Annotated in this window: 43 protein-coding genes (1 of these 43 running past the window's edge); 28 read left to right on the plus strand and 15 right to left on the minus strand. The window is 71.8% G+C overall.

All coding sequences use genetic code 11. The features are described from left to right. Window positions 1-324: 324 nt before the first annotated feature. Window positions 325-675: a type II toxin-antitoxin system PrlF family antitoxin gene (locus tag A5481_RS04990; protein ID WP_245238830.1), complete on the minus strand. Its 351-nt coding sequence runs from the start codon at window positions 673-675 to the stop codon at window positions 325-327. Window positions 676-801: 126 nt separating this feature from the next. Here A5481_RS04990 and A5481_RS04995 point away from each other — a divergent pair, with 126 nt between their 5' ends. Then, entirely contained in the window at window positions 802-1,317 is a 516-nt protein-coding gene (locus tag A5481_RS04995) for a sigma-70 family RNA polymerase sigma factor (protein WP_048434061.1), read from the plus strand. Further along, entirely contained in the window at window positions 1,314-2,054 is a 741-nt protein-coding gene (locus tag A5481_RS05000) for an anti-sigma factor (RefSeq protein ID WP_048434049.1), read from the plus strand. Before A5481_RS04995 ends, A5481_RS05000 begins: the two co-directional genes overlap by 4 nt. Window positions 2,055-2,198: 144 nt before the next feature. Here the strand turns inward: A5481_RS05000 and A5481_RS05005 are convergent, their stop codons facing one another. Next, window positions 2,199-2,753: a fasciclin domain-containing protein gene (locus tag A5481_RS05005; protein WP_048434048.1), complete on the minus strand. Its 555-nt coding sequence runs from the start codon at window positions 2,751-2,753 to the stop codon at window positions 2,199-2,201. Between the two features lie 195 nt (window positions 2,754-2,948). Between A5481_RS05005 and A5481_RS05010 the strand changes: the two genes are divergently transcribed. From A5481_RS05010 to A5481_RS05020, 3 genes are all read left to right on the plus strand, one after another. After that, window positions 2,949-3,848 (plus strand): LysR family transcriptional regulator, encoded by a 900-nt coding sequence (locus tag A5481_RS05010; RefSeq protein ID WP_048434047.1) that lies wholly within the window; start codon window positions 2,949-2,951, stop codon window positions 3,846-3,848. 188 nt (window positions 3,849-4,036) lie between these two features. Next, window positions 4,037-5,452 carry an aspartate ammonia-lyase gene (gene aspA, locus A5481_RS05015; protein ID WP_048434046.1) on the plus strand — a complete coding sequence of 472 codons (1,416 nt, stop codon included), beginning with the start codon at window positions 4,037-4,039 and terminating at the stop codon, window positions 5,450-5,452. Window positions 5,453-5,569: 117 nt separating this feature from the next. Beyond that, window positions 5,570-6,892, plus strand: coding sequence for a dicarboxylate/amino acid:cation symporter (locus A5481_RS05020; protein ID WP_048434045.1), 1,323 nt, complete (start codon window positions 5,570-5,572; stop codon window positions 6,890-6,892). 58 nt (window positions 6,893-6,950) lie between these two features. Here the strand turns inward: A5481_RS05020 and A5481_RS05025 are convergent, their stop codons facing one another. Beyond that, on the minus strand, window positions 6,951-8,336 hold the full coding sequence (locus A5481_RS05025) for a glycosyltransferase family 4 protein (RefSeq protein WP_197514143.1): 1,386 nt from the start codon (window positions 8,334-8,336) through the stop codon (window positions 6,951-6,953). A 258-nt stretch (window positions 8,337-8,594) separates the two neighbouring features. On the opposite strand from A5481_RS05025, the gene A5481_RS05030 reads away from it, so the two are divergent. From A5481_RS05030 to A5481_RS05045, 4 genes are all read left to right on the plus strand, one after another. After that, complete coding sequence (locus tag A5481_RS05030; protein ID WP_064503805.1) at window positions 8,595-8,777, plus strand: hypothetical protein; 183 nt, start codon at window positions 8,595-8,597, stop codon at window positions 8,775-8,777. A 5-nt stretch (window positions 8,778-8,782) separates the two neighbouring features. Then, entirely contained in the window at window positions 8,783-9,724 is a 942-nt protein-coding gene (locus tag A5481_RS05035) for a glycosyltransferase (RefSeq protein WP_245298626.1), read from the plus strand. Between the two features lie 57 nt (window positions 9,725-9,781). Next, window positions 9,782-11,257: an oligosaccharide flippase family protein gene (locus A5481_RS05040; protein WP_048433719.1), complete on the plus strand. Its 1,476-nt coding sequence runs from the start codon at window positions 9,782-9,784 to the stop codon at window positions 11,255-11,257. An 87-nt stretch (window positions 11,258-11,344) separates the two neighbouring features. After that, the gene (locus A5481_RS05045) at window positions 11,345-12,067 is read left to right on the plus strand and encodes a nucleoside/nucleotide kinase family protein (RefSeq protein WP_048433720.1); all 723 of its coding nucleotides are present in this window, start codon (window positions 11,345-11,347) and stop codon (window positions 12,065-12,067) included. A 252-nt stretch (window positions 12,068-12,319) separates the two neighbouring features. On the opposite strand, the gene A5481_RS05050 is transcribed toward A5481_RS05045, so the two are convergent. The 4 genes from A5481_RS05050 to A5481_RS05065 are packed head-to-tail and all read right to left on the minus strand — an operon-like array spanning window position 12,320 to window position 21,513. After that, window positions 12,320-13,801: an HlyD family type I secretion periplasmic adaptor subunit gene (locus A5481_RS05050; RefSeq protein ID WP_048433721.1), complete on the minus strand. Its 1,482-nt coding sequence runs from the start codon at window positions 13,799-13,801 to the stop codon at window positions 12,320-12,322. Next, complete coding sequence (locus A5481_RS05055) at window positions 13,798-15,936, minus strand: peptidase domain-containing ABC transporter (protein WP_048433722.1); 2,139 nt, start codon at window positions 15,934-15,936, stop codon at window positions 13,798-13,800. The genes A5481_RS05050 and A5481_RS05055 overlap by 4 nt, the downstream gene beginning before the upstream one ends. Window positions 15,937-15,960: 24 nt before the next feature. Continuing rightward, complete coding sequence (locus A5481_RS05060; protein ID WP_048433723.1) at window positions 15,961-16,260, minus strand: hypothetical protein; 300 nt, start codon at window positions 16,258-16,260, stop codon at window positions 15,961-15,963. A 42-nt stretch (window positions 16,261-16,302) separates the two neighbouring features. Then, window positions 16,303-21,513: a DUF4082 domain-containing protein gene (locus tag A5481_RS05065; protein WP_245298622.1), complete on the minus strand. Its 5,211-nt coding sequence runs from the start codon at window positions 21,511-21,513 to the stop codon at window positions 16,303-16,305. 951 nt (window positions 21,514-22,464) lie between these two features. On the opposite strand from A5481_RS05065, the gene A5481_RS33265 reads away from it, so the two are divergent. From A5481_RS33265 to A5481_RS05080, 3 genes are all read left to right on the plus strand, one after another. Then, the gene (locus A5481_RS33265; protein WP_048432933.1) at window positions 22,465-23,730 is read left to right on the plus strand and encodes a carbohydrate-binding domain-containing protein; all 1,266 of its coding nucleotides are present in this window, start codon (window positions 22,465-22,467) and stop codon (window positions 23,728-23,730) included. 272 nt (window positions 23,731-24,002) lie between these two features. Then, window positions 24,003-25,850 carry a type I secretion system permease/ATPase gene (locus A5481_RS05075; RefSeq protein WP_082173514.1) on the plus strand — a complete coding sequence of 616 codons (1,848 nt, stop codon included), beginning with the start codon at window positions 24,003-24,005 and terminating at the stop codon, window positions 25,848-25,850. Next, window positions 25,850-27,175: an HlyD family type I secretion periplasmic adaptor subunit gene (locus A5481_RS05080; RefSeq protein WP_048436719.1), complete on the plus strand. Its 1,326-nt coding sequence runs from the start codon at window positions 25,850-25,852 to the stop codon at window positions 27,173-27,175. Before A5481_RS05075 ends, A5481_RS05080 begins: the two co-directional genes overlap by 1 nt. 466 nt (window positions 27,176-27,641) lie before the next feature. Here the strand turns inward: A5481_RS05080 and A5481_RS05085 are convergent, their stop codons facing one another. From A5481_RS05085 to A5481_RS35120, 3 genes are all read right to left on the minus strand, one after another. Beyond that, the gene (locus A5481_RS05085) at window positions 27,642-29,408 is read right to left on the minus strand and encodes an ABC transporter ATP-binding protein (protein ID WP_064503807.1); all 1,767 of its coding nucleotides are present in this window, start codon (window positions 29,406-29,408) and stop codon (window positions 27,642-27,644) included. A 240-nt stretch (window positions 29,409-29,648) separates the two neighbouring features. Next, window positions 29,649-31,004 carry an MFS transporter gene (locus A5481_RS05090; protein ID WP_064503808.1) on the minus strand — a complete coding sequence of 452 codons (1,356 nt, stop codon included), beginning with the start codon at window positions 31,002-31,004 and terminating at the stop codon, window positions 29,649-29,651. Beyond that, complete coding sequence (locus A5481_RS35120) at window positions 31,001-31,816, minus strand: PRC-barrel domain-containing protein (RefSeq protein ID WP_245298623.1); 816 nt, start codon at window positions 31,814-31,816, stop codon at window positions 31,001-31,003. The genes A5481_RS05090 and A5481_RS35120 overlap by 4 nt, the downstream gene beginning before the upstream one ends. A gap of 457 nt (window positions 31,817-32,273) precedes the next feature. Between A5481_RS35120 and A5481_RS05100 the strand changes: the two genes are divergently transcribed. From A5481_RS05100 to A5481_RS05130, 7 genes are all read left to right on the plus strand, one after another. Next, a complete protein-coding gene (locus A5481_RS05100; RefSeq protein ID WP_048437565.1) occupies window positions 32,274-33,032 on the plus strand; it encodes a pyridoxine 5'-phosphate synthase in 759 nt (252 codons plus the stop codon). Next, window positions 33,029-33,466: a holo-ACP synthase gene (gene acpS / locus A5481_RS05105; RefSeq protein WP_048437564.1), complete on the plus strand. Its 438-nt coding sequence runs from the start codon at window positions 33,029-33,031 to the stop codon at window positions 33,464-33,466. Before A5481_RS05100 ends, acpS begins: the two co-directional genes overlap by 4 nt. A 153-nt stretch (window positions 33,467-33,619) precedes the next feature. Then, a complete protein-coding gene (gene lepB / locus A5481_RS05110; RefSeq protein WP_048437563.1) occupies window positions 33,620-34,411 on the plus strand; it encodes a signal peptidase I in 792 nt (263 codons plus the stop codon). Window positions 34,412-34,510: 99 nt separating this feature from the next. Beyond that, window positions 34,511-35,221, plus strand: a complete 711-nt coding sequence (gene rnc / locus A5481_RS05115; RefSeq protein ID WP_048437567.1) for a ribonuclease III — start codon at window positions 34,511-34,513, stop codon at window positions 35,219-35,221. Next, the gene (gene era, locus A5481_RS05120) at window positions 35,218-36,216 is read left to right on the plus strand and encodes a GTPase Era (protein WP_048437562.1); all 999 of its coding nucleotides are present in this window, start codon (window positions 35,218-35,220) and stop codon (window positions 36,214-36,216) included. Before rnc ends, era begins: the two co-directional genes overlap by 4 nt. Before the next feature lies 1 nt (window position 36,217). Then, window positions 36,218-37,141, plus strand: coding sequence for a class I SAM-dependent methyltransferase (locus A5481_RS05125; RefSeq protein WP_048437561.1), 924 nt, complete (start codon window positions 36,218-36,220; stop codon window positions 37,139-37,141). Window positions 37,142-37,151: 10 nt separating this feature from the next. After that, entirely contained in the window at window positions 37,152-37,901 is a 750-nt protein-coding gene (locus A5481_RS05130) for a pseudouridine synthase (RefSeq protein WP_082173630.1), read from the plus strand. A gap of 33 nt (window positions 37,902-37,934) precedes the next feature. Here the strand turns inward: A5481_RS05130 and A5481_RS32145 are convergent, their stop codons facing one another. Both A5481_RS32145 and A5481_RS05135 read right to left on the minus strand, forming a co-directional pair. After that, window positions 37,935-38,750 carry a GIY-YIG nuclease family protein gene (locus A5481_RS32145; RefSeq protein WP_082173629.1) on the minus strand — a complete coding sequence of 272 codons (816 nt, stop codon included), beginning with the start codon at window positions 38,748-38,750 and terminating at the stop codon, window positions 37,935-37,937. Between the two features lie 283 nt (window positions 38,751-39,033). Continuing rightward, entirely contained in the window at window positions 39,034-40,677 is a 1,644-nt protein-coding gene (locus A5481_RS05135) for an ABC transporter substrate-binding protein (protein ID WP_048437560.1), read from the minus strand. Between the two features lie 215 nt (window positions 40,678-40,892). Between A5481_RS05135 and ahcY the strand changes: the two genes are divergently transcribed. The 8 genes from ahcY (at window position 40,893) to trxA (ending at window position 55,766) form a co-directional block, all read left to right on the plus strand. Continuing rightward, window positions 40,893-42,299 (plus strand): adenosylhomocysteinase, encoded by a 1,407-nt coding sequence (gene ahcY / locus A5481_RS05140; RefSeq protein WP_048437559.1) that lies wholly within the window; start codon window positions 40,893-40,895, stop codon window positions 42,297-42,299. Window positions 42,300-42,670: 371 nt separating this feature from the next. Continuing rightward, entirely contained in the window at window positions 42,671-45,142 is a 2,472-nt protein-coding gene (locus tag A5481_RS05145; RefSeq protein WP_048437558.1) for a sensor histidine kinase, read from the plus strand. A gap of 216 nt (window positions 45,143-45,358) precedes the next feature. Then, entirely contained in the window at window positions 45,359-46,891 is a 1,533-nt protein-coding gene (gene tsaE, locus A5481_RS05150) for a tRNA (adenosine(37)-N6)-threonylcarbamoyltransferase complex ATPase subunit type 1 TsaE (protein ID WP_197514145.1), read from the plus strand. A 24-nt stretch (window positions 46,892-46,915) separates the two neighbouring features. Beyond that, window positions 46,916-47,659 (plus strand): nucleotidyltransferase family protein, encoded by a 744-nt coding sequence (locus tag A5481_RS05155; protein WP_048437556.1) that lies wholly within the window; start codon window positions 46,916-46,918, stop codon window positions 47,657-47,659. A gap of 70 nt (window positions 47,660-47,729) precedes the next feature. Then, window positions 47,730-48,227 carry a GNAT family N-acetyltransferase gene (locus tag A5481_RS05160; RefSeq protein WP_048437555.1) on the plus strand — a complete coding sequence of 166 codons (498 nt, stop codon included), beginning with the start codon at window positions 47,730-47,732 and terminating at the stop codon, window positions 48,225-48,227. Beyond that, window positions 48,224-51,367: a double-strand break repair protein AddB gene (gene addB, locus A5481_RS05165; protein WP_048437554.1), complete on the plus strand. Its 3,144-nt coding sequence runs from the start codon at window positions 48,224-48,226 to the stop codon at window positions 51,365-51,367. Before A5481_RS05160 ends, addB begins: the two co-directional genes overlap by 4 nt. 481 nt (window positions 51,368-51,848) lie before the next feature. After that, window positions 51,849-55,304, plus strand: a complete 3,456-nt coding sequence (addA, locus tag A5481_RS05170; protein ID WP_048435379.1) for a double-strand break repair helicase AddA — start codon at window positions 51,849-51,851, stop codon at window positions 55,302-55,304. 141 nt (window positions 55,305-55,445) lie between these two features. Continuing rightward, a complete protein-coding gene (gene trxA / locus A5481_RS05175) occupies window positions 55,446-55,766 on the plus strand; it encodes a thioredoxin (protein WP_048435378.1) in 321 nt (106 codons plus the stop codon). 108 nt (window positions 55,767-55,874) lie between these two features. Here trxA and A5481_RS05180 read toward each other — a convergent pair whose 3' ends face one another. Together A5481_RS05180 and A5481_RS05185 are read right to left on the minus strand one after the other, a co-directional pair. Further along, a complete protein-coding gene (locus A5481_RS05180) occupies window positions 55,875-56,240 on the minus strand; it encodes a hypothetical protein (RefSeq protein WP_053082462.1) in 366 nt (121 codons plus the stop codon). Between the two features lie 118 nt (window positions 56,241-56,358). After that, window positions 56,359-56,718 (minus strand): hypothetical protein, encoded by a 360-nt coding sequence (locus A5481_RS05185; RefSeq protein WP_245238990.1) that lies wholly within the window; start codon window positions 56,716-56,718, stop codon window positions 56,359-56,361. Between the two features lie 148 nt (window positions 56,719-56,866). Here A5481_RS05185 and A5481_RS05190 point away from each other — a divergent pair, with 148 nt between their 5' ends. Further along, window positions 56,867-57,490, plus strand: a complete 624-nt coding sequence (locus tag A5481_RS05190; protein WP_048435377.1) for a glutathione S-transferase family protein — start codon at window positions 56,867-56,869, stop codon at window positions 57,488-57,490. Between the two features lie 51 nt (window positions 57,491-57,541). Here A5481_RS05190 and A5481_RS05195 read toward each other — a convergent pair whose 3' ends face one another. Then, window positions 57,542-57,671: the final stretch of a tetratricopeptide repeat protein gene (locus tag A5481_RS05195; protein WP_048435376.1), read on the minus strand. It continues 722 nt past the right edge of the window; the window shows 130 of its 852 coding nt (coding positions 723-852); its start codon lies beyond the right edge, outside the window; it ends in the stop codon at window positions 57,542-57,544.

A 57,671-nucleotide genomic window follows, 5' to 3' on the forward strand; every position in this document is an offset into this window, starting at 1 on the left:
GCTCGTGTCGTGGACCGTGGGAACCAGTGCTTGCGGGCGTTCCCGAGCGTACTGTCCTGCCGGTACTCGGGCCGCGTCGGGTCCGACGGGATCGTCTCGAAGATCGGCGTCCTCAACACGGCGAGGGGCTTTGCCTGGGCCGTGCTCCGTAGACCTCCGGATCGGTCGCCGCGGCCTTCTCGACAGGCGCCGTCGCTCGCTCGCGCTGATCGAGCAGGAGGGGATGGGCGACGATCGTCCAGCCGTCGACCATCATGGCTCAGAGCGTCACGGCTCCGTCGATCTCTTCGTCGGGATCGACCGCGATGCCGGCGGCGAGGGCAGTCATCCGCGCCGCGAGATCGCCGGGACAAGCCGTGATGCGATGGGGGTTCCGCGGGCCATGTCCCCCGCGAGGAAGGCCGGGAACCCGTCGATGACGGGATCCGTCTCGGTCTCGGCCGCGAGCAGGCTCACCCGGCCGCCCTCGTCGACGACGAAGTCGATCTCGCCGCCGTAGCTCACGCCCAGCGCCTGACGCACCGCCTTCGCGACGGTGGACTGTCCCTTCGCGGTGATCTTGCTGCGCTCGCGGACGAGGGCCGTCACAGCGTCCTCCATCAATCGGAGAGTAAGGAATTTATCTTCCTTCGATGAGAAGACGTCGGCAACGGTGCCCGCTGCACCCTGACCCATGCTGCCGCAACGAAATCGTGCTATGGCGCGCCGGTGATCGGATCCCGCGGGACGAACGGGGCCGCGCGGTGCGAAGGGGGAGCCGTGCCGAACGAGGGCGTGTCTGCCGGGGCGGATCTCGCGCCGATGATCGCGGCCGTGGCCGCCGGCGATCGAGCGGCCCTGCGCGCGCTCTACGACGCGACGGCGCCGAAACTTCTCGGGATCGTGCTTCGTATCCTGAAGGATCGAAGCGCGGCCGAGGACGTGCTGCAGGAGGTGTTCGTGCGCGTCTGGCAGCGGGCTGGCAGCTACGATCCGCAGGCCGGGCCGCCGCTCGTCTGGCTCGGGGCGATCGCGCGGCATAAGGCGATCGACCGCATCCGGCAGGACCGGGCCGCCCGCCTGACCCAGGCCGAGGACGGCTGGCTGGAGCGCCTCGCCGACACGCGCGACGGGGAGGGGGATCTCGCCCGCCGCGACGCCCTCGCCCGCTGCCTCGACGCCGTCGAGCCCGGTCACCGCGACTGCCTCGTCCTCGCCTATTGCGAGGGCTGGTCGCGCGAGGAGCTGGCGGCGCGGCACGACCGGCCGGTCAACACCATCAAGACGTGGCTGCGCCGGGGCCTCATGAGCCTGCGCGGCTGCCTGGAGGCGGCATGAGCGGCGGGACCGATCGCGACGTCGCGCCGTTCTGGGCGGAGGATCCGGACGGGGCGGCCGGGGAATACGTGCTCGGCACCCTGTCGGCCGAGGAGCGCGCCGCCTTCGCCCGGGCGCTGGAGCGGGACACCGCCTTGCGCGAAGCGGTGACGGCCTGGGAAAAGCGGCTCGCACCGCTGGCCGAGGCCGTCCCGACGGTCGCTCCCGCACCGCGGGTCTGGGAGGGGATCGAGGCCCGAATCGGGAGCGGAGGCGGCACCGCTTCGCCCGACGCGCCGAGGCCCGGGGCGGAGCGAGTCGTCCGGCTCGAGCGCGGCCTGCGGCGCTGGCGGGCCGCGGCGGGGTTCGCGAGCGCGCTCGCGGCCGGCCTCGCCCTCTGGATCGTCGTCCCGCATCCGGCGACGACCGACGGCCGGCAATATCTCGCCGTGGTCGATCGGGGCGGCACCCTGCCGGCCCTGATCGTGCGGGTCGACCTCGACGGCCGGACCGTGCAGGTGCGCAGCCTCGCGGCGGAGACGCCGCCGGATCGCAGCCTCGAACTCTGGTATGTCGGCGCGGGCTCGGCGCCCCGCTCCCTCGGCCTCGTCGGCGATGCGTCGCTGACGCTGCCCGCGGGTCTGCGCGGCGTCGCCGACGGCGCGAGCCTCGCCGTCTCGGTGGAGCCGAAGGGCGGCTCGTCGACGGGAGCGCCGACCGGGCCGGTGATCTATTCGGGGCGCCTCATCCGCGAGTGAGACGACCCCGGTCGGCGCCCGGAGACCGAGGGACGGGCGGGGGCCGGACGCGAACGATCCCCCGCAGGTTCCCTCGTGTCGAGGGGCTGCGGGGGGATCGGCGACGGGTCGCGGAATCCGGCCGGGCCGGATTCCGCGATCGGATCAGGGCATCAGCACGCCGTTGATGACGTGGATGACGCCGTTCGACTGCATCACGTTGGCGATGGTGACCCGCGCGGTGTTGCCCTTGGCGTCGGTCACGACGAGGCCCTTGCCGCCGCGGGCCATCGTGACGGTGAGCGGCTCGCCCTGCGCGGTCTTCAGCGTCGCCTCGCCGCCGCCCTGCTTGACGAGCTTCATCAGGTCCCTGGACGTGTAGGTGCCCGGAACGACGTGGTAGGTCAGGATGCCGGTCAGCTGCGCCTTGTTCTGCGGCTGCACCAGCGTCTCGACGGTGCCCGGGGGCAGCTTGGCGAAGGCCGCGTTGGTCGGCGCGAAGACCGTGAAGGGGCCCGGGCCCGAAAGCGTGTCGACGAGGCCCGCGGCCTTCACCGCCGCCACCAGGGTGGTGTGGTCCTTCGAGTTGACCGCGTTCTCGACGATCGTCTTGCTCGGATACATCGGCGCGCCGCCGACCATCGGGGTCTTGGCGAGAGCCGGCGCCGCGGCGAGGCCGAGGCTGAGACCGAGGGCCAGGCGGAGAAGGGTCTTGGACATGTCGTGCTCCTCGCGATGCGCCCGGTTCGGGCGTCGTCAGGCCCCTACGCGGGCCGGGAGCCGGAAAGTTTCAGCCGTGCGCGCGGGCCGGCTTGAAAAATTCACCGGCAGCGTCGCGCCCGCCCTTGCCGTAAGCTGACCGAGGGGAGTGGCGCCGGGACCCGTCACGGGCACGTCCCCGCACGGACGAGAGCGATGGAACTCAAGTGGATCGAGGACTTCCTGAGCCTCGCCGAGACCCGCAGCTTCTCGCGCTCGGCGGAATCGCGCGCCGTCACCCAGTCGGCCTTCAGCCGGCGCATCCGCTCGCTCGAGGTCTGGCTCGGCACCGCGCTCCTCGACCGCAGCACCTACCCGATCACGCTGACTGCGGACGGCCGGCAGTTCCTCGAGACCGCCGAGGAGGTGGTGCGGCTCCTCACCTTGAGCCGGGCGGATTTTCGCGCCCGCAGCGACGGCGCCGGGCTGCCGGTGGTGACGATCACGGCGCTCCACTCGCTCTGCCTGTCGTTCCTGCCGCGCTGGCTCGGGCGCATCCGCGACGCGCTCGGGCCGGTGGCGAGCCGGGTGCTGCCGGACAACTTCAACATCTGCGTCCAGGCCCTGGTCGAGGGCGGCTACGACCTGCTCCTGACCTATCACCACCCGGGCATCCCGATTCCCCTCGACCCCGAGCGCTATCCCTGCCGGATCGTCGGCCGCGACAGCCTCGCCGCCGTGGCCTCGCCCCGCGGGCTGGTGCCGGATGCGCGGGGCCGCCTGCCGCTCCTGCAATATTCCCGCGGCTCGTTCCTCGGGCGGCTCGCCGGCATCGCGCAATCCGCCGAGGATGCGCCGGCGACCTATCCGGTCCACACCAACGAGAACTCGATGGCCGAGGCCCTGCGCTCGATGGCGCTCGGCGGCCACGGCATCGCCTGGCTGCCGCGCAGCCTCGTCGAGGCGGAGATCCGCGCCGGCGCCCTCAGGGTGCTCGGCCGCGAGATGCCGATGGACATCCGGCTCTACCGCAGCGCCGAGCGCCACCGCTCGTTCCTCGACGAGGTCTGGGCGGTCGCCGCGGAGGATCCGCCAAACTATTCGGATCCGGAATAGTTCCTGGCGAACATAGCATTGGCGCCGGCGCACGGCCGGGATTATCCCGCCGCCATCCGGTGACGGCGCCGCGGTTCCTCGAACCGGCAGGGCCGATCCCGGCCCCACATCGTCCCTTCGACGCGGCCTGAAATCCCCGCCCGCCGCCCCGGCGCGTGGGATCGCGGCCGCACGCCTGGAGCAGGCCCGTGACCGTCCCGTCGACCCGAATCGAGCACGATCTTCTCGGCGACCGCGAGGTGCCGGTATCCGCCTATTACGGCATCCACACCCTGCGCGCCGTCGAGAACTTCCCGATCACCGGTACCACGCTCGCGACCTGCCCCGACCTGATCCGGGCGCTCGCCGCGATCAAGCAGGCCGCGGCGCTCGCCAACCGCGAGCTCGGCCTGCTCGATCCCGAGCGCTGCGACGCCATCGTGGCGGCCTGCCTGGAGATCCGGGCCGGCGCCCTGCACGACCAGTTCGTCGTCGACCAGATCCAGGGCGGGGCCGGCACCTCGACCAACATGAACGCCAACGAGGTGATCGCCAACCGGGCGCTCGAAATGCTCGGGGCGGAGCGCGGCGACTACGGCCGGCTCCATCCCAACGAGCACGTCAACATGGGCCAGAGCACCAACGACGTGTACCCGACGGCGCTCAAGATCGCCGGGATCGGCGCGATCCGGCGCCTCGTCGACGCCATGGCGGCCTTGCGCACCAGCTTCGAGGCGAAATCCGACGAGTTCCGCGACGTCCTCAAGATGGGCCGCACCCAGCTCCAGGACGCGGTACCGATGACGCTCGGCCAGGAATTCGGCACCTACGCGCGGATGCTCGCCGAGGACGAGGCGCGACTCTGCGAGGCCGAGCTGCTGATCCGCGAGATCAACATGGGCGCGACCGCGATCGGCACCGGCATCACCGCCCACCCGCTCTACGCGGAATTGGTGCGCGAGCGGCTCTCCGCCATCACCGGGATCCCGCTCGTCACGGCGGAGGACCTGGTGGAAGCCACGCAGGATTGCGGCGCCTTCGTGCAGGTCTCTGGCGTGCTCAAGCGCGTCGCCGTCAAGCTGTCGAAGACCTGCAACGACCTGCGCCTGCTCTCGAGCGGGCCCCGGGCCGGCTTCAACGAGATCAACCTGCCGGCGCGCCAGGCCGGCTCCTCGATCATGCCCGGCAAGGTCAACCCGGTGATCCCGGAGGTCGTCAACCAGGTGGCGTTCGAGGTGATCGGCAACGACGTGACGATCTCCTTCGCGGCGGAGGCCGGCCAGCTCCAGCTCAACGCCTTCGAGCCGGTGATCGCCTACAGCCTGTTCCGCAGCCTCGCCCACCTGGAGGCGGCCTGCCGCACCCTCGACGTCCATTGCGTGCGCGGCATCACGGCGAACCGCGAGCGGCTGCGGGCCAGCGTCGAACAATCCATAGGCATCGTGACCGCGCTCAACCCCTATATCGGCTATCGCAACGCCACGGCGGTCGCTATGGAGGCACACGCCACGGGCCGGGGCGTCTACGACCTCGTGCTCGAGAAGCGATTGATGGCCCGCGACCAGCTCGACAGGGTGCTGCAACCCGACCGGCTGACGCGCCCGCAGGCCCTCACGGCGATCTGACCCCTCGCCCCACCATCACGGACGGAAACGCCAGACATCCGCGGGAAACCTCGGGCGCGTGAACTCGCGCCCAGGTTCTTGCCGCACATCCGTTCACGCTCGGGAGGAACACGAACAATGGCACAGCAGGATCTGTCGCACGGTACATCGACCGGGAGCTCGGGCCGGCTGACGCTCTATACCGGGATCGGCCTCGCCCTCGGCGTCGCGGTCGGCGCGGTCCTGCACGGCATGGCGGCAAGCCCGGCCGAGGCGAAGGAGATCGCCGGCTACTTCACCATCGGCACCGACATCTTCCTGCGGCTGATCAAGATGATCATCGCGCCGCTGGTCTTCGCCACCATCGTGTCGGGCATCGCGAGCTTCGGCGACACCAAGGCGGTCGGCCGCGTCGCGGGCCTCGCCATGGGCTGGTTCCTCACCGCCTCGATCGTCTCGCTCTCCCTCGGCTTCCTCGTCGCCAACATCTTCCAGCCCGGCGCCAGCCTCGGCCTGCCGCTGCCGGACGCAGGCGCGCAGACCGGCCTGAAGGCCGCCTCGATCAACCTGCGCGAGTTCATCACCCACGTCTTCCCGACCAGCATCGTGTCGGCGATGGCGACGAACGAGGTGCTGCAGATCCTCGTCTTCTCGGTGTTCTTCGGCTTCGGCCTCAGCGCGATCGACCGTCGTTACGCCGACCCGATGGTCCACATGCTGAACGGGCTGGCCGCGGTGATGTTCAAGGTCACCGATGCGGTGATGAAGGTCGCGCCGCTGGCGGTCTTCGCCGCCATGGCCTCGGTCGTCACCATCCAGGGCCTCGGCGTGCTGATCGACTACGGCAAGTTCATCGCCGTGTTCTACCTCGGGCTGGCGGTGCTGTGGGCGCTCCTCATCGGCGTCGGCTGGCTGGTGCTCGGCAACAGCGTCGTGCGGCTGCTGCGCCTCCTGCGCACCCCGATGATCGTCGCCTTCTCGACCGCCAGCAGCGAGGCCGCCTTCCCGCGGACCGTCGAGGTGCTGGAGAAGTTCGGCGTGCGCCCGCGCGTCACCGGCTTCGTCCTGCCGCTCGGCTACTCGTTCAACCTCGACGGCTCGATGATGTACCAGGCGCTCGCCTCGCTGTTCATCGCCCAGGCCTTCGGCATCCATCTCGGCATCACCGAGCAGCTGACCATGCTGCTCGTCATGATGGTGACGAGCAAGGGCATCGCCGGCGTGCCGCGCGCCTCGCTGGTGGTGGTGGCCGCCACCGTGCCGATGTTCGGCCTGCCCGCCGCCGGCATCCTGCTGATCATGGGCGTCGACCAGATCCTCGACATGGGCCGCACCGTCACCAACGTGCTCGGCAACGGGCTCGCCACCGCGGCGGTCGCCCGCTGGCAGGGCGAGATGCGGGAGGAGACGGACGACCCCGTCGCGGCGCCCGCCGCGGTCCCGACCGGCAAGGCGGCCTGAGGTGACCGGACCGGCGGCCGTCGCGGGAGCTGCCGGTCCCGGGCGGGCGGTGCGCGCTCTACGATTCCGCCTCCGCCTCGCGGCCGACCGCCCGCCGCCCCGCCCGGGCCGGGACCCGTCCCTCCCGGGCGATCGCCGCCGCGAACAGGCCGCGCAGGGTGGTCGCCAGGGCCGCGAGGTCGTGGTGGCGGGCGACGCGGGCGCGGCCCGTCCGGCCCATCGCGGCGAGCGTCGCGCCGTCGGCCCGCAGGATGTCGCGCAACGCGCCCGTCAGCGCCGCGCCGTCCCCCGGCGGCACGATGCGGCCGCAGCCCTCGTCGACCAGTTCCGGGATGCCCGCCACCGTCGTGGTGACCACCGGCCGCTCGAGCGCCAGCGCCTCGATCAGCACGATCGGCAGCCCCTCGGCAAAGCTCGGCAGCACCAGGGCGCGGGACTCGGCGATGGCCGCGCGCACCGCGGCGCTGCTCTGCCAGCCGCGCAGGGAGATGAGGTCGCCGACGCCGTGGCGGGCGATCTCGGCCTCGATCGCCGGGCGGCTCTCGCCGTCGCCGATGAGGACCAGCCGGAACGGCGCCTCGGTCGCGCGCAACGCCGCCACCGCCGCCGGCAGGTAGACCTGCCCCTTCTGCGGGCAGAGCCGGCCGACGCAGACCAGGGTCCGGCTCTCTCCCGCCGGCCGTTCCGACGGCACGAAATCCGACAGGTCGAGGCCGCAGCGTGCCACCGCGATGCGGTCGCGGTGCTCGGCCCCTCCGAAGCGCAGGAGCTGGCCGCGGCAGAAATTCGAGATCGCCACCGCGAAGGCGGCGCCGGAGAGCTTCAGGGCGAGGCCGTCCTCGGCGGCGGTCAGGAACTCGTCCGGGCCGTGGGCGGTGAAGCTGTAGCTCGGCCCGCCCATCGTCCGGGCGATCAGCGCCACCGCGGCCGCGTTCGACGAGAAGTGCACGTGGGTGTGGTCGATGCCCTCCCGGCGCAGGGCGCGCAGGAAGTACGTCGCCTCGAGGAAATAGGCGGCATGGCGCACCGCGCCGCCGCCTGAGCGGGCGAGCCGGGCGGCGAGCCAGGCGCCGCGGGCGAAGGCCGCCGGCGCGGTGACCGCCTGGCGCAGCGCCGCGAGCGCGAGCCCGGGCAGGTTGCCGCTGAGGATGTAGTGGGTGCGCGCCTGATCGGCGATGTCCCCCGGATCGACGAGCGGCTGGTGCCAGCGTCGCAGCGCGAAGCGCCGCACCGTGACGCCCTGCGCCTCCAGGGCCGCCATCTCGCGCCGGATGAAGGTCGAGCTCGTCACCGGGGCGGTATTGACCAGGTAGGCGATCGTCATGGCGGGCGTCGGCCTGGGGGCGGAGCTCGCAGGCGAGAGAGCCGCGGGGGCGAAGTGCTCCGGGGTGAGGCTCTCGGGGGTGAAGGTGGTGGGGACGAAGTTCATCGGGACGAAATCCATGGGGACGATCCTCATCGGCCGGCACGCTCCCGGAAGCCGCCTCGCGCCGCGCGACAGTGAAACGGCAGCCTAGGGGCAGCTCACGCATGCGGGAGCGGTGGAATTCGGCGGCCCCTCTGCCCAGAACGGCGGGCGGGTTTACGCCTTTCGGAGATCCCGGCGCCGCCGTTTGCGATGCTGACCCTGCGGGGAGGGCCGGATAGCCTTGATAGAAAGGCCGCGTCGGCGCGGCGGATTGGGTCGAGACCCGGCACGGCCATGCAGCGCCCCCTGATCATCCTCGGTACCGGCGGCAACGCCCTCGACATCCCGGACCGCGTCGGGAGCCGGCCCGGATCCCGGCGCGTGGCGGGCTTCCGCGACGATGCCCGGCCGGAGGGCGGGCGGGCGGGGGCGACCGCGGCGGGCAATCCCGGCCGCACCCCGCGGACCGGGGCGTGACCGCGATGGCCCCCGCGACCCCCCGCGTCTCGGTCGTGCTGCCGGTCCGCCCCGGCCTGCCCGTCGGGCCGGCGCTGGAATCCCTGCGCGCCCAGACCTTCGGCGACTACGAGGTCCTGGCGATCGGCGAGGGGGCCGGCGCGATCGCCGCCGCCGCGTCGGACCCCCGGGTGCGGGCCCTGCGCGAGGATGTCCACGACGTGGGGCGGGCGGGCGAAGGACCGGCGGGCGAGGGCGCCCGGCGCGCCGCCGCCCGCAACCGGGGCATCGGCGCGGCCCGGGCCGAGTGGGTGGCCTTCCTCGATCCGGGCGATGCCTGGCGCGAGGACCACCTCGCCGAGCTCGTCGCCGCGACGCGCTTCGGCGACGCCGTCGCGGTGTTCGGCAACCCGGTCGCGGCCGGGACCGGCCGGCCGCTCCTGCCGATGAGCGTGCCCTCGGGGCGCATCTCCGATCCGTTCGCCTTCGCCCTCCGGGTCGGCCGCGTCCCGGTCCGGGCGAGCGCCGCCCTGGTCGAGCGGGCGGCGGCGATCGATGCCGGGCTGTTCCCGCTCCGGTGCGGCGGCGGGCCGGACCTCGACCTCTGGGGCCGCCTCGCCCTGCAGGGGCCGTTCCGCTACGTCGCGCGGCCGACGGCCCTCGTCGGGCCGGCCGCCCCGCCGCGCGTGCCGGCGCCGCCGCTCCTCGCCGCCACCCTGGGGCGGCTCCTCGACGAGGGCGCGATGCCGGCCGAGCTCGCGCCGTCGGCCCGGCGCTGCCGCAACCGGCTGATGCTCGACCACGCCCGGCGCCTCGCCGATCTCGGCCGCCCGGCCGAGGCGCGGGCAGTGCTGGCGCGGGACTGCGCCCCCGGCCTCGATCCGGTGCGCCACCTCGCGGTGCTCGCCCGCACCTGGCGGCCGGCCAGGGCCTGGCGGGCGCCCGGCGCGCTCGCCGGCTCGTCCTGAGCCGGTTGCGACGCGCTCCCACCCCCACGCAGCGGTTTCAACCCCAAGGGATTCTTGATGAGCCTCGTCAAGCGCGCCGTCCTGCTGGTCTCCGGCGAGCGCTACCTCGTCCTGACGATCACCCTGTGCCAGACCGCCCTGGTCTCGCGCCTGCTCACCCCCGAGCAGATCGGCCTGTCGATGCTCGGCATCGCGCTGGTGCAGGTCGTCGACGGCCTGCGCGACTTCGGCACCACCAACTACATCATCCACGAGCCGACGACGTCGCAGCAGAGCGCCCGCACCGCCTTCACGGTGCTCCTCGCCCTGTCGCTCTTCTTCGCGGTGGCGCTGTTCGCCTCGGCCGGCCTGTGGGCGCGCCTCTACGGCCAGCCGCTGCTCGAATCCTACCTGCGGGTGCTCTCCCTCAGCTTCCTGCTGGTGCCGTTCTCCGGCCCCCTGATGGCGCTGATGCGGCGGGACTTCCAGTTCGCCGCCCTGATGTGGGTCAATGTCGGCACCTGTCTGGCCTACGCCGTGGTCCTCGTCGTCCTGGCGCTCCTCGGCTTCGGGGCGATGAGCTTCGCCTGGGCGACGGTGGCGAGCGCGGCCGCCACCGTCGCCCTGAGCCTCGCCGGCCGGCCGGAGCCGGGGGTCTACCGCCCGTGCCTCCAGGGCTGGCGCACGGCGCTCGCCATCGGCGGCTTCTCCAGCGTGACGACGCTCCTCAACCGCGCCTACGACCTCCTGCCGGTCTTCCTCCTCGGCCGCTTCGGCGGCCCCGACCTCGTCGGCCTCTACGGCCGGGCGCAGGTGGTGAGCCAGCTCCCCGACAAGATGATCCTCGGCAGCCTCGGCGCGGTGATCCTGCCGATGTTCGCCGCCGACCGGCGCGACGGGCGGTCGCTGGCGCCGACCTACCTCGCCTCGATCGGCAACATCACGGCGGTGCTCTGGCCGGTGGCCGTGCTGCTCGCGCTCATCGCCCAGCCGGTGGTGCTGGTGTTGCTCGGCTCGCAGTGGATCGCCAGCGTGCCGATCGTCCAGGTGCTGGCGCTCGCCTCGACGCTGACCTTCCCGGCGATGCTGACCTACCCGGTGCTGCTGGCGAGCGGCGGCCTGCGCGACACCCTGGTGGCGAGCCTGATCAGCCTGCCCCCGAGCGCCGCCACCATGGTCGCCGCCGCCTTCAACGGGCCGCTCGGGGTGGCGGCGTCCCAGCTCGTCACCGTCCCGCTCCAGGTCGGGGTCGCCCTCTGGTTCATCCGTCGCCGGGTGCCCTTCAGCCTCGCCGACTTCGCTGGCGCGCTGCGGATCAGCGCCCTCGTCACGGTCGCCACCGCCCTGCCGCCGCTCGCGGTGATCGCGCTCTCGGGACGCGGCTTCGCCCTCACGATCCCGCAGGGCGTGCTCGCCGGGTTCGGCGGCGCCGGCGCCTGGCTTCTCGCCATGCTGGTCCTCGACCATCCGGTCGCCGGGCACGTCCGCGAGACGATCCGGCCGGTCCTGGCGGTCTTGCGGGCCCGCACCCGGGCGGTGTGGGCGGGACGCTGAGAGCGGCCGGTAGCGGTCCTTCGCGCCGTCGAACCGTCACGGAGCGCCGCTAACCCGGCCTCCGGGACGCGGAAAGGACGGCCATCCATGACCAGGACGGAGATGCTGCGCGAGATCGCCGGACGGATCGACCGCCTGCGCCTCGGACACCCGGTCAGGATCGCGGTCGACGGGCGCACGGCCTCCGGCAAGACCACCCTGGCCGACGAGCTCGCCGCCCGCCTCGCCGGGCAGGGGCGATCGGTGATCCGGACCTCCGTCGACGGTTTCCATCGCCCGCGCGCCGTGCGCTACGCACGAGGCCGCCACTCGCCCGAGGGCTACTACCACGACGCCCGCGATCTCCCGGCGATCGTGGCGCTCCTCCTCGCGCCGCTCGGGCCGGGCGGCGACCGGCGGTTCCGGACCGCATCCTTCGATCTCGAGGCCGATGCGCCGGTGGCGCAGGAACCGCAGGTAGCGCCCGAGGATGCGATCCTGATCGTCGACGGCACCTTCCTCCAACGCCCCGAGCTGCGCGGCCACTGGGACGCGACGCTGTTCGTCCGGACCTCGGCCGAGACGGCGGAGGCGCGCGGGCTCGGCCGGGATGCGGACCGCCTGGGCGGCGAAGCGGCGGCGCGGGATCTCTATGCCGCGCGCTACCGCCCGGCCTACGCCCTGTACGAGGGCCTGTGCGAGCCCGAGGCATCCAGCGACGCGATCATCGACAACGACGATCTCGCCGCGCCGCGGCTCGTGCTGCGGCCGGGCGGACGGCTGGTCGACGGCGCGAACGATCTCCCGCCGGCGAGCCTGATCGACTCGTGACACCGTTATCGAGGGGTTTTCCACCCCGTCTCGGAGCCTGTTCGGCAGATTTTCGTGTCGATTTAATTCGGTTGATCCGGGATATCCTATCCTGCCGCCTCATCCCGAAGGGTTCGCCGATCTTCGATCGACCAACTCCTCAGCACGAGGCCGTGAACGGGACCATCGCCTGATCGTGTCAACGAATATTCAAGAGAATTAGGCAAAACCGGAGGGGATCGACCTCTGTGTCGTCGGAGGCTTTCGTGTCCCTCACGGCTCCCGGATGCCCTCGTCCGCCACCTGCATCAGCGGGTACAGGAAATACGCGATCACCCGCCTCTGGCCGACCCGGACCTCGCCCTGCACCGCCATGCCGGGGATCAGGCCGGCGCCCGGGGGCAGGGCGCGCAGGGAGGTGTCGTCGAGGCCGATGCGGGCGCGGTAGAACAGGGCGGTGGGCTGGCCCGGCCCGGCATTGCGCCCCTCCGCGTCGGACGGGAAGGCGTCGCGGCTCACCGTGCGGACATGGCCCGCGATCGTGCCGTGCTTCTGGAACGGGAAGGCATCGAGCTTCACCCGGGCGGGCTGGCCGGCCGCGACGTGGCCGACGTCGCGGGGATGGATCATCACCTCGGCCTCGAGCGGGCTGCCCGCCGGCACCAGCGTGAACAGCGGCTCGGCCTGCTTGACCACCGAGCCGGCGCCGCGCTGGGCGATGTCGAGGACGATGCCGTCGGCGGGCGCGGTGAGCGTCACGAGCTGGCGCCGCAAGGTCGCCTTGCGCAATTCCTCCGCCGCCACGGTGCGCTTCTCGCGCGCCTCGGCCAGCGCTTCGAGCACGGTGCGGCCGGTCTCGTCGAGGAAGGCCTGGCGCTGGGCGGTGGCCTTGGCGAGGTCGTGGCGCGCCTCTACTTGCGCGCCGCGGGTGCGCACCAGCGAGGCCTCGACGTCGAGGCGGGCGTCGCGGGTCTGGAGCAGGTTGAGCTTCGAGCCGATCTGCTGCTCCAGCAGCGTCGTGCGCATCCCCTCGATCTCGCGCAGGCCCTCGAGACGGGCGAGCAGCACGCTCTCCTCGCGGCGGTTGCGGTCGAGGCTCGACTGGGCCCGCGCCAGCTCCTCGTCGAGGCCGCGCAACCGGCTGTCGCGCAGGGCCCGGCGCTGCTTGGCGAGGCGGGCTTCCAGCGCCTGTTCGGGGCGCTTCAGGTCGAAGGCGGCGTCCCGGTCGGCATCCTCCGCTTCGAGCCGGGTCACCAGGGCCTCCGCCGCGGCGAGCCGGGCGGTGAGCTGCTGCACGTCGGCCTCGCTGAAGGTCGGATCGAGCACCGCCAGGGTCTCGCCGGCCTTGACCGACTGTCCGACCGCGACGGCGATCGAGCGGATCGCCGCGGTCTCGAGCGGCTGGACGACGATGTTCGGCACCGTGGTGACGAGCCGGCCCCGGGCACTCGCGATCTCGTCGATCTCCGACAGGCACGACCATGCCACCCCGGTCGCCAGCAGGGCGGCGACGGCGTAGAGCGTCGCCCGGGCGACGCGGGGCGGCGCCCGCTCCTCGACCGCGAGCGCGTCGGGCTGGAAGTCCGACACGACCGCCGGGCGGCGCCGGGCCGGCAGCCTCACCACCTCGCCGCGGGGCGGGGCTTGCGCGGGGCCCGGGTCGGAGGGCGGCACGGAGGCGAGCGGCGGCCGGGCGACCTCGTCGCCGGGGCCGTCCTCGGCGCGGGACGCGCTCTCGGTGTGCGACGCGCTCATGCGGCCTGCCTCGTCTGCTGGTTCCACAGGTGGCGGTAGGTCGTGCAGGAGGTCAGCAGCTGGTCGTGGCGCCCGGTCGCGACGAGGCGGCCGCCGTCGATGACGAGGATCGCGTTGGCGTCGACCAGGGTGGCGAGGCGATGCGAGACGATCAGCACCGTGCGGCCCCGGGCGATGCGGCGCAGGTTGCGCCGGATGATCGCCTCGCTGTCGGGATCGAGGGCGCTCGTCGCCTCGTCGAGGATCAGCAGCCGCGGATCGGTGACGAGGGCGCGGGCGATGGCGAGCCGCTGGCGCTGGCCGCCGGAGAGGTTCGAGGCGTTCTCCTCCAGCATCGTCTCGAAGCCCCGCGGCAGGCGCTCGATGAACTCGTCGGCGCCGGCGGCGCGGGCAGCCTCGGCGATCTCCTCGAAGCTCGCCGAGGGCTTGGCCGCCGCGATGTTCTCCCGCACCGTGCCGCGGAACAGGAAGCTGTCCTGCAGCACCACGCCGACCTGGCGGCGCAGGTGCGCGAGGTCGATCTCGCGGATGTCGTGCCCGTCGAGGCGCACCAGGCCCTGCTGGACGGGATAGAGCCGCTGGATCAGCCGGGTGATGGTGGTCTTGCCCGAGCCGCTGCGGCCCACCACCCCGACGATGCTGCCGGCTTCCAGGGTGAACGACACCGAATCGAGGGCGGGCGGCCGGTCCGGTCCGTAGGCGAAGCGCACGTCCTCGAAGGTGATCTCGCCGCGCACCGGCGGGCACAGGCCGCGGGACGGCCCCTCGGATTCGGGCGCCCGGTTCATCACCTCGCCGAGCATCCTCACCGAGAGCGCGACCTCCTGGTACTCGTGCGCCATGGTCAGCATCTGGACCAGCGGGCCCGAGACGCGGCCGGCCAGCATGTTGAAGGCGACGAGCGCGCCGACGGTCATCGTGCGGTCGAACACGTCCATCGCGCCGAGCCCGATGATCGCCACCGAGGTGAGCTTCTCGAGCAGCCCCGTGACGGCCTGGGCGATGGCCGAGATCCGCTCGACGCCGTAGCGCATCTGCACGGCCTGGGCCGAGGCATCCTCCCACTGGCGGCCCTGGATCGGCTCCATCGCCAGGGACTTGATCGTGCGCATGCCCTGGACCGATTCGACGAGCAGCGCCTGGCGCTCGCCTTCCGCGTCGTAGAGCGCCTGGAGCCGGCGCCGGAACGGCCCGATCAGGGCCGCGATGGTGAGGGCGACGAGGCCGGTGAAGACCAGCACCACCAGGGTCAGCTTGGCACTGTAAAGCAGCAGCACCGGCACGAAGACGAGGAGCGAGCAGGCGTCGAGCGCCGTAGTCAGCAGCCGCCCGGTCAGGAATTCCCGCACCCGCGAGGCCTGCTGCATGTGCTTGACCAGGATGCCCGCCGGCACCTGCTCGAAATGCGCCAGCGGCAGGCCGAGGAGATGCGCGAAGGTCTTCACCGCGACCCGGATGTCGATGCGGTTCGAGGCGTAGAGCAGCAGGTAGCGCCGCAGGAAGGTGAAGCAGGCCTCGAAGACGAGCGCCAGCACCACGCCGCCGGCGAGCACCGTGAGGGTGGCGTAGGATTCGTGGGTCAGCACCCGGTCGATGACGAGCTGGGAGAACAGCGGCACCGCGAGGCCGACGGCGTAGAGCGCCAGCGCCGCCACGATCACGTCCGAGAACAGCCGGCGCTGGCGCAGGATCTCGGGGATGAACCACAGGAGCCCGAACGGCCGGCGACCGTCCGGCGTGCGGCGGCGGGCCCGCGGGCGCAGCAGCAGCATCTCGCCGCCCCAGGCGGCGCAGAAGGCCTCCTCGTCGAGCAGGAACGGTTCGAGCCGGGCGGCCTTGGGGTCGAACACGACGAGCCGCGGCGCCGGCCCGTGCCGGTCGGTGCCGGTGACGACGACCCAGTTGCCGTTCCTGAGATGCGCCAGCGCCGGGAAGGCGCCGCCGAGATCGGTGAGGCTCGCGAAGGACAGGCGGGTGCGGCCGGCCCTGAGGCCGACCTCCCGGGCCATCCGGGTCAGCCGCGAGGCCGACACCGCCTCGTCCCCCGCCGCGTAGGCGTGGGCGAGGCGCTCCGTATCGAGATCGACGCCGTGGTGGCGTGCGACGGCGACGAGGCAGTGCAGTCCGGTATCCACGGCGGCGCCCGGCTTTCTCGGAGGTCAGGAGAAGTTCGGCGAGGTGTTGCGGCCCGGGCGGCCGCCGGCGAAGGGCACCGGCTCCCGCACCGGCTGGCCGGGGCTGACGATGCCGGATTCGATCAGGCTGGCCTTGACCTGCTGCATCAGGTCGGCGGCGTTGGCGAAGGCGTCGGCCGGCAGGATCAGGCGCTGGCGCACCACCGGCACCGGGTTGCCGTGGGCGTCGCGCTCGGACGGCGACAGGCTCATCAGGTCGACCCGCACGATCGAGCCGGTCACGGTGATCTCGCTGATGCCGTCGGTATAGGTTTCGGTGATCATCGTGGTTATCCCCCCTTGCGCGATGTCGCGTGACGGTAAGCTTCAGGCCGCCGCCGACGGGTTGAAGACGACGTCGACCCAGTAGTTGGACCGGTTGTAGGACTGGGTCGGGAACAGGCTGGTGCTGCCATAGGCGAAGACGCCGTTGCCGCCCGACGAGTCGCTCGCCGGCGCGGTCAGCGATCCGCTCGTCACCGCGTTGGCGAAGCCGTTGGATGTCGTCGAGTAGCGGCCGGCATTGGTGTGGTAGGACGCCGTGTAGGTCGTGCCGGCGGTGAGGGCGACCGGGCTCGAGAAGGTCGCGGTCTGCCAGCCGCTCGCCGTCTCGTCGGTGAAGGTCGCGGTCGCCAGGGCCTGGCCGCTGCTCGACCACAGGGTCCCGGTATGGGTGCCGGTATCCAGGGTGCCCTTGTAGAACTTGATCGCGCTGACCGTGCCGGAGGTCGAGCTCTGGAACTTCACGCCCAGTTCCACCGGGCTGGTGTCGTTGGTGTTGGTCGTCGCCGGCGTGCCGGTCGGGAACAGGCTGACCGGGCCGGAGCCGGTGGCCGAGACGGTGAGGGCGACGCTGGCCGAGGCGGTGCCGCCGTGCCCGTCGGAGATCGCGTAGGTGAAGTTCGCCGCCCCCGTGAAGCCGGTGGTCGGCGTGAAGGTGACGGTCGCGTTGGTGGTGTTGAGCGTCGCGGTGCCGCCGGTTCCGCTGGTGACGCCCGTCACGGTGAGCGGGTCGCCGTTCGGATCGGTGTCGTTGGCCAGCAGCGTCGAGGTCGAGAAGGTGACGGGAGTGTTGCGCGTCACCGCCGGCCCGGTGTCGTTGTTCGCCGTCGGCGCCTGGTTGGCGGCGCTGCTGTTGGGATTGAAGACGACGTCGACCCAGTAGTTGGTGTTCTGGAAGGTCTGGGTCGGGAGGGTGCTGGTGGCGCCGTAGGCGTAGACGCCGTTGCCGGAGGACGGCGCGGTCAGCGGGCCGCTCGTGACCGGGCTGGCAAAGCCGTTGTTGGTCGTCGAGTAGCGGCCGGCATTGGTGTGGTAGGACGCCGTGTAGGTCGTGCCGGCGGTAAGGGTGACCGGGCTCGAGAAGGTCGCGGTCTGCCAGCCGCTCGCCGTCTCGTTGGCGAAGGTCGCGGTCGCCAGGGCCTGACCGGTGCTCGACCACAGGGTCCCGGTATGGGTGCCGGTATCCAGGGTGCCCTTGTAGAACTTGATCGCGCTGACCGTGCCGGCGGTCGAGCTCTGGAACTTCACGCCCAGCTCCACCGGGCTGGTGTCGTTGGTGTTGGTCGTCGCCGGCGTGCCGGTCGGGAACAGGCTGACCGGGCCGGTACCGGTGGCCGAGACGGTGAGGGCGACGCTGGCCGAGGCGGTGCCGCCGCGCCCGTCGGAGATCGCGTAGGTGAAGTTCGCCGCCCCCGTGAAGCCGGTGGTCGGCGTGAAGGTGACGGTCGCGTTGGTGGTGTTGAGCGTCGCGGTGCCGCCGGTTCCGCTGGTGACGCCCGTCACGGTGAGCGGGTCGCCGTTCGGGTCGGTGTCGTTGGCCAGCAGCGTCGAGGTCGAGAAGGTGACGGGAGTGTTCTGCGTCACCGCCGGACCGGTGTCGTTGTTCGCCGTCGGCGCCTGGTTGGTCGTCGTGCCGCCCGGATTGAAGACGACGTCGACCCAGTAGTTGGTGTTCTGGAAGGTCTGGGTCGGGAAGGCGCTGGTGGCGCCGTAGGCGTAGACGCCGTTGCCGGAGGACGGCGCGGTCAGCGGGCCGCTCGTGACCGGGCTGGCAAAGCCGTTGTTGGTCGTCGAGTAGCGGCCGGCATTGGTGTGGTAGGACGCCGTGTAGGTCGTGCCGGCGGTGAGCGCGACCGGGCTCGAGAAGGTCGCGGTCTGCCAGCCGCTCGCCGTCTCGTTGGCGAAGGTCACGGTGGCGAGCTTCTGGCCGCTGCTCGACCACAGGGTCCCGGTATGGGTGCCGGTATCCAGGGTGCCCTTGTAGAACTTGATCGCGCTGACCGTGCCGGCGGTCGAGCTCTGGAACTTCACGCCCAGCTCCACCGGGCTGGTGTCGTTGGTGTTGGTCGTCGCCGGCGTGCCGATCGGGAACAGGCTGACCGGACCGGTACCGGGCGGCGAGACGGTGAGGGCGACGCTGGCCGAGGCGGTGCCGCCGCGCCCGTCGGAGATCGCGTAGGTGAAGTTCGCCGCCCCCGTGAAGCCGGTGGTCGGCGTGAAGGTGACGGTCGCGTTGGTGGTGTTGAGCGTCGCGGTGCCGCCGGTTCCGCTGGTGACGCCCGTCACGGTGAGCGGGTCGCCGTTCGGGTCGGTGTCGTTGGCCAGCAGCGTCGAGGTCGAGAAGGTGACGGGGGTGTTCTGCGTCACCGCCGGCCCGGTGTCGTTGACCGCCGTCGGCGCCTGGTTGGTCGTCGTGCCCCCGGGATTGAACAGCACGTCGACCCAGAAATTGCTGTTCTGGAAGGTCTGGGTCGGGAAGGCGCTGGTGCTGCCGTAGACGAAGACGCCGTTATTGGTCGAGGCCGTCAGCGACCCGCTGGTGACCGGCGTGGTGAAGTAGCCGACATTGCTCGAATAATGGCCGCGGTCGGTATGGTAGGACGCCGTATAGGTCGTGCCCGGGCTGATCGTCACCGGTGTCGAGAAGGTGGCGGTCTGCCAGCCGTCGGTGGTCTCGCCGGTGAAGGTCGTGGTCGCCAGCTTCTGGCCGGTGCTCGACCACAGGGTCCCGGTATGGGTCCCCATGTCCTGGGAGCCCTTGTAGAAGCGGATGCCGCTGATCGTGCCGGCGGTCGAGCTCTGGAACTGGACGCCGAGCTCGATCGGATCGGTATCGGCGGTGTTGATCACCTGCGGCTTCGCCGAGCCGGAAAACAGCGTCTGGGCGGTCGGCGCCGTCACCGTGAGGGTCCGTCCGGCCGACGGGCTCTCCAAGTTGACGCTGTCGTCCGTCGCCCGGGAGCGGATCACGTAGGTGCCGCCGACTTGCGGCGCGAAGGTGTAGCTCCAGTTCTCGTCGCCCGTCGCCGCGCGCCAGGTCACGCCGTTGTCGGTCGAGACCTCGACGCCTGCGACCACGCCGCCGACGTCGCTCGCCGTCCCCGTGATGGTCACGGTCTTGAACGCCGCCACGGTGGTGCCGGCGCTCGGCGTGGTGATGGTCGAGGTCGGCGCGGTGCGGTCGGTCGAGGCGGTGGCGGGCTTCAGGTTGGGGTCGAGGGTTCCCGGCTGGATGCCCATGTCGGCCAGCAGGTTGACCATCGCCTGCTGGATCCGCGGGTCGGTCGGCGTCGCCTCGTTGTCGTGGTTGGCCGACAGGCCCCACGACCAGTAGACGCTGCCGGCGCCGAAGACGAGGGCGCCGCTCGGGGCGCGGTAGAGCGTCAGGCTGTGCGTCGCCGTACCCTTGCCGGTGGTGTTGCCGTAATCCTGGAGGTACGTCGTCTCGTCGACCGTGGTCGAGGACAGGCGCACCAGCCCGGCCGGCGCCGAGGCGTTGTCGGGCGCCTCGTCCCACTCGTAGCCGAGATAGTTCTTGTTGAGCGAGGCGGTCTGCCCCGGCTGCAGGTTGGCGACGCTGGTATTGCGCCAGAAGCGCAGGTTGGCGTCGTCGTAGGGCACCTGGATCGTGTCGAGGACGTAGGAATCGACCTGGAAGATCGTGCCCGTGAGGGCATTCTCGGGATTGTTGTTGCCGATCGTCCCGGCCGGCCCGCGGGGATCGCGGAAGGTGCCGGTCCATTGGTTGGTCGGGTCGAGGTCCTGGTTCGCCCCCCAGGTCTCCTTGTACGAGACCAGCGTGCGGTACGGCGTGGCGTCGCTGCTGATGCTGTTGGAGAACCGCGTGCGCCAGTAGACCTCGTTGCCGCTCCAGAACGACAGGTTGACGCCGGCGTCCCGCGCCGCCTCGACGTTGGTGCGCTGCTGGCCCGACCAGTACTCGTCGTGGCCGACGTCGAGATACATCTTGTGATTCTTGATCAGGGCGCCGTTGCGGTCGGCATCGACGCCCGACATGTACGAGACGTCGTAGCCGTTCTGCTCGAGCCACATGATCGCCGGGAACTCGGCGCCGTAGATGTAGTCCTGCGGACCGGCCGCGAGGCCGCCGCCGCGCGTGGTGATCGGGCGGTTGTAGCTCACCGCGTAGGCCCGGCCTCCACCCTGGCCGGTGGCCGGGCCGTTGCCGCCGTAGAAGTTGGCGCCGCCCCAGGGGTTGTAGGCCTGCCAGGTCTGGTCGGCGGTCTGGAAGATGACGTCGCTGCGGCTCGAATCGTCGCGGACGATGAACGGGATCTCGTTGACGCCCGCCGTCCCGTCCTGGCGCGTCAGCTTGGCGATGTAGACGCCCGAGACCGCGTCCGCCGGCACGCTCCACGACGCCGAGACCGACCAGTTGCCGGCATCGACGAGGCCGGTCGAGGCGTCGCGCAGGGGGGCGGGCTGGTTCTGCACCCCGGTATGCTGGATCGTGTCGATCTTGCGCGCGCCCAGGCCGCCGTAATAGCCGAGCCGGTAGATGTCGATCCGGTAGTTGTTCGAGTCGGTGTTGATCTTGAAGCTGACGGTGTTGCCGACGTTCGTGCTGATGTCGGTGGCGAAGCCCTCGATGTTGCTGTCGCCGGCGCCGTCGATGCCCCACTCGCTGACCGGGTTGCCGGTCTTCTGGTTCTCGAGAACGATCTTGTTCGCGGTGGTGGCGGCCGTCGTGCCGGTGCTCGTGGTGGCCAGCGACGTGGTCGCGAAGCTGGTGGCGGGCTTCTGCGCGGCGACCGCCGTGGTGATCGGGCCGCTCAGGGTCGCGATCTGGGTCTTCGACGGACCGGCCGCGGCGGTCTCCGCCCCGCCGGGCAAGGTGGTGGCGGCGCCCATCGGCGCGCCGCTGCCGTAGCCGGGCAGCTGCCCGTTCGACGACAGGATGCTGCTCGCCCCCATTTCGAGGATGCGGGACGGGCAGTTCACGTAACCGCAGGTGCCGCAGCAGAACGCCACGTTCTGCGCCGCCGCCGCCGAGCCCGGGGTGATCGCGAGGTCCTTGATGGTCTGGGCCGGGGCCGTCGTGTCGGGCAGGCCGCTCGAGCCGACCGGCGCGGCGGCGATCAACGCGGCGACCTTGCCGGCGGCGCCCGCCTCCTCCGTCGAGTCCGCGCCTGCAGGAACCTGCTCGGCCGGAGCCGGGACCCCGGACGATGCATTGCTGCCGGCCTGAACGGGATTGAACGTCGAATCGACGGTCGTCTCGTCCGAATAAAGCATGGCATCTGCTTTCGACAGGAAGGATTCGCAGTGGACGTCACTGTCACATTGGAGACTGCATTGTGGAAGGAGCCTTAGGCCGGCTGCGCACACAGCCTTTCGAGGTGGGCGAGAGCGGGTGCCTACGCCTTTCGGCGATGTTTCGGGCGCGGCCGGTCCGCGCTTTGAATCGGCAATCTTTGCCGCCGGCGCGACGCCGCATCACTCCGTGACGGGAGCGGCTCTGCAAGTCTTCGGGTGTATCGGATGCCGCCTGTTCTTCGAACCGCCAATCCACGCCTCCGGCATGACTGCATGGTGGGCGAGGGTGATCTGCCCGGCGGTCCGGCCCGGCGCAGTCGACCGACAGCTTCGCTGCGCTGAGCCGGCGGAAACATCACCGCTCGCGAAAGGGCGTGCCATTTCGGGACGATCATTCATCTTGAGTACGGATGGAAAGCTGAGCTGTTGGACAGCGGCATGGACCGGTCGGCACCCCGCCAATACGGCCGAGTTGCTGCATTGCGCCAATACGCGGAGAGTTGTCGCGGCAGATCACTTGGCCGGTCGACCTGCAGCTGCTGCTTCGCCCGCCATTCACTCGCCGATCCTTCCACGGACGAATCGGCGAATCACGCGCTCGCGCGCATTCGGCACAGGATTATTTGAACAAGTATCGACAAGACTACGATTATTAACCCAGGCTTGACAGGCAAGCATTGCTACTTATTTTCTGCGTTGCGCATCGGATCGGGCCCCGGACGGGCCCGGATCTTCTCGCGATGATGCATTGCTGCCGCCGCGTCCTGCGGTCCGGCTGCCTTTCCATAGAACCGGAAGTGATACATGGCTTATGAAACGGTCGCGCAGCCTTTTGCGCCGAGCAGCATTTGGAACACCCCGATCGGGTCCAGTGCCCAGTTCCAGGCCGCATCCGGAGCGCAGACCGCCTCCATCCAGCATCAGGCCGGTGTGAACACCTGGATCGGCCAGGACGCGATTCCGATCTACCAGGCCAAGTCGACCGACCCGATGGCGACCTGGAGCTTCGAAGGCCGCGCCACCAACACCGACTGGACCTTCGGCGGCCCGTCGTCGAACGGCACGTTCCAGATGCGGACGCCGACCGACCTGCAGTTCAAGACCGGTGACGGCTGGGCGATCATCGTCTCCGAGGACGGCCAGCACTACATCGAGACCTGGCTCGGCGCGAAGACCGGCGCCAACAGCTACCACGCCACCTACCTGGCCGAGAACACCGTGACGGGTGACGGCATCGCCAACGTGCCGGGCGCGCACGAGGGCATCCGCGCCGCCGGCATGTCGCTGATGGGCGGCGTGGTGCAGAAGTCGGACCTCGATGCGGGTCACATCGACCACGCCGTCGCGATGGCGATCGCCACGACCCAGGCCGGCAGCCAGAGCACGCCCTACGTCTGGCCGGCGACCACCGCCGACAGCAACACCAGCGGCTACTCGGGCAGCATCCCGCTCGGCTCGCTGTTCGCGATCCCCAAGGACGTCGACCTGACGAAGATCGGCATCACGACCTCCGAGGGCATGGCGCTGGCCAAGGCCTACCAGAACTACGGCGGCTACGTCACCGACACGTCCGGCCCGAACACGATGCAGCTCGCCTACCTCGAGCAGGGCGTCAGCCAGAGCCAGGCCGACAACCTGTTCAAGGACATGAACGCGATCCGCTCGCACCTCGAGCTGGTCACGAACAACACCGCCGCGACCCCGGCCGGCGGCGGCGACCACACGGTGACCGGCACCACCACCACGACGGCCCCCGCCCCGACGACGACCGCACCCGCGACGACGACGACGACGGCGCCGGCCACCACCACGACGACCGGCAGCACGGCGCAGCCGAGCGTCAGCCTCGGCAGCGGCTCCGACCAGCTGCTCCTGAAGATCAGCCAGGACGCCCTCTGGGGCGACGCCAAGTACACGATCTCGGTCGACGGCAAGCAGATCGGAGGGGTCCAGACCGCTCATGCCCTGCACGGCTCCGGCCAGTCGGACCTGATCTCCGTGCGCGGCGACTGGGCCCAGGGCAACCACGACGTCGCGGTGAACTTCATCAACGACGTCTGGGCCGGCCAGGGCCGCGGCGACCGCAACCTCTACGTCGACAGCGCCACCTATCACGGCCAGGACGTGGCGGGCGCCCATCTCAGCCTGATGAACAACGGCGCCCAGCACTTCACCTTCCACGACTACCTCGTCTGAGGATCGTGACGCCCCGCCCGCCGGTCCGTGGACCGGCGGGCGGGGTCCCGTACCGGCGGCGTCCCCGCCGGCACACCATCCCCCGCATCGACGCGCCGCCGCCGCCGTCCGAGCCCTCCGGGCCCGCCGGCGGCCGCCGCGCGCCGCCACACGGAGCCCGCCATCCCGTGACCGTCACCGCCCCCCGCCCGACGCGGCCCGATTCCCTCCGGCGCGCCTGCGCCGCCGCCCTCGACATCGCCGGGCCGGCCCTGCGCCGCCTGCGCGCCGAGATGCCGTCCGCCGGAGAGGGCGCCCCCGCCGCTCCCGGCGAGGGCCTGCGGCACGACGCGCTCGCCGCCTTCGGCCTCGGGCGGTCCCGGGCCGGCTCGGCCCCGCCGATCGTCGCGGCCCTGGCGCAGCTGCGCCACGTCGTCATCGGCGTCGCGGTGCTCAGCGGCGCCGTCAACCTGCTGGCGCTCGCCGGCTCGTTCTACATGCTCGAGGTCTACGACCGGGTGATCCCGAGCCGCAGCGTGGCGACGCTGGTCGGCCTCAGCCTGATCGTGCTGGTGCTCTATCTCGGCCAGGGCTTCTTCGACCTGATCCGGTCGCGCCTGCTCCTGCGGGCGGGCCGGGCCTTCGACGAGGCGCTGAGCCGGCGGGTCTTCCGCGCCATCGTGACCCTGCCTCTGCGCGGCCGGCCCGAGGCCGACGGCCTGCGGCCGATGCGCGACCTCGACCAGATCCGCTCCGCGCTGGCGGGCGGGGGCCCGGGCGCGCTGTTCGACCTGCCCTGGGTCCCGGTCTATCTCGGCCTGCTCTTCGCCTTCCACGTCTGGATCGGGCTCACCACCCTCGTCGGCGCGCTGGCGCTCGTCGGCCTGACGATCCTGGCCGAGGTCCTCACCCGCCACCATGCCCGCGACGCCCGCGAGGCGGCGGCGGCCCGCGGCTTCGTCGCCGAATCGAGCCGGCGCAACGCCGAGACGGTGCGGGCGCTGGGCATGGAGCCCGACCTCGCCGGCCTGTGGGCCCGGGTCAACGCCGCCTCGCACGCCACCCAGGAGCGCACCGCCGAGATCACCGGGGCGATCCACAACGCCTCGAAGGTGCTGCGGGTGGTGCTGCAATCGGCGGTGCTCGGCGTCGGCGCCTTCCTGGTGATCCGCCAGGAGGCCACCGCCGGCGTCATCATCGCCGGCTCGATCCTCAGCGCCCGGGCGCTGGCGCCGATCGATCAGGCGATCGGCTACTGGAAGACCTTCTCCGCCGCCCGCGAGTGCTGGCGCCATCTCGGCGCCGCCCTCGAGGCCGCCGGCGCGGAGCCCGAGGGCCTGTCCCTGCCGGCGCCGTGCCGGACCCTGACCGTCGAGCAGGCAAGCGTCGCCCCGCCCGGAAGCCAGCGCCTCACCGTCCTCGACGTCGGCCTGACGCTGCAGGCCGGGCAGGGGCTCGGCATCGTCGGCCACAGCGCTTCGGGCAAGTCGTCGCTCGCGCGCCTCCTCGTCGGGATCTGGGCCCCGTTCCGCGGGGTGGTGCGCCTCGACGGCGCCCGCCTCGACCAGTGGCGGCCCCACGAGCTCGGCCGCCACGTCGGCTACCTGCCCCAGGAGGTCGAGCTGTTCCCCGGCACGGTGGCGGCCAACATCGCGCGCTTCCGGCCCGGCGCCGAGGCCGAGGGAATCATCGCGGCCGCCAAGGCCGCCCGGGTCCACGACCTGATCCTGGGGCTGCCGGAGGGCTACCAGACCCAGATCGGCGAGCGCGGCGCGCTGCTCTCGGCCGGCCAGCGCCAGCGTCTGGCGCTCGCCCGCGCGCTCTACGGCGACCCCTTCCTGGTGGTGCTCGACGAGCCGAACGCCAATCTCGACCAGGAGGGCGAGGCCGCCCTCACCGAGGCGATCGCCGGGGTGCGGGAGCGCGGCGGCATCGTGGTGGTGATCGCCCACCGGCCGAGCGCGCTCGCCGCCCTCGACCAGGTGATGGTGATGGCGCATGGCCGCGTCCAGGCGCTCGGCCCCCGCGACGAGATCCTGCCGACCCTCACCCGGCCGCGCGCGATGCCCGCCGCCCCGTCGGGATTCGCCGCCGGCTTCGTTCCTTTGAGCCTCAAGGTCGCCCAGGGAGGGCGTTCGTGATGAACCCGATCAGCCCCGAGGCCCGCATCGCGCCCGCGACCCAGGCCTCGATCCGCCGCCACCTGCTGGCGAGCGCGGTCGGCGGCGCGCTGCTGTTCGTCGGCGCCGGCGGCTGGGCCGCCACGGCGGAATTCTCCGGCGCCGTCGTCACCGCCGGCACGCTGGTGGTCGAGTCCGACGTCAAGAAGGTGCAGCACCCGACCGGGGGCGTCGTCGGCGAGCTCCGGGTGAAGAACGGCGACCGGGTCGCGGCCGGCGACGTGCTGCTGCGCCTCGACGAGACGGTGCTGCAGGCCAACCTCGCCATCGTCACCCGCTCGATCGACGAATCGACCGCCCGCCGGGCCCGCCTCGACGCCGAGCGCGACGGGGCCGCCGACGTGACCTTCCCGGCCGAGCTGGCCGCCCGGGCCGCCGACCCGGTGGTCGCCGGGCTGATGAACGGCGAGCGCCGGCTGTTCCAGACGAGGGCTAGCGCCCGCGAGGGCCAGAAGTCCCAGCTCGCCGAGCGGGTCGGCCAGCTCGACGAGCAGATCCGCGGCCTCGACGAGCAGATCGCCGCCAAGGTCCGGGAGATCGTCCTGATCGAGCGGGAGCTCGGCGGCGTGCGCGACCTGTGGGAGAAGAAGCTGGTGCCGATCCAGCGGGTGAGCGCGCTCGAGCGCGACCTCGCGCGGCTGGAGGGCGAGAAGGGGACGCTGGTCTCGACCATCGCCCAGGTGCGCGGCCGGATCACCGAGACGCGGCTGCAGATCCTGCAGATCGACCAGGACCTGCGCACCGAGGTCGGCAAGGAGCTGGCCGAGATTCGCAGCAAGATGTCGGAATACGCCGAGCGGCGCATCACCGCCCAGGATCAGCTCAAGCGCGTCGAGATCCGCGCGCCGCAGGACGGGCTGGTGCACCAGCTCGCGGTCCACACCGTGGGCGGCGTGGTGGCGCCGGGTGCCGAGATCATGCAGATCGTGCCGACCGCCGATCACCTGACCGTCGAGGCGAAGCTCGCGCCCCAGGACATCGATCAGGTCCATCTCGGCCAGGTGGCGTCGCTGCGGTTCTCGGCCTTCAACCAGCGCACGACGCCGGTCGTCACGGGCGCAGTGTCGCGGATCTCGCCCGATCTGACCATCGACCCGCGCACCGGCCAGGGCATGTTCACCACCCGCGTCTCGGTCCCGGACAGCGAGCTGAAGCGCCTCGGCGCGGTGAAGCTCAGCCCCGGCATGCCGGTCGAGGCCTTCATCCAGACGGAGAGCCGCACGGTGCTGAGCTTCTTCATCAAGCCGCTCGCCGATCAGGTCGCCCGGGCGTTCCGGGAGAAATGAGCCCGGAGTGGCCAGGGCCGGCAGAAGCGAGGACCGGGAGAGGCGAGGGCGAGAAGGCCCGTCCCGCGAGGGACGGGCCTTCTCGCATGTTCCGTCAGCCCCCGATCGCGCCGGAGGCGCCGATCACGGCCACCACCAGCCCGCAGGCCAGGACGCCGATCATCGCATAGGTGATGGTCTTCAGCATCGTCGGTCTCGATGTGTCGGGTTGGTCGTTGCCCGCCGCGGGAGGCGCTGGGAGCATTCCCCGGCAGCAAGCGGCTCCATCGTAGAACGACGAACCCAGCGGAAGGTTCACCGCATCGCACCAATCCGGCGGGCGCGATCGAGGCGGGAACGTCGGAATGTGCGGCGGCGCACGTCGATGGTCCGGTGACGACCGGGATTCACGCGGCAGAACCCTTCCCGGTCGTGGGGGAGGGTTCCGATACGAGCCTTCACGAAGGGCGGTGTCGTCGAGGGGCGCTTACGCCGCCTCGCGCGACAGCTTGATGGTCTCGCGCTGGATCAGGTCGCGGTAGAACCCGTCGAGATGGACCAGCCGGTCGGGCGAGCCGTCCTGGATCACCTGGCCGCCGTCGAGCACGACGATCCGGTCGAAATCCTTCAGGGTCGAGAGCCGGTGCGCGATGGCGATGGTGGTGCGGCCCTTCATCAGATTGCCGAGCGCCTCGCGGATCGCCTCCTCCGACTCGGTGTCGAGGGCCGAGGTGGCCTCGTCGAGGAGCAGGATCGGCGAGTCCTTGAGGATGGCGCGGGCCACCGCGATGCGCTGGCGCTGGCCGCCCGAGAGTTTCACGCCGCGGTCGCCCACGATGGTGTCGAAGCCGCCCGGCAGGTCGTTGATGAAGTCGGTGCAGCGCGCGGCTTCCGCCGCGGCCCAGACCTCCTCGTCGGTGGCCTCGGGCCGGCCGTAGCGGATGTTCTCGCGCAAGGAGCGGTGGAACAGCGAGATGTCCTGCGGCACGACCGTGATCGCCTCGCGCAGGGATTCCTGCGTGACCCGGCCAATATCCTGGCCGTCGATCAAGATGCGGCCGTTCTGCGGGTCGTAGAAGCGCTGCAGCAGGGTGAACAGGGTCGACTTGCCGCCGCCGGAGCGGCCGACGAGGCCGACGCGCTGGCCGGGCTGGATGTCGAGGTCGAAGCTGCCGAACACCTCGCGGCCGTCCGGATAGTTGAACTTGACCTTCTCGAACGTGATGCGGGCGCCCTCGCCGACGAGGGGCTTCGCCTCCGGGTGGTCGCGCAGGTCGTGGGGCTGCAGCAGCGTGCGCAGGGCCTCCGACAGGCGGGCGGTGTGCTGGGTGACGTCGACGAGGGCGACCGCGAGGTCGCGGGTCGCGGCGAGGATCGTGATCCCGAGGGTGCAGACCAGCACCACCTGGCCGGCGGTGGCGGCGCCCGCCTGCCACATCTTGATCGCCCAGAACAGGAGACCCAGCACCGCCACGACGGTGATCAGGGCGTGCATGATCCGCAGGCGCTCGAGGTAGAGGAGCGAGCGGCTGCGCGCCTTCATCTCGGTGCCGATGGTCTGGTCGAAGCGGGCGAATTCGCGCTTGTAGGCCGAGAAGGCGCGCACGAGCGGCATGTTGCTGACGAGATCGACCATCTCGCCGTCGACCGAGGCGGCCTTCTCGGCGAAGTCGTGGTGCAGCGGCTTGCCGGCGGCGGCGATGCGGAACATCAGCACCACCACGCCGCCGCAGATGACGAGCAGGCCGAGCGCCATCGGCACGCTGACGCTGCCGACGTAGAGGATCGCCCCGAACGCCGCCGCGCAGGGCGGCATCACGTTCCACACGAACATGTTCTCGGCGGTGAAGATCGCGTTCGAGGTCGCCGTGATGCGGCTTGCCAGCGTGCCGGGCTGCCGGTCCGCGAAATAGGACGGCGAGTGGCCGGTCAGGTGCTGGAACAGGTCGCGCCGCACGTCGCCGGTGACCTTCACGAAGGTGAAGCTGGCGATCAGGCTCGCCACCCGCCACAGCATGTTGTCGGCCGCGATGAAGCAGACCAGGACGGTCAGCGCCGGCCAGATCAGGGTGTTGTTCTCGGGGCCCTTGCCGAGGGCGTCGACGACGCCCTTCAGGCCGTATTGCGTGCTGACCGAGCAGGCCACGGCGCCGAGCACCGCGACCAGGATGGCCGCGTGGGGCACGATGCGGCGGCGCAGGTAGCGGGCCACGAAGGCCCAAGGCCGGTTGGCGTACGCGCAGAGGTCATCCATCGTGGCGATCGATCCCGGTTCTTCGCACGCGTGCGGCCCACGGTCGGGAGAGAGGCGGGATGCAAGAACCCCGCCGCATGCTCTCCGTGCTCCCCCGCAGGCCCCACCCGCTTCTCGCAACGCGCAAGCGTCACCTTATGTTGCAGGCGAATGGTGCTGCCTGCGATGTAATCCGCCGTTCCTGAACGGGAGTTGAGCGGCGTTGCACCGCACACCGGTTTCGCACCGGGCCCCGCCTCGTCATGCGTCCCGCGCCCGCCGGGTCTCCGGCATGATGAGGACGACGACGGCGAGTGCCGCGAACGCGACCCCGGCCAGGCCCAGGAAGGCGGCGTGGGAGCCGAAATGGTCGGCCATGTAGCCAGACAGCGTCGTGCTCGCCGCGGCGCCCAGGCCCATCGCGGTGCCGACGGCCCCGAGCGCCATGTTGAAGCGGCCGGTGCCCCGGGTGCAGTCGGCGACGATCAGCGGCACCATCACGCCGAGCACCGCCGCCGAGATGCCGTCGAAGACCTGCACGGCGACGAGCAGCTCGGGCGCGTCCGTGTAGGCGAACAGCAGGCCGCGGATCGGCAGCGCCGCGAAGCCGATGATCAGGAGCGGGCGCCGCCCGTAGGCCTGGGCCGCCCGGCCGACCGAGGGCGCGATCAGCGCCATCACCATCTGGGGGGCCATGATGCAGGCGGCGATCAGGATCGTGGCGGTCTGGCTCGCCCGCACCGTGAGCACGCTGCCGACGAGCGGCAGCATCGCCGCGTTGGCGACGAAGAACAGGGTGATGCAGGCGGCAAAGCACAGGAGCGCCCGATTGGTCACGAGGAGCTTCAGGCTCGCCCAGCCGCCCGGCGCCGCGCCGCCGTCGGGCGCCTGCGGCCGCACCGTGTCGATCTCGCTCGCGCGCACGAAGTACAGGGCGGCCAGCGTCGGCACCGCCAGGGCGGCGGTGACGTAGAACACCGCCTCGCTCGACAGGTAGTAGCCGCAGGCGCCCATGCCGGCGGCGGCGAGCGCGTTGCCGATCGAGGAGAAGCGGGCGTTGCGCCCGAGCCGCTCGCCCAGGCCCGCATGCCCGACGAGGCCGAGGCTGATCGCGGCGATCGCCGGCGTGAGGGTGCAGCTCGCGATCGAGTGCGCCGCCATCGCCAGCGCCACGATCAGGAAGGTCGGGAACAGGGCGAGGCCGGCGGCGGACGCGCCGATCACCGACACCGACAGGGCGGCGACGAAGCGCTTGGAGGTCACCCAGTCGACGAAGGCGCCGCCGGGCACCTGCCCGAACAGGCTGAACAGGCCGCCGATGGTCAGCACGAGGCCGATATCGGACTGGGTCCAGCTCTGCGAGGTGAAGTACACCGCCACGAACGGCCCGAAGCCGGTCTGCAGGTTGGCGACGCAGAACGTGAAGGCGTCGAGGCCGCGGGTGCTGGCGAGCGAGGGCGCCGGCTTCTCGCGCCGCCGCCCCGCCGAGCCGCCGGCCCGCTCCCGCACCGGGTCGCGGGCCGGATCCTGGCGGGGATCCGGCCGCATCTCGGCGCGCGGCAGGTCGCGGTCGCGATGGGCGAGGAGGCGGCGCTGGGCCGGGCGCGGTCGCGTCATTTGTCCGGTGGGGTGCGCGACGCGGCCTGGTCGGCGTCGGGGGCGGGCGCCGGGGACGGTGCGGCCGACACCGGAGGCGGGGCGGGCGCCGCGACCGGCGGCGCGGCCGGAGCGGAGGCGGCGGGCGAGGCGGTGGCAGGAGCCGGGGCCGGGCCGGCGGGCCCGAGCACCACGATCGGGTCGCCGGGCTTGTATTCCGGCGAGACCCGCACCTGGTTGCGGTTGAGCTGCAGCACCGCCCGGCCGGGCTTGTTGTCGGCCGAGAAGTGCAGGGCGCGCCAGTCGACGGCGATCTTGCGCGAGCCGACGCCGAGGAAGCCGCCGAAATCGATGATCGCCGCGCGGGGGCGGCCGTCCTTGTCGACGATGATGTCGATGATCCGGCCCATATCCTCGCCGGCGACGCTGCGCACCGGCTTGCCGAGGACGCCGTCGTAATCCTGGGTGTCGAGCACCGTGGCCGGGGTGCCGGGCGGGATCGCCGGCGCCTGCGCGGCGGGTGCCTGGTTCGCCGGGGCCTGGGCCGCGGGCGCTTGAGGCTGGGCCGCAGGCGCTTGGGTCTGGGCCGCGGGCGCTTGAGGCTGCTGGGCCGCCGGCGCCGGGGGCTGCGCCGCGTTCGGCTGAGGCTGCGCCGCGGGCGCCTGGGAGGCGGGGGGCTGAGCCGCGGGCGCCGTCGGGGCGGGAATCGCGGCCGGGGGCTTCTGCGCGTCCGCGGGCGCCGAGCCCTGCTGCGCCTGCGCCGCCGTGACGGCCGAGAGCGCGGCAAGGGCCGTCAGGAGCGTCCGGAGGGTTCCGGGCAGGATTCCGGGCAAGCAGGCCTCTCGCAGCGTCACACGAAGCGTTCTCCCGGCAACCGCCGCGGGGGCCGGCGGTTCCGGAGGGGAGCGGTCCGGATGGGGGAGGAACGCGGCGAAGTTGTGGGGGCGGGGCGGCAGGGGCAGCCGGGCGGGCGCGTCACCGCCACGGTCGAGCCGTCGAGCAGACATCGTGGGCCTCCGGGGCAGGCGCGGCGGCCCGCCCGAGCATCGGTCGTCGGGTGGTCGCGGCGGCGGGCCTTGCGCCCGGCGGGCATCCGGGCCCGCACCGCGGGACCACCCACAGTGCGGTGCACCGGGCGGGGTTGTCCAGGCGGATGCCCCGCCGCGCCGCGCTTTCCCGGGGAGTGTTGTTCCGCCATACGGGCGGCTGGCGGCGGCGGGTGGGCGGCGCTACATCGCGGACGGTCCTCCGCACGATCCCGTCCCGCGATCACGCCCGAGAAGCTGCCCGATGCCCGCGTCCCCCCTCCGCCTCGGCGTCAACGTCGATCACGTCGCCACCCTGCGCAACGCCCGCGGCGGCACGATGCCGGACCCGGTGCGGGCGGCCCATGCGGCGGTCGCGGCCGGGGCCGACGGCATCACCGCCCACCTGCGCGAGGATCGCCGCCACATCCGCGACGCCGACGTCGAGCGGCTGATGCGCGAGGTCGACCGGCCGCTCAACCTCGAGATGGCGACGACCGCGGAGATGCTCGGCATCGCCCTGCGCCTGAAGCCCCGCGCCGCCTGCCTGGTGCCGGAGAAGCGCGAGGAGCGCACCACCGAGGGCGGGCTCGACATCGTCGGCGGCCGCGAGCACCTCGGCCCCTTCATCGCCCGCCTCAACGAGGCGGGGATCCGGGTCTCGCTGTTCGTCGAGCCCGAGATCCACGTGATGGAGGCCGCCCGCGCCCTGGCCGCCCCCGTGGTCGAGCTGCATACCGGCACCTACAGCGAGGCGGTGATCTCGGGCGATGCAGGCCGCATCCGAGCCGAGCTCGCCCGCCTCGCCCGCGCGGCCGAGCACGGCCACGCCCTCGGGCTCGAGATCCATGCCGGCCACGGCCTCACGGTCGGGAATGTCGGGCCGGTGGCGGCGCTGCCGCAGGTGCGCGAGCTCAATATCGGCCACGCGCTCATGGCCGAGGCGATCTTCGACGGGCTCGATGCCGCGATCCGCGCGATGCTCTCCGCGATGGAGAAGGGCCGCGCCGGGAGCCCCGCATGATCGTCGGCATCGGCTCCGACCTCTGCGACATCCGCCGCATCGAGCGCTCGCTGGAGCGCTTCGGCGACCGCTTCACCCACCGGGTCTTCACCGAGGGCGAGCGCGCCCGCAGCGACCGGCGCGCCGCCCGCGCGCCCTCCTACGCGCGACGCTTCGCCGCCAAGGAGGCCTGCTCCAAGGCGCTCGGCACCGGCATGAGCCACGGGGTGTTCTGGCGCGACATGGAGGTGGTGAACCTCCCCGGCGGCCGCCCGACCCTGCATCTGACCAACGGCGCGGCCGAGCGCCTCGCCGCCCTGATGCCGCCGGGCCACCGTCCGGTGGTCCACGTGACGCTCACCGACGATCCGCCGCTCGCCCAGGCCTTCGTCGTCATCGAGGCCTTGCCGGATCTTCGACCGGATCTTGAGCCGGATCTCGGGCCCGAGACCTGACGGCTCCTGCGGCAGCGATTCGCCGGTCCCCGCGCCACTGCGTTGCGGGCGGGCAAACGTTGGTCTAGACCCCCCGCACCGCGCAAACAGCCGGCCGCGTGCCCTCGGCGGGTGCCCAGGCGATAGCTGCACGGACCGCCGGAGAGAATGAGCATGGATCGCGCACGCACGGACCAGGACCTGAAACGCGGCAAGGATGCCGGCCTCTGGGACTCGATCAAGGAGACCGTCAAGGTCGGCGTCCAGGCGCTGCTGATCGCCCTCGTGGTCCGCACGCTGCTGTTCCAGCCGTTCAACATCCCGTCCGGCTCGCTGATCCCGACCCTGCTGATCGGTGACTACCTCTTCGTCTCGAAATACTCCTACGGCTACTCCAAGTACTCGCTGCCGCTGAGCGAGTACCTGCCGATCGAGGCCAACGGGCGGATCTGGGGCGCCATGCCGAAGCAGGGCGACATCGCGGTGTTCAAGCTGCCGAAGGACAACGCCACCGACTACATCAAGCGGGTGATCGGGCTGCCGGGCGACCGGATCCAGGTGATCGAGGGCGTGCTCAACATCAACGGCCGGCCGGTCAAGCGCGAGCGCATCGCCGACTACTCGACCACCGACGCCTTCGGCCAGCCGACCCTGGTGCCGCAATACCGCGAGACCCTGCCCAACGGCGTCACCCACGAGATCATCGAGCGCGACGGGGACCGCGGCCTGTGGGACAACACCCAGGTCTACACCGTGCCGCCGAACCACTTGTTCATGATGGGCGACAACCGCGACAACTCCACGGATTCCCGCGACCTCGGCAATGTCGGCTACGTGCCCTACGAGAACCTGATCGGCCGGGCCGAGGTGATCTTCTTCTCGATCGACGAGGGCGCCGCCGCCTGGCAGATCTGGAACTGGCCGTGGACGGTGCGCTGGAACCGGCTGTTCAAGCCGATCCACTGACGGGAGTCCAAGAGCGTGACCGACGCCGACGCCGCTACGCCGCAGGCCGATCCGCCCGTCTCCGGAGCGGGCGACGCCCCGCCGCGGCGCAAGCGCGGGATGCGGCGCCGGCCCGACCTCTCGGTGCTGGAGGAGCGCATCGGCCACCGCTTCGCCGACCGCGACCTCCTGGTGCAGGCGCTCACCCACGTGAGCGCCACCAACGGCCGGGGCAGCTACCAGCGCCTCGAGTTCCTCGGCGACCGGGTGCTCGGGCTGGCGGTCGCGGACGGGCTCTACAACGCCCTGCCCGGTGCGGACGAGGGCGACCTGTCGCGGCGCCTGTCGAGCCTGGTGCGGCGCGAGAGCTGCGCCACGGTCGCCAATGCCTGGGAGGTCGGGCCGCACCTGAACCTCGGCGGCGGCGAGGTTCATGGCGGCGGGCGCCGCAACGCGGCGATCCTCGCCGACGTCTGCGAGGCGATCCTGGGCGCGGTCTTCCTCGATGCCGGCTACGACGCCGCCAAGGCGGTGATCGACCGCGCCTTCGAGGCCGACCGCCAGACCGAGGGGACGCGCAGCCGCGACCCGAAATCGGCCCTCCAGGAATGGGCGCAGGCGCAAGGGTGGCCGACGCCGACCTACGTGGTGGTGGAGCGGGCCGGGCCCGATCACGCGCCGCAATTTCGCATCGAGGCCCGGGTCACCGGCGTCGCGCCCGGCATCGGCATCGGCGGCTCGAAGCGCCTCGCCGAGCAGACGGCCGCGCGCGCGCTGCTGGTGCGTGAGGGGCTGTGGACCGGGGACGAGCCCGGGGAGCAACCAGAATGATCGACGACACCATACCCGAACCCGACGACGACGGCCCGCTCCCGGGCGCTCCCGCCGACGCCGCCGTCACGGACACCGCTCCCAAGGACACCGCTCCCAAGGACACCCGCGCGGGCTTCGTCGCCCTGATCGGCGTGCCGAATGCCGGCAAGTCGACCCTGCTCAACAGCCTCGTCGGCACCAAGGTGTCGATCGTCTCGCGCAAGGTGCAGACCACCCGGGCGCTGGTGCGCGGCATCGCCATGGAGGGGAACGCGCAGATCGTCCTCGTCGACACCCCCGGGATCTTCGCGCCCAAGCGCCGCCTCGACCGGGCGATGGTGACCTCGGCCTGGAGCGGCGCGGCGGATGCCGACGCGGTCTGCCTGCTCATCGACGCGCGGAAGGGCGTCGACGAGGAGGTCGACGCGATCCTCAAGCGGATGCCGGAGCTCAAGCGCCCGAAATACCTGGTGCTCAACAAGATCGATCTGATCGCGCGCGAGAAGTTGCTGGCGCTGGCCGCCTCGCTCAACGAGCGGGTCCCGTTCGAGCGCATCTTCATGATCTCGGCGCTGACCGGCGACGGGGTCGACGACCTGCGCCGCGAGCTCGCCGGCCGGATGCCGCCGAGCCCCTGGCTCTATCCCGAGGACCAGGTCTCCGACGCGCCCCTGCGGATGCTCGCCGCCGAGATCACCCGGGAGAAGATCTACGACCGCCTGCACGAGGAGCTGCCCTATTCCTCGACCGTCGAGACCGACCAGTGGCAGGTGCGGCCCGACGGCTCGGTCCGGATCGAGCAGACCATCTTCGTCGAGCGCGAGAGCCAACGGAAGATCGTGCTGGGCAAGGGCGGGCAGACCATCAAGGCCATCGGCCAGGCCGCCCGGATCGAGATCGCCGAGGCGGCGGAGGCGAAGGTCCACCTGTTCCTGTTCGTGAAGGTGCGGGAGAACTGGGCCGACGATCCCGAGCGCTATCGCGAGATGGGCCTGGAATTCCCGCGCGGCTGACGTGACCGACCCGATCTCCGCCCGGCCGGGCGTCTACGGCCACCCGCCCGCCGACCTCGCCGCCGTCCCGGACGGCGCGGTGCAGTTCTCGCCGCTGGTGCCCGGCGGCGCCGCCCTGGAGGAACTGGCCGAAAGGTCGCTCCCCGGCCTGACCATGCTGGCCCCGCCCGGCACCCTGGAGCGCCGCCACGTCCTGGCGCTGGCCTTGCGTGCGCTTGCGCCCGGCGCGAGCCTCACGGTGCTCGCGCCGAAGGACAGGGGCGGGTCGCGGCTCGCCCGCGAATTGTCCAGCTTCGGCTGCCGCCTCGACGAGAGCGCGAAGAGCCACCACCGCATCGTCCGGACCGTGCGGCCCGACGCGCCGACCGGGCTCGACGAGGCGATCGCCGAAGGCGCGCCGCGGCGCGACGACGGTCTCGGCCTGTGGACGCAGCCCGGCATCTTCTCGTGGAACCGGATCGATCCCGGCACCGCCCTACTGATCGAGACGATGCCGCCCCTGTCCGGGCGCGGCGCCGATCTCGGCTGCGGCCTCGGCATCCTCGCCCACGCGGTCCTGGCCTCGCCCAAGGTGACGGCGCTCGCCCTCGTCGACAACGATCGTCGGGCGGTCGAGGCGGCGCGGCGCAACGTCGGGGATCCCCGCGTCACGGTGACGTGGGCCGATGCCCGCGCCGCCGATGCGGTGCCCGAGCGCCTCGACTTCGTGGTGATGAACCCGCCCTTCCACGATGGCGGCGCCGAGGACCGGACCCTCGGCCAGGCCTTCATCCGCCGCGCCGCCGCGGCCTTGCGGCCGGGCGGGACGCTCTGGCTCACCGCCAACACCCATCTGCCCTACGAAGCGACGCTGGGCGAGGTGTTCAAGGAGGTGACGCAGCGGGCATCGGCCCACGGCTACAAGATCCACGAGGCGCGCAAATGAGCCGCGAGCGATGAGCGCGAAGGCGAAGGTGGCGTCGGTCCGGCTCGACCGGCTGCTCGCCAATCTCGGCTACGGCTCGCGCCGCGAGATCCAGATGCTGGCCCGCGCCGGCAGAGTGGTGCTCGACGGCGCCCCCTTGCGCGACGCCGACCAACGCATCGCCCTGGATCCGGACCTGCCGGCCCGCCTCACCGTCAGCGGCAAAGCCCTCGACCCGCTGCCGGGGCTCGCCCTGATGCTGCACAAGCCGCTCGGTGTCACCTGCTCGCACAAGGAGGCGGGCGCGCTGGTCTACAGCCTGCTGCCGCCGCGCTGGCGCCGCCGCGAGCCGCCGCTCTCGACGGTGGGCCGCCTCGACAAGGAGACTTCGGGGCTGCTGCTGCTGACCGATGACGGCGCGCTCTTGCACCGGATCATCTCGCCGAAGGCCAGCGTCTCGAAGCGCTATCAGGTGACGCTCGACCGCCCCCTGCGTGGCGACGAGGGCGCGATCTTCTCCTCCGGCACGCTGATGCTGGAGGGCGAGGAGAAGCCGCTGCTGCCGGTCACCCTGGAGGTCCATGGCCCGACGAGCGCCGCCGTGACCCTGACGGAAGGGCGCTACCACCAGGTCCGGCGGATGTTCGCGGCTGTGGGGAACCACGTCACGGCGCTGCACCGGGATCGGGTCGGGGCGTTGGACCTGCCGGTCGACCTGGAGCCCGGGCAGTGCCGGGTGATGGGGGAAGGGGATGTGGCGCGGGTGTTTGGCGACGGATAATAATTTGATTACATAATTTAATTTTCCAGTATTCTAATTTTGATTATATCCAAAATCTCCTCTAGTCAACAGCGCTTCTTTCCAGTGAGATTCGCGTTCGAGGATGATTTTGTCTTCTGTTCGATAGGGCCAGGTTTCTAGCAACGTCATGCGAAAATGTTCGCGGGCATAAGATATGCCTCTTTCGGCTGTTAGATTGACTAGGGCTGCGTTCCATCCGTGGCCGGTTGCTACATAAACCGACCAGCGCGACCATATGCCGACATCGTTGTATGCCGATCCAACGTATTTCTTTCCAGTGTTCTTATCGACGATAAAATAAATGCCTTTCACATTTTGCAGGGCTGTTTTCCAATCCAAGCGGTCAGTCTTGATAATTGTTTCTAATGCAGTAAAATCCAAAACTACGTTATCGAACCCGTTGAATGGGGCGCCTGAATATGGTTCTTTCGATATTTCAGCTATGCTAATTTTTTCTATGAGATTTTCGAGGCGGAATGATTTGCCTCGCCCAATTTCGAGGTGAATTTTTAATCGTCCAATTAGCTCGGAGCCTCGATCACAGGATGCAATTGTATAAGTCGGCCCGGCTGTTGGCTGCCTCGCAATTACCTCGAATATACCACCAAAGAGCCAGATCCAACGCTCTTGATAAAAATCGATGAATGAGATGATATACCGGCGATTGAAATCATCCTTCTGTCCCCGCCACCTGTTCCATTCAATCCAATCCTCTCTGTCGCGGGTGAAGACATCAAGCGGCTGATGCTCACCGTTCCATCGGGCAGCATGAAATTTGTAGTCTGACAAAACATCAATATCAAAAATTGATTGAATATTTAGGGGCATTTGCAATCTCTGCACATCATTTTATGGCTGGAATTTTTGGAACGCTCGGAGTCAAAAAGCAGTGAAATACGTTGACGTGCCTCAAGGCGAAGACTGTGGAAGTTCACCTCGCCTGCCGACCCGCTGGCTTTGCCCAGATCCCATGCCCGCTGCAGCCGATTCATTATCTCGGCCTGAGTCGGCTGCCTAACGCTTTTCACGTCCTCCACGACGACCTCTCGCTTTAGGTTGCGCGCCGATTGACGATCATAGTCGACGCGCTCCGCTTAGACTAGCCGCTCCTTCACCCCAGCGTCGTCAAATCCTGAAACCAGTGCTGCGCCTGCGTATACCCCTTCACCTTCCCCGACAGCGCGTGCGGGTTGGTGTCGTGCACGACCCAGACCTGCACCGCGTCGTCGACCACGATCTCGTGGATGCGCGCCAGCATCCGGTCCTGCTCGGCCGGGTCGAAGCTCGCCCGTACCGCGTCGCAGAGCCGGTCCACCTCCGGGTTGCGGTAGTGGCTCCAGTTCACGCCGGTCGGCGCGACCTGCTTCGAATCGTAGAAGCGCAGGATGGCGTAGAGCGGGTCCGAGGTGACGTAGGCGATGTTGCTGCCGGTGACGCCCTTCAGCGACGGGTCGGCGGCGCCCTGGCGCCAGGCGGTGTAGGCGACTTCCAGCTCGACCGCCCGGAACTCCACCGAGATCCCGACCTCGGCCCACGCCTGCTGCACGAACTCGTTGATCGGCAGCGACAGCATCTGGCCCGAGCCACCGGTCGGGATGATGAAGGTCGTCCGCAGCGGGTTCCGGACCGAGTAGCCCGCCTCCTCCACCAGCTTGCGCGCCTGATCGACGTCGGTCCGAATCGTGAAGCCCGGCTTGCCGAACCATGGGCTCGACGGCTGCACCTGCCCGACGGCCGGCGTCGCGAGGCCGCCCATCAAGGCCGCGACGCCGTCGCGGTCGATCGCGAGGTTGGCGGCCTTGCGCAGGCGCAGGTCGCGCCACGGGCTGCCCTCCAGCATCGACAGGTGGTAGTTCCAGACATGCGGCGTGTCGTTGCCGACGACCCGCATGCCGGCGCCCTTGAGCCGCGGCACCGCGTCGGGGGCGGGCAGCTCGATCAGGTCGGCATTGCCGGAGAGCAGCGCGTTCGCCCGCGCCAGGTCCTCCGGGATGCAGGCGAGCGTCAGCTTCGCGAGGCGGGGCATCCGCTTGGCGTTCCAGTAGGCCTCGTTCGGGACGAGATCCAGGCGCACCCGCGGCACCAGGGCGGCCAGCCGATAGGGGCCGGTGCCGGAGGGCTGGAACGCGAACTTCGTCCAGTCGCGCCCGACCGCCTCGTACTGCGCAGGCGACGAGATCAGGAACCACAGCATCTGGTAGGGAAACAGCGCGTCGACCGCCTTGGTGGTGACCTGGACGGTCATGGCGTCGAGCTTCCGGTACGACGCCACCGAGGGCAGGCGCGGGCGCACCTGCGAGGCCTGGCGCTGGTCATAATGCGGCGCCTTGGCATCCAGAACCTTGTCGAAGTTCCAGATCACCGCGTCGGCGTCGAACGCCGACCCGTCGTGGAATCTCACGCCGTCGCGCAGGCGGAAGACCCAGTTGCGGCGGTCGGCCGGATCGCTCTCCCACGAGGTCGCGAGGCCCGGCACCAGCTGGCCCGGCCGGTCGGCGACGTCGAGCTCCCAGGCGACCAGGGGATCGTAGAGGGTGAGACCGGTGAACTGGTAGCCGCCCGCGCCCCGGTCGGGCTGGCCGGTGGTGAGCGGCAGGTCGAACAGCGAGATCCCGTAGGTGAGTTGGCCGGCAGGCTTGCCCGCCGCTCCGGCTGGGGCCGTCCCTTGCGCGAGCGCGGTGCCGGTGGGCCCGAGCGCCGCGAGAGCGGACGCTCCGGCGAGCCACTGGCGGCGCGAGAGGGAGGCGTGACGCATCGAGGAACCCCGGGATGGCGCGGCCCGTCCGGCCGCGTGACGCAGCTGACGTCTGCAAGAGGCGTGCAAGGAGCGCGCAAGGGCGCGGGATCCGGCGAGCGACCGCCGGGTCACCGTCGAGACAGTCGCATAAAGACATCTTTATATCTTGATTGCCTCCCCGCCGGGGGGCTGCTATAGGCCCGGGCGAACCAGCAGCACCGGGGAGCCCGACCATGCCGAGCACGCAGGACTACATCGTCAAGGACATCGCCCTGGCCGATTTCGGCCGCAAGGAGATCGCGATCGCCGAGACCGAGATGCCCGGCCTGATGGCCGTGCGCGAGGAATACGCCGCGAGCCAGCCGCTGAAGGGCGCCAAGATCGCCGGCTCGCTCCACATGACGATCCAGACCGCGGTGCTGATCGAGACCCTGAAGGCTCTCGGCGCCGATCTGCGCTGGGTATCGTGCAACATCTACTCGACCCAGGACCACGCCGCCGCCGCGATCGCCGCCGCCGGCATCCCGGTCTTCGCCATCAAGGGCGAGACCCTGAAGGATTACTGGGACTACACCGCCAAGCTGTTCGAGTGGCATGACGGCGGCATGCCGAACATGATCCTCGACGACGGCGGCGACGCCACGATGTTCGTGCATCTCGGCCTGCGGGCCGAGCAGGGCGACACCGCCTTCCTCGACAAGCCGGGCTCGGAGGAGGAAGAGATCTTCTTCGCGCTCCTCAAGCGCATGCTGGCCGAGAAGCCGAAGGGCTGGTTCGCGGGTCTCGCCGAGTCGATCAAGGGCGTCTCGGAGGAGACCACCACCGGCGTGCACCGCCTGTACCTGCTCGCCAAGGAGGGCAAGCTCCTCTTCCCGGCGATCAACGTCAACGACGCGGTGACGAAGTCGAAGTTCGACAACCTCTACGGCTGCCGCGAGTCGCTGGTCGACGGCATCCGCCGCGGCACCGACGTGATGATGGCCGGCAAGGTCGCGATGGTGGCGGGCTTCGGCGACGTCGGCAAGGGCTCGGCCGCCAGCTTGCGCAACGCCGGCTGCCGCGTGCTGGTCTCCGAGGTCGACCCGATCTGCGCGCTCCAGGCCGCGATGGAGGGCTACGAGGTCACCACGATGGAGGACGCCGCCCCGCGCGCCGACATCTTCGTGACCGCGACCGGCAACAAGGACGTCATCACCCTCGACCACATGCGGGCGATGAAGGACCGGGCCATCGTCTGCAACATCGGCCACTTCGACAACGAGATCCAGGTCGCGGGTCTCAAGAACCTGAAGTGGCAGAACATCAAGCCGCAGGTCGACGAGATCGAGTTCGCCGACGGCCACCGCATCATCCTCCTGTCGGAGGGCCGGCTGGTGAACCTCGGCAACGCCATGGGCCACCCGTCCTTCGTGATGTCGGCCTCGTTCACCAACCAGACGCTGGCCCAGATCGAGCTCTGGACCAACCCGGGCAAGTACGAGAAGAGCGTCTTCACCCTGCCCAAGGCCCTCGACGAGAAGGTCGCGGCGCTGCATCTCGAGAAGATCGGCGTCAAGCTGACCAAGCTGCGCGAGGACCAGGCCGCCTATATCGGCGTCAAGCAGAACGGTCCGTTCAAGCCCGATCACTATCGGTACTGATCAGGGCCCAGTCACGCCGTGATGGGAGAGGGGAGCCCGGCCGCGAGGCCGGGCTCTTCTTTTTGCGTGCACGCTTCGACCCGGCGGTTGTACCGACCGCACAATGCCGATGTTCCGACTTTGTTCTGTCACAGGTGTGGCATTTCTGTGCTCTTGACGGTGCTCCGTGCGGGCGCCGCGGGCTTGCCCCCAATTCACCCCTTCCGGGCCGAATCCGCGCCGCGCTAAACTCGCCGTCGAATCTCTGGGGAGGGGAGGCGCCCGCGGTCGCGGGCGGCTCCCGGCGTTCATCGTGGCGTAGCGTTGAGGTGGCGAGGCGTGCCGGTCCGGTCGAGGAGCGGCGCGCCGGTTCGCGTGGAGACGGACGGATCATGGGGGTTGGACGAACGCCGCGACGGCTCGGCGGCCGCGCGGGCGCCGGCATCTTGGGTGGCGCACTCGGCCTCGCGGCCGCCGCCCAGGCGGCCGAGACCGCCCCGGGCCTGCACGCGCACAACGCCGTGGGCTTCGCGGTGCTGATCGGCCTGACGATCTTCGCCACGATCCTGTCGCTGATCTACCTGCGCGAGCGCGCCCGCTGGGCGCGGCGCGAGCACACCCTGAACGCGGAGCTCGCCGAGCTGCGCGGCGCCCACGACCGGGCCGAGCTGCTGCTCGGCTCCGAACCGCAGGTGGTGGTGACCTGGGATTCCCGCGGCGAGCCGCGGATCGAGGGCGATGTCGGCCTGACCGCGGACGGCGCCCGGCCGGGGGCCGCCCGGCGGGTGCTCGCCTTCGGGTCCTGGCTCGTGCCGCAGGACGCCGCCGCCCTCGACCTCGCGGTCGAATCCTTGCGCGGCCGCGGCGAGCGCTTCCGCCGCACCGTCCACACGCCCCAGGGCCGCACCATCGAGGCGCAGGGCCAGGCGGTGGGCGGCCAGGCGCTCCTGCGCCTGCGCGAGCTCACCGGCGAGCGCCAGGAGCTGATCGAGCTGCGCACCACCCTGGAGGAGGCCCGCCACGGCCTGTCGGCGCTCGCCGGCCTCCTCGACGCGATCCCGCAGCCGGTCTGGCGCCGCGGCCGCGACGGGCGGCTCGCCTGGGCCAATGCCGCCTACGTCGCGGCGGCGGAGGCCGGCGACGTCGCCCGCGCGGTGCGCGAGGGGGCGGAGCTTCTCGAACGCACGGCCCGCGAGGAGGCCGAGCGCCGCCGCTCCCGGGGCGGCAGCGGCCCGCTGCGGGTCTCCGCCGTGGTGGCGGGCGCGCGCCGCACCCTCGACGTCACCGAGGTCGGGACCGAGGCCGGCACCGTCGGCATCGCGGTCGACGTCTCGGAGCTCGAGAGCGTGCGCGCCGACCTGCAGCGCCAGATGGACGCCAACGTCCGCACCCTCGACCAGCTGCCCACGGCCGTCGCGATGTTCGACGCGCGCCAGCAGCTGATCTTCCACAACGCCGCCTACCGCCAGCTCTGGGACCTCGATCCCGCCTTCCTGGAGACCCGGCCCCTCGACGGCGAGATCCTCGACGCCCTGCGCAACGCCCGCAAGCTGCCCGAGCAGGCGGATTTCCGCACCTGGAAGTCCGGGGTGCTCGCCGCCTACCGGGCGGCGGAGGCGCAGGAGACCTGGTGGCACCTGCCGGACGGCCGGACCCTGCGCGTGCTGGCCGACCCGAACCCGCAAGGGGGGCTGACCTACCTGTTCGAGGACGTGTCCGAGCGGGTCCACCTCGAATCGCGCTACAACGTGCTGATGCAGGTGCAGAGCGAGACGCTCGACACCCTGCGCGAGCCGGTGGCGGTGTTCGGCACCGACGGGCGGCTGAAATTCGCCAACCGCGCCTTCACCCAGGTCTGGCGCATCGCCCCGGAGATGCTGGAGGTCCAGCCCCACATCGACCAGGTGATCGCGGTCTGCCGCACCTTGAGCCCGGCCGAGGAGCCGTGGACGCGGATCCGCGAGGCGGTGACGGGCCTCGTCGACGCCCGCCGCGGCCTCGCCTGCCGGCTCGCGCTCGCCGACGGCACCATGCTCGACTGCGCCGCCGAGCCGCTGCCGGACGGCGCGACGCTGCTCACCCACATCGACGTGACGGCGAGCGTCAACGTCGAGCGGGCGCTGACCGACAAGAACGAGGCGCTGGAGCGCACGACGCGGCTTCGCGACGAGTTCGTGCACCACGTCTCCTACGAGCTGCGCTCGCCGCTCACCAACATCATCGGCTTCACCGAGCTCCTCGGCGACGAGACCGTCGGGGCGCTGAACCCGCGCCAGCGCGAATACGCCGACCACATCATGCGCTCCTCGGCGGCGCTCCTCGTCATCATCAACGACATCCTCGACCTCGCCTCGATCGATGCCGGCTCGATGGAACTGACGCGCGAGCGGGTCGACGTGCAGGCCACCATCGCGGCGGCGGTGCGGGGCATCGGCGACCGCCTCGCCGAGGCCGACATCGCCCTCGTCCTCGACGTGCCGGCCGACATCGGCAGCTTCGTCGCCGACGGCAAGCGGATCCGCCAGATCCTGTTCAACCTGCTCTCCAACGCGGTCGGCTTCTCGGCCCCGGGCCAGCAGGTCCGGGTCTGCGCCCGCAAGGACGGCGAGAGCCTGGTGCTCGAGGTGATCGACCAGGGCCGCGGCATGCCGCCCGAGGTGATGGCGCGGGTGTTCGAGCGCTTCGAGAGCAACACGCTCGGCACCCGCCACCGCGGCGTGGGCCTCGGCCTGTCGATCGTGCGCTCCTTCGTCGAGCTGCATGGCGGGCGCATCGACATCGCCTCGTCGCCCGGGGCCGGCACCCGGGTCGCCTGCACCTTCCCGGTCGGCGACGGCGAGGCCCATCTGGCGGCGGCCGAGTAGCCGGCAGCGCGGCCGCCGCGTCCTGACCTTTCGTGCCGGCGGGTGACGGAAACGGGAAATTCCGGCACTCTGGCCGCGTCGTGTCGGGCGCTTCGTCGCAAGGCCCGGCGCGAGGCCCCGGCCCCGTCCGGGAAAGGTTAAGGTTCATGGGCTATCACGGGGCCCGACGCCCCTGACGGGCCCGTGAGCGAGGATGGCGGAGTGGACCAGGAGGGCATGGCCGAGCGCACACCCTGGGAGATCGTGCTGCCGGACGAGAGCGCGACCGAGGATCTCGGCCGCTTCCTCGCCGAGATCCTGCGGCCCGGCGACCTGGTGGCGCTCTCCGGCGGGCTCGGCGGCGGCAAGACGACGCTGGCCCGGGCGGTGATCCGCGAGATCGTCGGCGACCCGGATCTCGAGGTGCCGAGTCCGACCTTCACCCTCGTCCAGCCCTACGAGGGCCGGACCGGGCAGGCGGTCGTCCATGCCGACCTGTACCGCCTGCGCGGGCCCGACGAGCTGGTCGAGCTCGGCTTCGACGAGCTGACCGAGCGCGCGATCGCCCTCGTCGAGTGGCCCGACCGGCTGCCGCCGCGCCACGGCCCGACGCTCGCCATCGACCTCTCCCTCAAGCCCGAATTCGGCGACGACGCCCGCCTTGCCCGCCTGATCGGCGGCGGGGGCCTGGGCGGCCGGCTGATGCGCGCCCGGGCGCTGCGCGTCCTCCTCGACCGCTCCGGCTGGGGCGAGGCCGAGCGCTTCCACATGCAGGGCGACGCCTCGAGCCGGTCCTACGAGCGCCTGGTCAATCCGGACGGCGCCAAGGCGGTGCTGATGATCTCGCCGCCCAGGGCCGACGGGCCGCCGGTGCGGGACGGCAAGCCCTACAGCGCCATCGTGCACCTCGCCGAGAGCGTGCACGCCTTCGTGGCGCTCGATCGCGGCCTGCGGGCGCTCGGCCTCTCGGCGCCGAAGATCCTCGGCGAGGACCTGGAGGCGGGGATCCTGATCCTCGAGGATCTCGGCACCGAGCCGGTGGCCGACCAGAACGGGCCGCGGCCCGAGCGCTACGCCGAGGCCGTGAAGGTGCTGGCGCGCCTGCACGGCACGAGCCTGCCCTCCGTCCTGCCGGTGGCCGAGGGCCGCGACCACGTGCTGCCGCCCTACGACCGCGAGGCGCTGCTGTTCGAGGCCGAGCTCCTGCCCGAATGGTACGCACCCTACGTGGCCAATTCCCCGCTGCCGCCGGCGGCGCGGGCCGCCTTCGTCGCGGCCTGGAGCGAGGCGCTCGAGGGCCTCGAATCCGAGGCCCGGACCTGGACCCTGCGCGACTACCACTCGCCCAACCTGATCTGGCTGCCGGACCGCGACGGGATCGAGCGCATCGGCCTGATCGACTTCCAGGACGCGGTCCTGGGGCATCCGGCCTACGACGTCGCCTCGCTGCTGCAGGATGCCCGGGTCGACGCCAGCGCCGAGTTCGAGCTGCGCCTGCTCGGCCTCTACGCCCGCGAGCGGAAACTGCGCGACGCCGAGTTCGACATGCAGGGCTTCGCCCGCGCCTACGCGGTGCTGGCGGCGCAACGCGCCACCAAGATCCTCGGCATCTTCGCCCGCCTCGACCGGCGCGACGGCAAGCCGGGCTACCTCGCCCACCTGCCGCGCATCGAGGGATACCTCGCCCGCAACCTCGCCCACCCGGCGCTCGCCGGCGTGCGCGCCTGGTACGCCGAGCACCTGCCGCGCCTCTGCCCCACCGAGCCCTGATCGTTCCGACGAAACCCAGCCGCGATGACCGATTCCCCAAGCTCCGCCGTGATGCGTGCCTTCGTGCTGGCCGCGGGCCTCGGCAAGCGCATGCGCCCGATCACCGTCACCACCCCGAAGCCCCTGGTCGAGGTCGCCGGCAAGTCGCTCGTCGACTACGCCCTCGACCGGATCGCCGAGGCCGGGATCCCGGAGGCGGTGGTGAACGTGCACTACCTCGCCGACCTGATGGAGGCGCATCTGGTGCGCCGGCGCGCGGGCCCGCGCATCACGATCTCGGACGAGCGCGACCGGCTGCTCGAGACCGGCGGCGGCGTGAAGAAGGCGCTGCCGCTCCTCGGGGCCGCGCCGTTCATGGTGCTGAACTCCGATTCGTTCTGGCTCGAAGGCCCGCAGCCGAATCTCCGCCGCCTCGTCGCCGCCTGGGACCCGGAGCGGATGGACATGCTGCTGCTGCTCGCCTCCGCGGCGACCAGCCTCGGCTATGACGGCCCGGGCGACTTCCACATGGACAAGGAGGGCCGCCTGGCCCGCAGGGCCGAGCGAGAGGTCTCGCCCTTCGTCTATGCCGGCGTGGCGATCCTGAAGCCCGGGCTGTTCGCCGACACGCCGGAGGGCTCGTTCTCGCTCAACCTGCTGTTCGACCGCGCCATCGCGGCCGAACGCCTGTTCGGGCTTCGCCTCGACGGCCAGTGGCTCCATGTCGGTACGCCCGAGGCCCTGCGCGACGCCGAGGAGCGGGTGAAGGCCAGCGCGACGCAGCCGTGATCGGCTCTTCCCTCCCCACAAGGGGGAGGGGGCGCTCCTTCGTCAGTCGACACGCTCGCGCGGACCCCGCATGCTCCCCGGTTTCTCGCTTCATCCCCTCGACGACCTCGACGCGGTTCTGGCCCTCAACGCCGCCAACGCCGCCGAGACCTCGCACCTCGACGAACCGGCCCTGCGCGCCCTGATCGACCAGTCCTTCCTGGCTGCCGCCGTCACCGGCCCGGGCGGCCTCGCCGCCTTCCTGATCGCCCTCGACCAGGACGCCTCCTACGCCAGCCCGAATTTCCGCTGGTTCCAAGGCCGCTACCCGGGCTTCGTCTACGTCGACCGGATCGTCACGGCGCCGGCCGCGCGCGGCCGCGGGCTCGCCCGCGCGCTCTACGAGACCCTGTTCGCCCGGGCCGCGAGCGCGGGCCACGAGCGGATCGCCTGCGAGGTCAACCGCGTGCCGCCGAACCCGGGCTCCGACGCCTTCCACGCCGCCCTCGGCTTCCGGGAGGTCGGCACGGCCGCGATCCACCAGGGCACGAAGACCGTGCGCTACCTCCTGCGCGGGGTCGCGCGGTGAGCGGGGAGCACGTCTTCACCATCCCGCCGGGGGTACCCTTCCTCGATACGCTCGCCGAGGCGCTGCTGTCGGGCCGCCTCGTCGGCGACCTCGCCGGCGGGCCGTTCGGCCTTGCCGCGGTCACGCTCTACCTGCCGACCCGCCGCGCCGCCCGGGCGCTCGCGGCGATCCTGGCGCGGGAATGCGGCCCGGCGGCGCTCCTGCCCCGCATGGTGCCGCTCGGCGAGGCCGACGAGGCCGAGCTCGACCTGCTGTCGGCACCACCCGGCGAGCGCCGCGACGAGGTCCTGCGGCCGCCGATCCCCGCCCTCGAGCGCCGGCTGATCCTGGCGCGCCTGGTCCAGGCCTGGGCCGGCACCGTCGACCGCCAGCTCCTGCCGCTCGGCGACGAGGTACCGTTCCGGGTGCCGTCCTCCCCCGCCGACGCGATCGGCCTCGCCGCCGACCTGGAAGGGCTGATGGACAGCCTCACCGTCGAGGGCCTGCCCTGGGACGACATCGCCGGCGCCGTCGAGGCCGAGCATTCGCGCTACTTCTCGCTGACCCTCGACTTCGTGCGCATCGCCGCCGAGCACTGGCCGAAGATCCTGGCCGCGCGCGGCGTCGCCGACCCGGTCGAGCGCGGCCGTGCCCTGGTGCTGGCCGAGGCCGCGCGCCTCACCCGCGAGCGCCCGGCCGAGCCGGTGATCGTCGCCGGCTCGACCGGCTCGGTGCCGGCCACCGCCCGCCTCATCGCGGCGATCGCGCGATTGCCCCGCGGCGCCGTGGTGCTGCCGGGCCTCGACCGCGACCTCGACGCCGCCGGCTGGGCCGCGATCGACCCGGGCGGCGACGGCGAGGCGGCGGCGCACGCCCACCCGCAGGCGGTGCTCCACCGCCTGGTCGGCAAGGGATTCCTCGCCCTCGACCGGGCCGACATCGCCCCCCTCGGCAGCCCGGACGCCGCCGCGGCGGCCCGGGCGGCGCTGCTGTCGCAGGCCCTGCGCCCCGCCGAGACTACCGATGCCTGGGCCGATCTCGATCCGGCCGTCCGCCGGGCGCTCGCCCGCGACGGCGCCGCCGGGATCCGGGTGGTCGAGGCCGCCGACGAGCGCGAGGAGGCGCTGGCCATCGCGGTCGCCCTGCGCGAGGCGCTGGAGCGGCCCGGGCGGACGGCCGCCCTCATCACCCCGGACCGGGCGCTCGCGCTGCGGGTCGCCGCCGAGCTGCGCCGCTGGGACATCGTCGCCGACGATTCCGCCGGCGAGCCGCTCGCCCGCAGCCCGGCCGGGCGCCTGGCGCGGCTCGCCGCCGACGTCGCGGTGCTCGACGCCAAGCCCGAGCGGGTGCTGGCGCTCCTCGCCCACCCGCTGGTGCGCCTCGGCCTGACCCGGGCGGAGGTGGAGCGGGCGGCGAGCGCGCTGGAGATCGGGTGCTTGCGCGGTCCTGCCCCCGCCAAGGGGTTCTCGGGCATCGCCGAGGCTCTGAGCCTCGCCCGGACCGAGGACCGCCCGCGCGATCCGCGCCCGCGCCGGCGCCTCGGCGCCGAGGAGTGGGACGCGGCCGAGGACCTGCTGCTGCGCCTCTCGGTCGCCTTCCGCGACTTCGTCGCCGACGAGGACGACGCGCCCGACGACCTGATCGCCGTCGCGAAGCGCCATCGCGCCGCCTGCGACCTCCTGATGGCGGGCGCCGAGGAGGACGAGCCGGATGCCGATGCCGAGCCCGACGCCTCCGTGGCGGTGCTCGACGCGCTGTTCGACGACATGGAACTGGCCGAGCCGGGCCTGCTCGCCGGTCGCTTCTCGGACTATCCCGCCTTCTTCACCGCGCTCGCGCGCGAGCGGGTGGTGTCGCGGCGCAACGCCAGCCCGCACCCGCGGCTGCGCATCCTCGGCCTGCTCGAGGCGCGGCTCCTCTCCGTCGACCGGGTGGTGCTCGGCGGCCTCGACGAGGGGGTCTGGCCACCCAAGGCCGAGACCGACGCCTTCCTCAACCGGCCGATGCGCGGCCGCGTCGGCCTCGCCCCGCCGGAGCGGCGCCTCGGCCAGACCGCGCACGACTTCGTCCAGGCGCTGGGCTGCCCCGACGCGATCGTCACCCGGGCGCACAAGCGCGAGGGCGCGCCGACCGTGCCGTCGCGCTTCCTGCAGCGGCTGCGCGCCTTCTCGGGCGAGGAGAGGTGGGGGGAGCTCGTTCAGGGCGGGCAGCGCTTCCGGGCGCTCGCCGCCGCGATCGATGCCGGCACCGCCCCCGTGCCGCCGCGCCTGCGCCGCCCGGCGCCCCGGCCCGACCCGGCCCTGTTCCCGCGCTCGCTCAGCGTCACCGAGATCGAGACCCTGGTGCGCGATCCCTACGGGATCTTCGCCCGCCACGTGCTCGGCCTCGACGCCCTCGAACCGGTGGCGGTGCAGCCGAGCGCCAGCGACCGCGGCACCATCGTGCACGACGTGCTCGGCGGCTTCGCCGAGCGCTTTCCGGAAGCCCTGCCGGCCCTCGACGAGGCCGAGCAGGTCCTCTACGCGCTCGCCGCCAACGCCTTCGCGCCGATCTCGGACGCCTATCCGGAACTCTACGCCGAGTGGTGGCCGCGCTTCGTGCGCCTTGCCGAGGCGTTCCTGGCCTGGGAGGCCGAGCGCCGCCCCGGCCTGCGGCGCGTCGATGCCGAGACCGGCGGGCGCTGGGCCCTCGACATCCCGGGCGGCCACGTCCTGACGCTGCGCGCCCGCGCCGACCGGATCGAGACCCGCCGGGACGGCGGCCACACGATCATCGACTTCAAGACCGGCCAGCCGCCGAGCGCCCGCGAGGTCTTCGCCGGCTTCTCGCCTCAGCTGACGCTCGAGGCCGCGATGCTGCGCGCCGGCGCCTTCAAGGGCCTGCCGCCCACCGCCGGGACGCCGGACCTCCTCTACATCCGCGCCGGCGGCGGCAAGACGCCCCTCGACCCGGTCCCGCTCAAGGCGCCCCGCGGCGACGGGCGCGACCTGCCCGAGCTGGTCGAGGCCCATGTCGCGGGCCTGCGCCGGCTCGTCGGGGCGTTCATGGCCGGCGAGGCGTCCTACCTGTCGCGGCCCTACCCGAAATACGCCAAGGCCTACTCGGATTACGACCACCTGGCGCGGGTCAGGGAATGGTCGCTGATCGACGGGGAGGAGTGAGGGCGCGCGTGGGTTGAACCCTCGACGCAGGGCTGTCCGGGGAAAGGAAAAGGCGTGGGTTTCCCCTCTCCCCGCGGGCGGGGAGAGGCCTGAGCTCCGAAGGGGCTCAGGAAGCCCGCAGGGCGGGGGTGAGGGGGTGTTTCCGGAGGAGGCTCATCCGGAGACACCCCCTCACCTTCGCTCCGGCTGCGCCTACGCTTGCCGCGCCCCCGACAAGGGGGGCGCGGCCCTCCCCCCCCGCCCGCGGGGAGAGGGGGAAACCCGCGCTCGTCTCGTCTCGAACTTTTCCCCGGACAGCCTTGTGCAGGGAAGGGCAGGAGGGTTGATCCCGCGCCTCTTTCGGCGGGCGAGAGCGGAGGAATATCCCTGTGCCCCCGCCGCCACGCCCGGCGAAAACCCTGTGCACCACCCCCCGACAGCCCTTGAGGCAACGCTTCGTTCGGTGCGAGCCCGTCACTCTGGCGCGTGACCGGGAGGATCGATGGGCATCGAGGGTTTCGTCGTCGATGGGCTGACGCAGGAGGCGCAGCGGCGCGCGGCGGATCCGCGGGCCTCGGCCTGGGTGTCGGCCAATGCCGGGGCGGGCAAGACCAAGGTGCTCACCGACCGGGTGGTGCGCCTGCTGCTGCACGGCGCGGCCCCGGCCAAGATCCTCTGCCTCACCTTCACCAAGGCCGCCGCCGCCAACATGGCGATCCGGGTGTTCGAGCGGCTCGGCCGCTGGGTCACCCTCGACGAGGCGGCGCTCAGGGCCGAGCTGACCGCCCTCGAGGGCGAGGCACCGGACGGCGCCACCCTGCGCCGCGCCCGCCGGCTGTTCGCCCGGGCGGTCGAGACGCCGGGCGGGCTCAAGATCGAGACCCTGCACGCGCTCTGCGAGCGGCTGCTGCACCTCGTGCCGTTCGAGGCCAACGTCCCGGCCCGCTTCGTGGTGCTGGACGAGGCCCAGACCCGCGAGGCGATCGACCGGACGATCGACAACGTGCTCGCCGACGCGGTCGACGCGCATCACCCGGATCTGGCCGCGGCGCTGAGCCTGGTCGCCCCCGAGGCGGCGGGCGAAGCCCTGCGCCGGGCGATGGTGGCGGCGGTGCAGAACCGGAGCCTGACCGGCCATCCCGACGGGGTGCCGGCCCGCCTCGACGCCCTGCGCGACGCGCTCGGGCTCGCACCCGACGAGACCCTGCGGACGATCGAGGCGCGGATGCTCGACGGCGGGCCCGACCTCGCCGGCCTCGCGGCGGCCCTGCGCACCGGCAAGGCCACCGACGAGAAGCGCGCCGACGCGCTCGCGCTCGCGAGCGCGACCGACGGGCCGGCCCGGCTGACGCTCACGCTGGCGGCGTTCTTCAAGGACGAGGGCGAGGGCGACCCCTACGCCGCCGCCTCCCTCGGCACCAAGGCGGTGCCGGCGGCGGCGAAGGAGGCGCTGCTCGCCGAGCAGGCCCGGCTCGGCGCCTTGCGCGACCGCCTCAAGGCCGCCCGGGCGCATGCCCGCACCGAGGCCCTGTTCACGCTCGCCGCCGAGATCCACCGCCGGATGGAGGCGCAGAAGGCGCGCCTCGGCGCCCTCGACTTCGACGACCTGATCCACAAGACCCTCGATCTGCTGACCCGGGTCGATTCGGCCTGGGTGCTCTACAAGCTCGATCGCGGCGTCGACCACGTGCTGATCGACGAGGCGCAGGACACCAACCCGCAGCAATGGGAGATCCTGCGCCGGATCACCGAGGATTTCTGCGCCGGGGAGGGGGCCCGGGAGGCCGCGGGCGGGCTCGCCCGCACCCGCTTCGCCGTCGGCGACCCCAAGCAGTCGATCTACAGCTTCCAGGGCGCGGCGCCGGAAGAGTTCGAGACCACGCGGCGGGCCTGGCGGCGCGATGCGGAAGGCGCCGGCATGCCGTTCGCCGATGTCGGGCTCACCCTGTCGTTCCGCTCGGCCATCGGCGTGCTGCGGGCGGTCGACGCCACCTTCGGGATCGAGGACCATTACCGCGGCCTGTCCTTCGGCGACACCGCGATCGGCACCGTGCATTCCACCGCGCGTGTCCGAGCGCCGGGCCAAATCGAGCTGTGGCCGGTCGAGCGCCCGAGCGCCGAGGAGGAGCCCGACGCCTGGACCCACCCGGTCGATGCGATCGAGGCGGGCGCACCCGCCCTCGTCACGGCGCGCCGGGTGGCGCGGGCGGTGCGGCTCTGGACGACGCAAGGCGACGAATCCGGCCGGGTCTGGCGGCCCGGCGAGGTCCTGATCCTGGTGCGCAAGCGCTCCGCCGCCTTCGAGGGCGTGATCCGGGCGCTCAAGGCCGAGGGCGTGCCGGTCGCCGGCCAGGACCGCCTCGATATCGCCGCCCACATCGCCGTCCTCGACCTCGTGGCGGCCGGGCGCGCCGCGCTCCTGCCGCAGGACGACCTGACCCTCGCCACCGCGTTGAAGACGCCGCTCGTCGGCCTGAGCGACGACGACCTCGTCGGCATCGCGGCGGGCCGCGACCCGGCCGAATCGCTCGTCGCGGCGCTGCGCCGCCGCGCGGAGGCGGGCGACCCGGCGGCGGAGCGCGGCGCCGCGTCCCTCGACCACTGGATCGACCTCGCCCGGATGCACGGACCGTTCGGCTTCTACGCCGAGCTGCTCGGGCCGTGCGGCGGCCGGGCGCTGCTGGTCCAGCGCCTCGGCGGCGAGGCGGGCGACGCGATCGACGTGTTCCTGACCGCCGCCGCCCAGGCCGAGGCCGGGCCCGACGCGCCCTCGCTGACCGGCTTCCTGTCCCGCTACGCCCCGAGCGGCGGGCGCGACGCCGGCGGCCACACGGTGAAGCGCGACCTCGATTCCGCCCGCGACGAGGTGCGGGTGATGACGGTGCACGGCGCCAAGGGGCTGGAGGCGCCGCTGGTGCTGGTGCTCGACGGCTGCGACGCGCTCGGCCGCGACCCGGCCCTGATCCCGATGCGGCTGACGGACGGCAGCACCGTGCCGGTCTGGTCGAGCGCCAAGGCCTATGATTCTCCGGCGATCGCGGCCGCCCGCGACGCGCTCCACGCCAAGGCCGGCGAGGAGCACAACCGCCTGCTCTACGTCGCCATGACCCGGGCCAAGGACCGGCTGGTGATCGCGCCGTATTCCGGCAACGACAAGGAGACCCCGGCCGCGGCCTGGTGCGAGATGATCCGCCGCGGCCTGGTGAAGGAATTCGGCGGCGTCGAGATCGCCGAGATGCCCTACGGCCCGTCGGAGAGCTGGCGCGAGGGCGCCGCCCTGCCCGAGGCGCCCTCGGCGCCCGAGGGCGTCTCGGAGCCCGAATCCGTCCCGGACTGGCTGCACCGGGCGGTGACGCCGGAGGCCGAGCCGCTGCCGCCGCTCCGCCCCTCCGGCCTCGGCGCCGCCGACGAGCCGCGTCGCTCGGACGCCCGCTCGAGCGACCCGGCGGCGCGCCGCCGCGGCGTGCTGGTCCACGCCCTGCTGGAGCACCTGCCGAGCCTCGCGCCCGAGCGGCGCGCCGCCGCCGCGGAGGCGCTCGTCGCCGCCCGCGCGCCCGGCCTCGACCCGGACAGCCGCGCGACCATCGCCGCGGAGGCCCTGCGCCTCCTCGCCGATCCCGACCTCGCGGTGCTGTTCGGGCCGCAAGGACGGGCCGAGGTGACGCTCGCCGGCAGCCTTTCGGTCGACGGGGTGATGCGCCCGGTGCATGGCCGGGTCGACCGGATCGCGGTGACGGACGAGGCGGTCTGGCTCGTCGACTTCAAGACCGGCCGCCCGCCCCGCGACGGCGCCCCGACGCCGCGGGGGCAGGCGGGGCAGGTCGCGCTCTACGCCCGCCTCCTCGAAACGATCTATCCCGGCCGCACGCTCCACCCGCTCCTGGTCTGGACCGCCGGGCCGGTGCTGCGCCGCCTGAGCCCGGAGGAGTGCGCCGCCGCCCTCGTCACGCTGGCGTGACCTCGCGTGTGTTCGCACACGAGCAATGCGGGGACGGCTTGACCGTTGCGCTTGATCGGCCCCGGTGCGGTTCTTAACTTCCCCCTCACGCGGGCCGGTCCGCGCCGTCGGCCGGCTTCATGACGAAAAGGATTTCCAGCGATGGCAACCGTGAAGGTGACCGACGCGAGCTTCGCGCAGGACGTGCTGCAATCGGCCGAGCCCGTGGTGGTGGATTTCTGGGCCGAGTGGTGCGGCCCGTGCCGCGCGATCGGCCCGGCGCTCGAGGAGATCTCGACCGAGATGAACGGCCGGGTGAAGATCGCCAAGGTCAACGTCGACGAGAACCCGGGCATCGCCTCCCAGTACGGCATCCGGTCGATCCCGACCCTGATGATCTTCAAGGACGGCCAGCTCGCCGATCAGGTGGTCGGTGCCAAGCCGAAGGGCGAGCTGTCGCGCTGGATCCAGGCCAAGGCCTGATCGGTGCAAGCCGTGTGATCGGCGAGGAGCTCGGCCGTGAGGCCGGGCTTTCTTGTTTGGAGATGTCGACGGCATCGTCCATCGCCGTCCGGACCGGCCGGATGGACCTCACGCCCGCCGCAGCAATTGCAGCGTGCTGCCCGGCCCGTAGGACACCCAGATCGCCGCGCAGGCCCCCTGCCGGTCGCGCTTGAGCCGCGTGTCGAGCTCGTCGAGGGCGGCCTGGAGACGGACGGAGCGGGTCTTCTGGAAGAAGTCGGCGTGGTTGAGCTGCGTCCGGGACGAGAAGGCCCGGAAACGGTCGGCATCGATCCGGATGCCGTCGCAGGTCCGGCTGGCGAGATCCGCCTCGAGGCCCGAGAGCAGGACCGGATCCTGGGGCGTCGCCTGCTCCCGGTGCGGCTGGGCCGTGAAGCCGAAAGCGATCCAGGCGACGAGGGCGATGGAGGATCCGAGGGAGGAGCGCAGGAACATAGGCGTGCTCGCGACGCGCGGGTGACGTGTCTGCCCCGAGAACCGGGGATCGCCGGCCCGGTTCCTGCCGGCTCAGCGCTCACCCGCCCGCCATGTGCGCGGGCGCACGCCCGCCGCCTCAGAGCGGGTCGCGATCGATCCAGGCCGGATCCATCGCGGCGATCTCCTCCGCCGCCTCGAACGGCGCCGGCCCGGGGGGCTCGCCACGGATCAGGGTCTCGGCCTCGCCGTGGTCGACGTCGCGCATCTGCTCGGCCAGCAGCGCGAGATAGCTCGCCGCGGCGGAGGTGCCGAACAGCTCGGCGAAGCGCGCGTGGGCGACCGCCGTCATGGTCTCGACCACCGCCGCCGGCGGGCTGCCGGCCTCGACGGCATTGTCGAACACCGCCCGCCAGGCGCGGGACAGGCGTTCGCGCAGGTCGAACGTGTCGTCCAGCGTCTCGCCCGACCGGTCCTCGCAATCGGCATTCTCGTCCACGGGCGGCCTTTCCGGGCCGGGAGCGGCCGCCCCGGATTATGGGCCGGGCGGCCGGCGGTTTCCAGGCGGCCGGGCGGCGGAGGGGGTGCATCCGGACGGATCCGGTGCGATACCGCGCCCGCGGTGCGAGAGCCGCAGGGAGACGCACATGAAACTCTACGGCACCAGCCTGTCGCCGTTCGTCCGCAAGGTGCTCGTCGTCCTCGCCGAGAAGGGGATCGAGGCCGAGCACGTGCCGCTGCGCTTCCACGATCCCGATCCGGGCTTCCAGGCCGCGAGCCCCCTCGGCAAGATCCCGGCCCTGGAGGACGGGGAGTTCCGGCTCGCCGATTCCTCGGCGATCATCCACTACCTGGAGCGCAAGCACCCGGCGCCGGCGCTGCTGCCGAGCGGGGCGCAGGATGCCGGCCGGGCGGTGTGGTTCGACAAGTTCGGCGACGGGGAGCTGTTCCCGGTGCTGATCAAGCCGTTCGTGCAGCGGTTCTTCCTGCCGCGCCTGATGAACAAGCCCGGCGACGAGGCGGTGGTGGCCAAGTGCATGGCCGAGGAGCTGCCGCGGCTGTTCGACTACCTCGAGGGGGTGATCGACGGGCCCTACCTCGTCGGCGGCGCGTTCGGCCTGGCCGACGTCTCGGTCGTGACGACCTTCCACAACCTGCACGTCGCCGGCGAGGCGGTCGATGCCGGGCGCTGGCCGAAGCTGGCGGCCTACGTCAAGGGCATCCTGGAGCGCCCGTCGTTCCAGGCCGCGATCGCGGCCCGGAAGAGCTGAGCAGGGTCGAGGGGGCGGGCGACCGTCCCCTCGTCCAGCGTCCCGATGCCCTCAGCGCCCTTTGGCGCTGCGGCGGTAGAAGCCGTCGACCTGGGACTGGGCCTCGGCCCGGTCGCGCTCGTTGGCGGCGGCCATCGCCTGCTCCTGCAGGGCGACGATCCACTGGTCCTTCGGCCCCTCG

The organism is Methylobacterium platani, from assembly GCF_001653715.1.
Taxonomy (GTDB): Bacteria; Pseudomonadota; Alphaproteobacteria; order Rhizobiales; family Beijerinckiaceae; genus Methylobacterium; species Methylobacterium platani.

Bases quoted from the DNA above. Each gene is read 5' to 3' on its own strand.
- trxA (WP_048435378.1), top strand. From the start codon at position 55,446: ATGGCAACCGTGAAGGTGACCGACGCGAGCTTCGCGCAGGACGTGCTG.
- A5481_RS05085 (WP_064503807.1), bottom strand. From the start codon at position 29,408: ATGGATGACCTCTGCGCGTACGCCAACCGGCCTTGGGCCTTCGTGGCC.
- A5481_RS05075 (WP_082173514.1), top strand. From the start codon at position 24,003: ATGCCGTCCGCCGGAGAGGGCGCCCCCGCCGCTCCCGGCGAGGGCCTG.
- A5481_RS05155 (WP_048437556.1), top strand. From the start codon at position 46,916: ATGACCGATTCCCCAAGCTCCGCCGTGATGCGTGCCTTCGTGCTGGCC.
- A5481_RS05100 (WP_048437565.1), top strand. From the start codon at position 32,274: ATGCCCGCGTCCCCCCTCCGCCTCGGCGTCAACGTCGATCACGTCGCC.
- A5481_RS05005 (WP_048434048.1), bottom strand. From the start codon at position 2,753: ATGTCCAAGACCCTTCTCCGCCTGGCCCTCGGTCTCAGCCTCGGCCTC.
- A5481_RS05080 (WP_048436719.1), top strand. From the start codon at position 25,850: ATGAACCCGATCAGCCCCGAGGCCCGCATCGCGCCCGCGACCCAGGCC.
- A5481_RS05035 (WP_245298626.1), top strand. From the start codon at position 8,783: ATGGCCCCCGCGACCCCCCGCGTCTCGGTCGTGCTGCCGGTCCGCCCC.
- A5481_RS05160 (WP_048437555.1), top strand. From the start codon at position 47,730: ATGCTCCCCGGTTTCTCGCTTCATCCCCTCGACGACCTCGACGCGGTT.
- A5481_RS05025 (WP_197514143.1), bottom strand. From the start codon at position 8,336: ATGGATTTCGTCCCGATGAACTTCGTCCCCACCACCTTCACCCCCGAG.
- A5481_RS05065 (WP_245298622.1), bottom strand. From the start codon at position 21,513: ATGCTTTATTCGGACGAGACGACCGTCGATTCGACGTTCAATCCCGTT.
- A5481_RS04995 (WP_048434061.1), top strand. From the start codon at position 802: ATGATCGCGGCCGTGGCCGCCGGCGATCGAGCGGCCCTGCGCGCGCTC.
- tsaE (WP_197514145.1), top strand. From the start codon at position 45,359: ATGGCCGAGCGCACACCCTGGGAGATCGTGCTGCCGGACGAGAGCGCG.
- era (WP_048437562.1), top strand. From the start codon at position 35,218: ATGATCGACGACACCATACCCGAACCCGACGACGACGGCCCGCTCCCG.
- A5481_RS05190 (WP_048435377.1), top strand. From the start codon at position 56,867: ATGAAACTCTACGGCACCAGCCTGTCGCCGTTCGTCCGCAAGGTGCTC.
- ahcY (WP_048437559.1), top strand. From the start codon at position 40,893: ATGCCGAGCACGCAGGACTACATCGTCAAGGACATCGCCCTGGCCGAT.
- A5481_RS05020 (WP_048434045.1), top strand. From the start codon at position 5,570: ATGGCACAGCAGGATCTGTCGCACGGTACATCGACCGGGAGCTCGGGC.
- A5481_RS05060 (WP_048433723.1), bottom strand. From the start codon at position 16,260: ATGATCACCGAAACCTATACCGACGGCATCAGCGAGATCACCGTGACC.
- A5481_RS05045 (WP_048433720.1), top strand. From the start codon at position 11,345: ATGACCAGGACGGAGATGCTGCGCGAGATCGCCGGACGGATCGACCGC.
- A5481_RS05000 (WP_048434049.1), top strand. From the start codon at position 1,314: ATGAGCGGCGGGACCGATCGCGACGTCGCGCCGTTCTGGGCGGAGGAT.
- rnc (WP_048437567.1), top strand. From the start codon at position 34,511: ATGCGGCGCCGGCCCGACCTCTCGGTGCTGGAGGAGCGCATCGGCCAC.
- addA (WP_048435379.1), top strand. From the start codon at position 51,849: ATGGGCATCGAGGGTTTCGTCGTCGATGGGCTGACGCAGGAGGCGCAG.
- A5481_RS05130 (WP_082173630.1), top strand. From the start codon at position 37,152: ATGAGCGCGAAGGCGAAGGTGGCGTCGGTCCGGCTCGACCGGCTGCTC.
- A5481_RS05050 (WP_048433721.1), bottom strand. From the start codon at position 13,801: ATGAGCGCGTCGCACACCGAGAGCGCGTCCCGCGCCGAGGACGGCCCC.
- lepB (WP_048437563.1), top strand. From the start codon at position 33,620: ATGGATCGCGCACGCACGGACCAGGACCTGAAACGCGGCAAGGATGCC.
- A5481_RS05040 (WP_048433719.1), top strand. From the start codon at position 9,782: ATGAGCCTCGTCAAGCGCGCCGTCCTGCTGGTCTCCGGCGAGCGCTAC.
- A5481_RS04990 (WP_245238830.1), bottom strand. From the start codon at position 675: ATGGGTCAGGGTGCAGCGGGCACCGTTGCCGACGTCTTCTCATCGAAG.
- A5481_RS05135 (WP_048437560.1), bottom strand. From the start codon at position 40,677: ATGCGTCACGCCTCCCTCTCGCGCCGCCAGTGGCTCGCCGGAGCGTCC.
- A5481_RS05180 (WP_053082462.1), bottom strand. From the start codon at position 56,240: ATGTTCCTGCGCTCCTCCCTCGGATCCTCCATCGCCCTCGTCGCCTGG.
- A5481_RS05090 (WP_064503808.1), bottom strand. From the start codon at position 31,004: ATGACGCGACCGCGCCCGGCCCAGCGCCGCCTCCTCGCCCATCGCGAC.
- A5481_RS05030 (WP_064503805.1), top strand. From the start codon at position 8,595: ATGCAGCGCCCCCTGATCATCCTCGGTACCGGCGGCAACGCCCTCGAC.
- A5481_RS05010 (WP_048434047.1), top strand. From the start codon at position 2,949: ATGGAACTCAAGTGGATCGAGGACTTCCTGAGCCTCGCCGAGACCCGC.
- A5481_RS05145 (WP_048437558.1), top strand. From the start codon at position 42,671: ATGGGGGTTGGACGAACGCCGCGACGGCTCGGCGGCCGCGCGGGCGCC.
- A5481_RS32145 (WP_082173629.1), bottom strand. From the start codon at position 38,750: ATGCCCCTAAATATTCAATCAATTTTTGATATTGATGTTTTGTCAGAC.
- acpS (WP_048437564.1), top strand. From the start codon at position 33,029: ATGATCGTCGGCATCGGCTCCGACCTCTGCGACATCCGCCGCATCGAG.